The organism is Sporosarcina thermotolerans, assembly GCF_030067815.1.
Lineage (GTDB): Bacteria > Bacillota > Bacilli > Bacillales_A > Planococcaceae > Sporosarcina > Sporosarcina thermotolerans.
Genome location: NZ_CP125968.1, coordinates 3,072,476 through 3,130,146, shown reverse-complemented (window position 1 = coordinate 3,130,146; position 57,671 = coordinate 3,072,476). Strand labels below are relative to the sequence as shown.

Sequence of the window (57,671 nt, the reverse complement as noted above, 5' to 3'; positions counted from 1 at the left end):
AAACTGTATTCGGTGAGCATGCTTATAAGCTTGCGATAAGCTCAACTAAATCGATGACAGGTCACTTGTTAGGCGCGGCTGGTGGATTGGAAGCAATCTTCACAGTGAAAGCATTACAAGAAGGGATCCTGCCTCCAACAATGAATTATGTGAGCACAGACCCTGAATGTGATCTTGACTATGTTCCGAATACTGCCCGTAAAGCGGACATCAATTATGCGATGAGCAACTCATTAGGCTTCGGCGGACATAACGCTTCACTTGTGTTTAAGAAAATATAAATAAGAAAAGCTCCCTATTTAGAGGTCATCTTCTAAATGGGGAGCTTATTTTCATATGATAAGAAAAAGCAAAAGGGCGATGTTCATGACACGTATATTCCTCTTCCTTCTCAGCTACGGACTTATAGTAGTTTCCGTATCACATATGATTTTTTATTTTAATTATATTTCACTTGGCTATAGTTGGACGCAGATATTTTTATTCATTATCCGGACCTTTGATTTCACCCTATTTGTAATAGCGTCCGTTTTACTTCTGCTTACCGTCTTCTTCCAATTCCCATCGCGGACTCCATCTTCTTAAGTGTGGCGGTTGCGATTTTATTCGCTTTTTCAGCACCTCTGTCTAAATGTACATCCAGCTCGGAGGAATTTAAAAGATCCGCATAGCGTTCTTGAATAGGTGTCAGATGTCCGATAATTGCTTCCGCAACTCCTGCCTTAAAAGCGCCGTATCCGAGACCTTCATATTTTACTTCAAGATCAGGAATTAAAATGCCGCTTAATGCGGATTCGATTGTTAGTAGATTCGAGACACCAGGTTTATTTGTTTCGTCGAATTTAACAATTCCGTCAGAATCCGTTACCGCACTTTTAACTTTCTTCTCAATTTCTTTCGGTGTATCCAAAATCGCAACTGTTCCCTTTTTATTTGGGTCGGATTTGCTCATTTTCTTCAAAGGGTCTTGAAGTGATTTAATGCGAGCACCGACTTTAGGTATGCGGATTTCTGGTATCGTTAGGACATTACCGTACCTTTTGTTGAAACGTTCTGCCAGGTCGCGTGTTAATTCAACGTGTTGCTTTTGGTCTTCACCGACAGGGACGACATGCGTATTATAGATAAGGATATCCGCCGCCATTAATGGGGGATATGTTAGTAATGCTGCGGATACACCTTCTTTTCCTTCAGACTTATCTTTGAATTGAGTCATTCGTTCGAGTTCACCAATATACGAAATACATTGCATCATCCATCCAGCTTGGGCATGTGCGGGTACTTCTGATTGGATGAATAGTGTGGATTTTTCCGGGTCAATTCCACTGGCTATGTAGATGGCTGCAAGCGAGCGGATTGTTTTTGATAGTTCGTCTGGATCTTGTTGTACAGTGATGGCATGTTGGTCTACGATACAGAACCTGCAGTCGAAGTCGTTTTGAAGTTCTGTAAATTGTTTAATAGCCCCGATATAGTTCCCTAATGTTACTGTACCTGTCGGCTGCACACCTGAAAAAATAGTTTTCATTCTTACTCCTCCTTAAAATAGACTTCCGCTACAGACGGACGCTTTCCGGGGGGCGGGCGGTGAGCCTCCTCGGTCGCTACGCGACACTGCGGGGTCTCACCTGTCCCGCTAATCCCCCAGGAGTCGCCGCCTTTCGCTCCAGTCAAATAAATACCAATACCTAATGAAAATAAATAATAATATAAAACAAAAAAACACCAGTCATCCCTAAAAAGGGACGACTGATGTTGATCAACCGTGGTACCACCCGAATTAGCCCGTAAAAGGCCACTCAAATCCCATAACGCGGGAGACGTGATTGACTACTGGGAGACAAAGCAAACCCTCATTCGCCAATCAAGCTCAGGAATCCAATTCTTCTTGTACGTCTTGCCTGTTTACACCAGCCACAGGCTCTCTGATAAGTCGATACAAGAGTACTCTTTCCGTCTTTGCTTTTTAAAAGTATTAGTGTCAAAAGTATAGTACGACTTTGTACAGAATGCAATAGGGAAAACTTGAATAGACAAAAAAACAGAGGAACTGAGGTTTTTCGACAATTAATTACGGGAATAGGAGACTTGCTCTATTCAATAGATTTTTGCTTTGGTAGAATAAATGAAAGAGAGGATGTGCCCTATGAAGAAAATGAAGTTTTTGAGTTCGCTAATGCTTGCGGCTGCAGTTGCGATTCCAACGATTGTCTATGCCGATGAAACTATAAAAGATATTGACTTTGCGGAACGTACATATGGATTTGAAGAAATGGATGAAGCGATTGTAGCGAGCTCAAAATTATACCGTTTTGATTCCGGGTTAGTCTTTGAATACCCGGATGCGGTTAGAGGAATTTACGTCACTGGACATTCTGCCGGGGGAGCCCGATTCGAAAGATTGTTGAATCTGATTGGTTCAACGGATTTGAATGCAATGGTTATTGACATCAAAGACGATTTCGGGAATTTGACATATAAGCCTCAGGAAGTTTCCCCGTTGTTTGATCTCGGAATTGGAAAACCGTATATTAAGGACCCTCAAAATATGCTCAAGACGCTTGAAGCGGAGGGGGTGTACCCAATTGCAAGAATTGTTGTGTTCAAAGATAGTGTCCTCGCAGAACAACGACCGGATCTATCCTTCATGGATGGGGATCAGGTATGGAAGAACGGAAGGAAAGAATCATTTGTCAATCCGTTTATGAAAGAAGTCTGGGATCATAACGTTGAAATTGCGATAGAAGCTGCGAAGATGGGGTTCCAAGAGATCCAGTTTGACTATGTTCGTTTCCCGGAAGGCTTTGAAAATAGAGCTGATATACTTGGATATACGATGGAAGACTACGAGGATTCGGAGCTTGACACTGTGCAACGAAGGGTTGAGGCAGTTACGGATTTTGTTGCCTATGCACGTGAAAAGTTAAAGCCGTACGACGTTGATGTATCGGTAGATATTTTCGGCTACTCTGCAACATTGCCGGAAGCACCAGGTATCGGACAAAACTTTTCTAAGATTTCCGAGAATGTGGATGTCATTTCGTCTATGATTTACCCAAGCCACTGGACCTCCTATTTCGGAATTTCGAAACCCGACCTTGAACCATATCGCCTTGTGACTGAATATGCGAAGGTTGAAAATGCTAAATTAGGGGAACTTGAGAATCCACCTATTTCTCGTCCTTGGCTTCAAGATTTCAGTGCACCTTGGTTAGGTGCAGGGAATTATCTTCGTTATGGTAAAAATGAGGTCGAGGCACAGATTAAAGCCTTGAATGAGAACGGTATTAACGAATTCCTACTATGGAATGCCGGTAATTCATATACAGAAGGCGTAGATTATACGCCGTAAACAAAAACGTAGGGGGTAAGTTTTTATTAAAAGTCAAGAGATAACATGTTCCTCTTGATACATCAGCATCCTTCATAGAATGTGCAACATTATATGAGCTATATTAATTGAACAACAGGAGATTGTCATTGACGATCTCTTTTATGTCGTATCGGGCCATAACATGTAGTAGAAACATCTAGTATGTAGCACTTTTTTGATGCCTACTAAATGGGTAAATGTGGTACTATGATATAGATAGCTCTTCAAGAAACGGGCCATATTGCGGAATTGTATTTGAACTAAAGGACAATCTAGTAAGATGATTAAAAAGTTGTTGAATTCTGATTGTTAATGTGGTATTATTTTCTTAATGTATGGAAAGGGAGTGAGATTATGCAATTCATAAACTTAATGAAGTTAACCTTGGGAATTGAATTTTTGCGTCTCACTCATTCGGATTTATATTGAAAAATGGTTTACCATCACATCATGATGTGCGACTTGTTAGAAGCATTTCTATTTTGAATTAACACTTAAGCCACAGGGTTATTTTATATAACCCTGTGGCTTTTTGTTATTTTATACAGCTATGCTAACAAATATTTGATTCCCTTGGTTACTTCAAAAATGGAGGTGACCAAATGGATTAATTATGGTGGAATAATTTTTATCAAAACACTTTATTCATTATCAATTGTTGGACTTTAAAGAAGGCAAGATCAAAAAATTAAGTTATAGAGAGGGAAGTTCTATGTTTGAACAAAAAAACTTTGGAATTAAGAAGTATGTAAATGAAAACCCTATAAATTCACATAGCGACATTGCTCGTGTCATTCAAAAAAATAATCATTTATATACAATTGCTACAATCGATAAAATAATACCTCGAGTCAAAGTTGCACATAAACTTACAGATAAGGATTTTTATGTCGGTGACTTTGTTATGTTTAATTGGCAAGATGATGATTATTATTTGGAAGAGCTACTACAACGAAAAAATGTTATTTCTAAAGCTTCCAGTCATGCTGCTAAGAGCTACCATGTAAAATCATATGAACAGATTCTTGCGACAAACGTTGATCAACTCTATATTTTAATAGCTGCTGACCAACGATTTACTTTATCAAAATTAGAACGTTATCTGATGACATTTAATCAAGAGAAACTAGAATTGAATATTTTAATATCAAAAGCAGATTACATTGAAGAGACAAAAGAAATCATTGAGACGATTCATTCAAATTACCCAAAAGTAAAAATAACATCAGTCAGTATGCATCAAGGAGAATCGATACAACTGGTTAAAGATACTTTATATAGCGGGAAAACAGCGATGTTTATCGGGGCATCAGGAGTAGGAAAATCTACATTAATAAACTATCTTACAAATAATCGCAGTGAAGATACAAATTCAGTCAGAACTGATGGGAAAGGTAAGCATACAACAACGGTAACTAAGATGTTGTATTTAGAAGAAACTGATTCACTTTTAATTGACAGTCCTGGGTTTAAAACGATTAGTACAACTAATGAGGTTGATGGGAACATTCTATTCGCAGAAATTCAAGATCTCGCTAAGTATTGCAAGTTTAACGATTGTACTCACAATCATGAATCAGGATGTGCTGTTATTCGTGCTGTTGAGGATGGAGAATTATCTACAGAACAACTATCAAGATACTCTCTTTATGAAAAAAAGTTAAGAGGTCAACTGAAATATGAGAATATGAAGCAATTGAAAAAGCAAAAAAAGTTTTACTCGAAAAATTAATCAAGGCGAGTAAAGTTAGTAAGCTTCTCTTCAAAATGTTCAATGGTTAAATCATTAGTTATAAAAAATAATTAGAATAATTGCGGGAAATACCAAAACCGCAACATTCATAGAAGGAAGATAAAATGGGAAATCAAAGGTTATTTTTAATCGATAAAAAAGAGGGTTTAAGTTTGGAATTCAGCAAGCTAATATCTATGATGAATTATACAAGAGAGACAACATTAGCGGAAATAATGAATTTATCAGTCGAGCAATTAGATTTTTTAATTAACGAAAAAGCAAATTCCATCGGCATGCTGATCGCTCATATGGCGTCACTTGAAAAAGCATATCAAATCGATACATTTGAGAAACGTGAATTTACGGAAGAGGATATACAAATGCTGAATCCGGCAATGGATCTCGGAAAGGCAGCACAAGAACAAATTAAAGGGAATTCGATTGAATTCTACTTGGAGCAATTGGAACAAACAAGAAAAAAGACAATTGAGGAATTCCGAACATTGCAGGATTCATGGTTGTTCGAACAAACTCCATTTTGGGGAGGAAAACCTACGAATAACTATTTCAAATGGTTCCATGTATTTGAGGATGAATTAAATCACCGAGGTCAAATAAGATTAATTAAGAAAATAATAAATCTCTCAGCGAAATAATTCAGGTTTCAGTAGCGCACATAATCGTTCTTTTGCCAAAGAATATTGCAAAAGCAATGGTTTGTGCCTATAATTTTATTGATATGAGCAGAAAGTGAACTCACGGGTATCTATGATTTTAAAACAACAAAATGTTGTCATCTAGTTTCTAAAATAGCCTTGTTAAAAGTAGTTTAACAAGGCTATTTTTTGTATCTTATTAATTATCTATTTGAACTGCTTAAATTGATTAGTTACCCATCGCTCTTGGTTTTCTGCAACGTATTTTTCAACCGCTATTAATCTATTCACCAAGTCCTCTTTCGAAAGCTGCATATACCTCTTTTTGGCGATGTTTACATCACGTTCAGACGAATTCCTTCTTAAAGATGCTTCGTCAAATGTAGAGGGCATTACAGGTTTTTTACGCGTATTTTTTACTTTATACGTTCTGCTATGCTTTTGATAATAAGAATGTAGTTCCTCATTGCGTTTAATCGTATTTTGATGGATGCCTTTTCCTTTTTCATCAAATGCTTTTGAATGCTCACTAATGTTGTGATAGGTTACGGGAATCCCTTGTTCTACGAGAAAATCAATCGTTTGAATACCAATAGTAAGTGAACGGTCTTTACGTTGCTGATGCACTTTATCAAGCCATTTCCGCTTATCTGAATGGATTGAGCTTGGTGGTTGGTTCATAATGACGTTCCTCTCTATATTGTTTTATCAAGTCAATCTCTTTTAGTTCGATCTTAGCTTGCTTCGCCATTTCTTTTGCTTTACGAACTTCAACCTCTAACCCCATTTGCTTGAAGCGTTTCTCCATATCCTTTGATAATTGAATAACTTCTAAAAGTTCATCCTCTTGGTCTGGTTCAGGTACTTTTGCTTTACAACCTAGACATTGCATTTTAGTTGGACACACGAAATCGGTCACGCAAGTACCACCTAATACTTTGTTGTATACCCCAACTTTTTCAGCGTGTCCATCAAATTGCTGTTGCAACTCTTTGGGGCTTCTTAAATACGCATCATCAATATCGACATAGCTTGAAATGACATCATGTAATTCACTTATTGATTCAGATATTTGTGATGGGGTTGGTGCGGAGTAATAAGCCGTTACATTCAAATCCCTTTGATGTAACAGCTTGGCGACAATATCAACATTCACGTTTTGTCGCTGGACTGCTTCTGTTGCAAAAGCATGACGTAAAAGATGCGTCTTGATTGTTACAGGCTTACCGCTTTGTGTTTCCAAAATCAATCCATGAAGGAGGAATCGAATGGAACTGTATATAGAATCCACTTTCATTGCCTTACCTTCGTATTGAAAATAATAGGGCAAAGGCTTAGTGAAAAGATGCTTTCTCTCATATCTATATAAATTACTCGGAATTTTCTTGACAGCATAATGCTCTTTTAACAGCCTTGCTACGGTTTGAAGATGCTCCATAGTCTGCTTGCTTATATAAAACTCTTCTAAAGAATCTCGTCCTTTAGGGATAGCTTTAAATGAGAAATGCAACTTCTCTTTAACTTTTTTTATAAGGATACATTCTTTCGTATTATTAATTTGAAGTAATTCATTAATTCTTGCACCAGTGGTTGTTAGAATGTCGATAGCTAATAAACCAAATGTACAAGCAGCGTAAAATGGCTCAACATCAATTAATAAACCTTGTGCTTTGTCTTTGTGCAAAGTAACAAAAGTTGTCGGTGTTAAAATACCTTTATGTTGAGAAAAAAATGGTTTGGGCTTTTGCTCATATTTTTGTTCGTAGCCCCATAAAGATAAAAACTTTAAAATACGCTCATGTTCTTCAATTGGTCTATTTTTATTCCAATTTCCGAGAACATTAAATCCAATCAATTCATTAAACCAAAGACCTTCTCCTTCTGAATTGTCCTCTATTGATTCCGTACGAATAAACTCAAGGAAATAAGCATTTTTCTCGTCAGAATAAGTTACTTTCTTCTGTGTTGCTTGTTTTATTATAGCTTCTGAAAATTGTGTTTGGTGATGCAATACAAAGGATGGTTTATCCCATAAACGAAAATGAAATCTTTCTCCGATGCGTTCGGGTTCATCATAAAAAAATTCAATTGGTAGTGATAACGATTTAGTTTCTACCTCCTGTATTTGTTGATGAAAGGCATCACGTAGTCTTTTCATCTGATTCCATCGTAAATTTGCTTCTGCACGTATCGTTGGAAGCATTGGAACAATAGCATCTGTTTCATCTTTACGAATAGTTTGAGCTTGTTCTATTGCTAACCTTTGAAATGAAAAATCGCATGAATCAAACGGAATAGGTTGCAGTAGGAACTGTTTATAATAATCTTGTTCTTCAAAAGATAAGTTGTTATGAACCCATTTTTTTGTAGTGCACTCGGCTCCACTATAATTTCCCAATAATCTTCTTCTTTTGTTGTTGGAATCGTTAGGAAAAATCTCACCTTTTAAATATCCATATAAATGAACATTCGGATCGAAGTCTAAAAATCTAGTAATGTTAAAATGATTGAAAATATCTTTAAGACGTGTGCTTAAGGTCCCGATGATTACTTTAATAGTTCCGGCATCTTTATTTTGAGCTGTTTCGATTAATATAATCAATAAAAGGTGATTCTTCCAATCAAAATTTAAGCAATTATTATTAATGTATTTAAGAATCCGTTCATCTACTTTGTCGATTAAAAACTCACTTCGACCATTTTTCAGGCACATTAGCTTTGTATCCATTTTTCCAAGCCATTTATCATACCATACCGTTGCTGGTCTTTGTTGTGTTGCGTCAGGCAAATTCATTCCAACCCTTCTAATAACTCTTGTAAATCTTCATCGACTAGTTCAATCTTGGTTGTTTCAATGACTGCCAACTTTGATTTTCCAGAAGATTTATACTGCTTAGTGTAATCTTCCTCTCTTTGTGCCATTTGTACCAGCATGTTTTCATGGGCTTCTCGATGTTTTGCTTCGTCAAAATGATGTTCATATATATTCATGGTATCGGGATTTTTCCATTTCATATATTTAATTAATTCATTTTTACGCTGTTGAATTTCAGCTTCACTTTTGGATATATTATAAATTTCTCTTAGGCGAGAAGTAACAAACCAATGTCTTGCTTTATGCGGGTTTAAACTTAATTCATTAACTTTCATTGCTCGATTCCAATGATAATACCAAGCATGATAAGTAAATGCTTTTCCATTTGCAGATAAAAAGATTGGTGCATCGTCAGGCAATTGTTCAAATCCTAAATGATTTTCATCATAGGATTTTCTCTCGGTGTCTATATAGTGAAACAATCGCTTGACAGTATCTTTACTAAAGCGTAAGAACTTGATCTTCCTACCATGACTCCCTTTGTTAAACGTACTAACCTCTTGGTGACTTCTACGCTAACGATAATCTCCAATGGTGAGTTCAATAATTTCCGATGCCCTTGCTCCTGTTTCGAATAACATACGAGCTATAATCATTTCACGTTGCGACCAATTTACCTTTTTCCCTGCTTGATAAACTTGATAAGGTAAATTCATATCATCAATAATTTGAGGTTGCCATTCTTCATTGATGATTTTAAAATAGGAATCTGTTAATCTTCGGTGAGTGACAGGATCTTCTGTTCCTGCAACTGAGGGCATTCTAGGTTTATCTTCTCGAACACCTCTTACTTCTTCTTTATAGCTATGTAGAATAGCTTGCCCATCAATTAAAGGGTTATGATGTGGATAGTAGTTTAAGCGAACCATAGACTTATAAAATGACTTTAGTGCCGATAAAAAACGACTAATGGTAGTAGGGCTTTTATTTGTTAAATTCACAAAACGAAATGAATCTTTATCTCAAACTTTACAGCTCATTTCATGCTGTAAATAATCCTCAACAGCTACGCGTATCTTTCCTTCCGATTCATTCCATTGCACTCGATTTCCCTGATAGTTACTTTTTTCCTCTATCCACTTAAAAAAGGGTAATAAGCACTTTAAATAAGATGTTGCAGAACTCTTATCAATTCTCCCTAAACAATCTTGGTAATAATCTGTCAAAGGTAGAAAGGGCTTGTTATCTTTAAATACTAACAGTTGATATTTACTTTCAACATGTTTCGGACAATACTCATACCAATACAATTATTAACCCCTCCAATAAGGAACGTTAGTTCTAATCTAATACTTTTCTTCGTAAGTGTAAAATGTTTAACTTTTTAATAAAACTATGAGGAAATGTTAGCCAAAATAAAAATGCACATTACTAAAATTTACTTTTAGTAATGTGCATTTTTATAATGTGTGTAACATTATAAACAAGCCACGACGAGATAAGTCATCATGTACAATTACTTGTCTTTAATATTACAGGGTACCTCTACGTTTTTGTTTGAAAAAATGCCTGGATTTTGAAACCTTTTTGGGGTGAGTTCGTACTATTAGTAAAGGAATTTGTTTTTCAATCAAGCATTCCTAAATGAGAAATGGATTTTTTTATGTGAATGATGTTTAAACTTTTATGCTATCGGGTATAACAGTATAGAAGTGTGAAAGTACAAATCCAAAGGAGCTGTAACCCTTACATTATTGCGGAACTGTGACAAAGAAACAATCTGTATTACTTTTTTTTGAAAAAGTGTATTCATTGAGAATGAATATGTGTATAATAGAAGATAGCAAATTACTTTAAAATCATTCTAATTTAAATAAAACAAGCAAGCCGACTGAAAGGAAGTGTCAGCGAATGGGAGTTACATTATTTACCTCACCTAGTTGCACATCATGTAGAAAAGCTAAGGCGTGGCTGGAAGAGCATGAAATACCGTATACGGAACGTAATATTTTCTCGGAGCCATTGAATATTGGTGAAATCAAACAAATTCTCCGAATGACAGAAGACGGGACAGATGAAATTATTTCAACCCGATCAAAAATCTTCCAAAAACTTAATGTAGATGTGGAAAGCCTTCCACTTCAACGCTTATACGAATTAATACAGGAACATCCAGGCCTCTTAAGAAGACCAATCATTCTTGATGAAAAAAGGCTTCAGGTAGGGTATAATGAAGATGAAATCAGACGTTTCCTACCTCGTAAAGTAAGGGCCTATCAGCTGCTTGAAGCGCGGCGCATGGTTAACTAATTTAAGACATAGTAAAGCTGATAGGGAGATAACGGGCATTCGCCAAATCCTATCGGCTTTTTAATTTCCCTTCAGGGTTTAGCATCCAGCTACGGGCGCCAGAGGCTCGGGTCATAAGTCAAATCTGCTATGTGGCAAAAAACGCCACTTCGCAGCTTCGCCTTATGCCTGTCGCCTCTAAGAAGGCGCCCTACGCTTTTGTCTCATCCAGCTACGGGCGCCAGTCCCTCGAGTCGCTTCAGACATGCCAAAAAGGCAAAAAGCGCCTTTGTTGTGGCATGTCTCCCAGCGAAAGCCGTTACGAAGAACGGCTTTTGCGAGTAATAGCGCAGCGTTACGAGCACGTCTTCTTTTCCCAAACTGTCGGGACTAAGAAGGCGCCCTACGCTTTTGTCTATTGCAATATGTGCTGATGTTCCCTACAATGCTATTATCAATAGAAGTCTTGAGCGGTAACCCTTTCAAAACTTCGTAGACGCTCATATAGTAAGTATAAGCATTGCAGGTTAATCGCGAAAATAAAAAAATAGGCATATACCTATTTGTAAGGAAGGGAGAGAAAAGGGATGGAAATAGAACGTATCAATGATAATACAGTAAAGTTTTATTTATCGTATATAGACATAGAAGAACGTGGCTTTACTCGTGAAGAAGTCTGGTATAATCGAGATAAAAGTGAAGAGCTCTTCTGGGAGATGATGGATGAAATCAATGATGAGACCGAATTTGAAGTTGAAGGTCCATTGTGGATTCAAGTCCATGCGATGAATAATGGAATCGAAGTTACAGTGACACGTGCACAAATGGAAAATAACGAAATTGATTTTGGTGTGGATGAGTCTGATAAGCACTTTGACCCTGATCCCAGTTTATTCACAAACCCTGAACAGCTCATGAATGAATTAAACGATGAGCCGGTAGTATGGACTTCCGATATGTTCGTGTTTGATGATTTCGAAAATCTCATTCCGTTAGCTAAGAAAATTCCCGCTTATGCAGTTCAATCATCTCTCTATTCATTCGAAAATAAATTCTACATGCATGTGATCTATGATGAATCTGAAATGGATGACGATGCTAAATTGGATTATTGTAGTATCGTTTCGGAATACGGTTCATTATCCCAAGTAACCATCCATCGTTTGGAAGAGTATGGAAAAGTTATAATGGAATCAGATGTTTTGAAGACTGTTGATAAATATTTTGGCGAATAAAAATAATCAGCTGCTCCCCATTGGTAAATATAGGGGAAGCAGCTTTTTTTCTTATTGTTAGATATATAAACTCATAATAGTTGCAATTGTAAATGAAGATTCCTACAATTACTCTGAAAGGAGTGAGGAGAATTTTAACAGCCTGTTCGGAGGATGGACGGATGGTCGTTTTAACAGCAGATCTAAAAAGGGACGAGCTCAGAAGTTGGAAAGAGACTCGTAGTTTTTTCTGTCCCCAATGTAGAAGTCCGGTCCATTTAAAAGTCGGTGATATTGTTATTCCCCATTTTGCTCATCGAAAGGCGACCGCCTGCCGTGCATCCTTTTCAGAGGGGGAATCGCCACAACATTTAACTGGTAAATTATTATTACATCAGTTGCTTTCAACGCATTCGGAAGATGCGATATTGGAACCGTTGTTAAAAAATTTCACAGCGACCTGACCTGCTTATTGCTTCCAATGACGTAAAAGTTCCAATCGAGTTTCAGTGCAGTACAATTCCGATCCCCCTGTTGGAAAAGCGGACCCAGGGGTATCAAAAGGTCGGTATGACCCCAATTTGGATATTGCATACGCCTCAAAAGTTTACGAATATCCCGAGGGCGTAGGGACTTTTCAGTTTTCAAAGTTCGAGGAATGGTTTATCGTCAGCACCCCACCTGAAGGAGATGTCCTCCTTACTTTTAACCCCCAAACGAAAACATTTCACTATTTTACGAGTTTGTTGCATATTGCAGGCCAGAGATATATTGGCATGCACCACAACCTTCCAATTACCTTTCAATTTTTCCCTTTTATTCGCCCGAAAGTACCGTCAAATGAGGATCTTATTCGATATGTAAATCTATATAGTTCAAAGCGCCGTGAAGACCTTGAACGGTGGGTAATGCTAAATAGAAAAGGCATTAACGATCCATTTTTAAGATGCTGTTATGAAATGCGAATCTTGCCAGTTAACCTGCCAACCTGGATTGGTGTGCCGATTTCAGGGAATGATGCATTCCGTGAAGCCGATTTTGAATGGCAGTTAAGACTTCTCCATTTTTTGAAGCGAAAAAATTTGAGCTTCAATAAAGTTACTTCATATAATCTGCAACAATTCGTATGGGGTTTTGATCATCCTTCTGCTGAAAAAACGTCGGCTTGTAAAAAATATATCGAATTCCTTATTAGGAATGGATTAAAAAACCCTTCGGATAAAACAGATTTCAGTGAAAAGGGAATTTTGTATATAATTTCAGAAAGATTTCTTGCAAATGAAGCACAAAATTGAGAGAATGATAATGATTCGATTTACGAAGAAAGTTTGGGGGAGGAATTTGAATGACGACGGAAGTTAAAAACAAAGTGTTAACTCGTGACCAAGTCAAAGTGGAAGAAACTTGGCGCTTGGAAGATATTTTCCCTACGGATGAAGCGTGGGAAGAGGAGTTTAAAGCAATCGATGAGCTTTTAGCTAGTGCGGAAAGCTATAAAGGTACATTGAACAACGGTCCGGAAGCACTATCCGAAGCTCTATCTTACCGTGATACTGTTTACCAAAGAATGGGCAAATTATATACGTACTCCCATTTGAAAGCTGATCAAGACACGACGAATGGCTTCTATCAAGCGATGGATAGTCGTGCGAAATCTTTATACTCCAAAGTATCTACAGCACTTTCATTCTTCACACCGGAATTGTTAACGATTTCTGAGGAAGAATTGAACAGTCTTGCTGAGAATAATGAAAGCTTGAAAGTGTACAAGTATGAATTTGAAAAAATGAACTCCCGCCGTGCTCACATCCTTGCTGCAGAACAAGAGTCAATCCTTGCACAATTGGGCGAAGTGACAGGCAACGCTGCAGAAACGTTCAGCATGCTGAACAATGCCGATTTGACTTTCCCAATGGTGAAAGACGAAAACGGTGAAGAAGCGGAACTTTCACACGGACGTTATATCCGTTTCCTTGAAAGCCAAGATCCGAAAGTACGTGAAGAAGCATTCAAAGCAATGTACAGCAAATATGGCGAGTTCAAAAATACTTTTGCATCTACATTGAGCGGAAATGTTAAAAAGAATAATGTCAATGCGCGAATCCGTAAGTATGATTCTGCTCGTAATGCTGCATTATCGGCAAACCATATTCCGGAACAAGTATATGACAACCTTGTTAACACGATTAATAGTAACCTTGGATTGCATCATCGCTACGTTGCATTACGCAAAAAGGTACTTGGTCTAAAGGAACTTCATATGTGGGACATGTTCGCGCCGATGGTAAAAGATGTGGAAATGAAAGTTCCTTATGAGGAAGCAACAGGAACTATGCTTGAAAGTTTCCATCCACTAGGTGAAGAATATAAATCCATTGTTAAAGAAGGACTTGAAAACCGTTGGGTTGACGTACGTGAAAACAAAGGGAAGCGTTCAGGAGCTTATTCCTCTGGATCATATGGTACGAATCCATATATCTTGATGAACTGGCAGGATAACGTGAATAACTTGTTTACATTGGCTCATGAATTCGGCCATAGTGTTCACAGCTATTATTCACGTCAAACGCAACCATACAACTACAGCGGCTATTCAATTTTCGTAGCTGAAGTTGCATCGACAGTTAATGAAGCAATCTTAAACGACCATCTTCTAAAAACAATTGATGATGAGCAAAAACGAATTTACTTGTTAAATCATTGGCTCGAAGGATTCCGTGGTACAGTATTCCGTCAGACAATGTTCGCTGAATTCGAACATAGAATTTACCAGCTTGACCAACAAGGTGTTGCATTGACTGCTGATAAACTAACAGAAGAATATGGTGCACTAAACAAGAAGTACTTTGGTGATGCTGTTGAGGTGGATCCGGAAATCGCTCTTGAATGGGCACGTATTCCACACTTCTACTATAATTATTATGTGTACCAATACGCGACTGGTTTCAGTGCAGCTGTTGCATTAAGCCATCAGATTCTTACTGAAGGCCAACCAGCTGTCGACCGTTACATCAATAACTTCTTGAAAGCCGGTTCATCAGACTATCCCATTGAAGTTCTTAAAAAAGCAGGAGTCGATATGACTTCTACAGCACCAATCGAAGAGGCATGCCGTGTGTTCGAAGAGAGATTGAACGAGTTGGAAGAATTGCTTAACAAGCAATAAAAGAGATACTGACTTGGCGTTTTTAAAAGCCAAGTCAGTTTTTTGATGCTTTGAATCATCAATATACTTCTATAACAAATAGTAAAGCGCTTACATTCTGTTTGTTTACAAAAATATTAATAGATGATAGTCTTTAAGTCTTTAGGTAAGGGATTTGTAGATGGTTTTATTTGTGACAGAGATGTGAAACTTCTTGTGAAATGTTGCATTAACTACTATTTCATGATAAATTATAGATGTGAAATAAATCACATACCAAACATACACCCCTTTTGTTTGAACGTGAACATTTCTCCCATTCCCTTTGTAAAAGAGCATCCCTCTCCCCAGGAGCGGATGCTCTTTTCTTTTTAATTGAGTGGTTCTGAGAATAAACGAGCGGTTATGAGAATAAACGAGCGGTTATGAGAATAAACGAGCGGTTATGAGAATAAACGAGCGGTTATGAGAATAAACGAGCGGTTATGAGATTAAACGAGCGGTTATGAGATTAAACGAGCGGTTATGAGAATAAACGAGCGGATATGAGAATAAACGAGCGGTTATGAGATTAAACGAGCGGTTATGAGAATAAACGAGCGGATATGAGAATAAACGAGCGGATATGGGAATAAACGAGCGGTTGTTGGAATAAACGAGCGGATATGAGGATGAACGAGCGGTTACGACAATAAACGAGCGGTTATACGAAAAAGCAGACGTCCCAATTTTACTGGGACGCCTGCTTTTTATCTATTTTCGTTTTCGCCAAAGCGTTACATTATTGAACGGCTGTCTTTCTAAATTTTGCAGGAGAAGCTGCTTTTTTAATTCGCGTTCAGCTAATTTCTCCGAGATGTGATAAATCTCAGCAACTTCTTTTGTTGCGAGTGAATCAAAACGTTTGAAAAGATCATCAAGTAGTGGGGGAGTATCCGGATCGATTGGATAACCGACCATTTCTTCTAAAATCTGTTCATAGATTTCATAAGAGTGAAGTCCATTTACCTTGAGTCCTTCGTCTTCAATATTTTCATTGAAAAACACAAAGGATGGTGCATCATCCACTTCCATTTCATTCGCAAGATACAAATCCACCTGCAAGGATCGCAATACATTATGTGATGAGAAGTCGAGGATGAATTCATCGACGTCCAAGCCTAATTTTTCGGCAATCTCAACAAGTACTGAAAACGATAAGACGTTTCTCGATTTCAAATAAGTGTACTCAAAAAGTTTTGAGAGGAAACGGAAACCGGCCCGTTTTCCTTGAAATTCCGCCGCTTTCATTGCGATGCTTGGAAAGGACGGATGGGTTTTATCGCAAGATTTAACATCATCACATCGATTACTCAAGTTTGTTACATTCATCTTTGGCAATGATGAGCGAAGAACTATTCTTAATGTGAAATAACGTTCATATTCAATCTGTAATTTACGGAGCAAGGGCTGAAGTGACCAGCATTTGCTGCATAAAGGATCAACGAATGCATAAATCTCAATGGGTTTTGATAAGGTTGCTGACGAAGTGACACTGTTTTCCATAATGGTATCACGGTTCACAGCTCATCCTCCTCGCTTCTGTTGACCATATGATTGGCAGTCATAACGAGCCGTTGATAATACACGTCACGGATAGTACCTTCAAGCCCTACATCATCCATCGCTTCGTACATGCATGCGAGCCATGCTTTCGCTGGAGTCGGAGTTATAGGAAAAGGCATATGACGCGCTCTCATCATCGGATGTCCATGTTCCTCCGTGAATAAATTCGGTCCGCCTAAAAATTGTGTTTGAAATTGCTTCTGTTTACGAGCTGTTTCCGTCAAGTCATTAGGGAAAATCGGATATAAATCCGGATGGACAGCCACTTTTTCATAAAAACGGTCGACTAACTCAGATAATTTTTCAGCACCGATTTCTTCATAAGGAATCAAAGGTCTACGAATCATGTATGTCAATCTCCTTTGTTCTGACTGGTATGGATATTTTAACAACCAAACAAATCTTTCACAAATATATTGCCTTCCGAGGAATTAATATTGTCAGGTTTTATAGTAGTTTAATACTTTGGAAACGTAATTTTGAGTTTCTTTGAAAGGAGGAATTCCGTCGTATTTTTCACATTTCCTGGTCCTGCGTTATAGGCAGCCAAAGCCAGTTCGATATTGCCGAATTGGTCAAGCATTTGCCTTAAGTATTTTGCACCGCCCATAATATTTTGCTCTGGGTCGAAGCTATCTTGTACACCCAAAAATTTTGCGGTGCCCGGCATAAGTTGCATTAAACCCATCGCCCCGGCGCCGCTTACAGCAGTGTTGTTGAAATCGGATTCCTGTTTAATAACGGATGTAATTAGGTTTACAGGAAGTCCATATGTTTCCGCGGCTCGTTTAATAAACCCGCTGAAATTAGTATTTCCACTTGAATCATCGGTAGAACTGAAATCATTTTTCTGTAACACGAATTCCAGTCCTTTTGGAAGATAGACGTTACTCGACCCTTTATATAGTAGACTTTCCATCGACCGAAGCCCGTCAAGCATTCCAAATGATTGATTCATAACTGAATTGGGATTAAAAGATTTGTTATTTATATCATCTAAAGCAATAGTCATCATATCACTGAACAAGGTCGAGGTTGTCTCCTGCACACTTGAAAAAGACTGTACGGAGCCCAATGTTTGCATAGCTTGGATATCCATTAATGTTCGAACTGTTCGTGCATCCATTCAGTGCCACCCCTCCCTTGAAGAAACTAATAGCCCATATTCATTAAGTATATCAAGTTAGTTGCGAAAACGCATGTTACAAACTGCATCAAAGCCATTCATATGGTAGACTGATCGTATGACTAAGAATTGAATGAGATGTAAAAGAGCATTCTACTGACGTATGGGCCAGTGTTAATTGTAACAGCAATTAGGCTATCACAAACTTACCAATTTGGGGTAAAATATCAATTGGCGTTTTACTCTATGTGGATCCCTAAAACTACATAACACAAAAAACATAAGCTATAAAAGCATCAACTACCAGTCGGGAGGGCTACTGATGAAGGAATGGAAGCAATTTCTTGAGCCGTATAAACAAGCAGTTTCGGAATTGAAAGTGAAACTGAAAGGGTTACGGACACAATATGAACTCGAAGGCGTACATATGCCGGTGGAATTTGTAACGGGGCGTGTGAAACCTTTAGCCAGCATCTATGATAAAACCCTTGAAAAAGGAATTCCATTCAAACCTTCGGCTGAGCTTGCAGAAGAATTACCTGATATTGCAGGACTACGAATCATGTGCCAGTTCGTGGATGATATCGGCAAAGTTGTCGATACGTTAAGAAAGCGAACCGATATGCACGTTATTGAGGAAAGAGATTATATTTCCAATAAAAAACCGAGCGGATACAGATCATTCCATATGATCATTGGCTATCCAGTACAAACGATTCACGGTGTAAAGACAATTTTGGCAGAAATTCAAATCAGGACATTGGCGATGAATTTTTGGGCGTCCATTGAACATTCATTGAATTACAAATACCAGAGTGAATTGCCAGATGAAATCATGCATCGTCTTGAACGGGCTGCGGAGGCTGCCTTTAGACTTGATGAGGAGATGTCGCTCATCCGTGATGAAATCCATGATGCACAACAATACTTTACTGCCTATAAAGAATCAGCAGACAGAGGGTACGGCGAAAAACGGAGGAAAGGGGAGTGAATGTTGATGAAGTTTGCCATTCAAACAAGGAATGATTCACTTTCAAACCGATTAAGAGATGAAGCCGTCGAGTATTTAACTGATTTCGGACTTATTTTTGATGAAGAATCACCTGATATTGTTTTATCGGTTGGTGGAGATGGAACGTTGCTTCATGCTTTTCATAAATATATTCATCGATTGAAGGACACGGCATTCATCGGAATCCATACAGGGCATCTTGGTTTTTATGCCGACTGGAAACCGTCCGAAATGGAAAAATTGGTCCTGTCGATTGCACGTAAAGAATACAATGTGATTGAATATCCATTACTTGAAGTGACGATTTCTTATCGTAATTCGGATCAGGAGGCTAAATACCTGGCGTTGAATGAATCGACAGTCAAATCTCCTGAAGTAACATTGGTCATGGATGTGGAACTGAACGGTGTGTTATTTGAAAGATTCCGGGGGGATGGTTTATGCATGTCGACACCTTCCGGCTCCACTGCATATAATAAAGCTCTTGGCGGGGCGATCATCCACCCATCCCTGGATGCCATTCAACTGACCGAAATGGCGTCCATAAATAATCGGGTATTCAGAACGGTCGGCTCCCCTCTAATTTTGCCATCACATCATTCCTGTGTGTTAACGCCAGTAAATGGACCGGATTTTATGGTGACTGTGGACCATTTGCAGTTATTGCATAAAGATGTGAAATCGATAGAATATAAGGTTGCGGATGAGAAAGTGAGATTTGGAAGATTCCGTCCTTTCCATTTTGGACAAGGGTCCATGATTCATTCATAGCAAGTGAAGAGTGATGAAGACGCAATCTAACCGGTTTACGTTAAATTTTATTGTAGAAGAACAAGTTCTATTAAGGGAATTTTTACATGCAAAAGGAATTTCAAAACGAACATTAACCGCCGTGAAGTATGACGGCGGTCAGTTGTTAGTAAATGAGACGGAGCAAACGGTTCGGCATATAGTAAGGGCAGGGGATACGGTTACGGTTCAATTTCCAGAAGAACAGCCAAGCGATGGACTTATTCCCGAATCAGGAACGCTTAATATCCTATATGAAGATGAAGCGATTATAATTATCGATAAACCTGCGGGACAAGGAACAATCCCGTCCGTGATCATCCGGCAGGAACAATTGCAAATTATATTGCCGGTAAGTTCCTGAAAGAGAAAGTTCCTTCAACCGTGCATATTGTAACCAGATTGGATACGGATACGTCGGGACTTATATGCATTGCCAAAAACCGGCATATCCATCATCTATTAAGTGAGCAGATTCAGGAGACAGGCTTTTACCGCAATTATATCGCATTTGCGGAGGGACATATTGTTGAGAATGAATTTGTCATAGAACAACCTATCGGCGGAAGGACGGCAGTATTATCGAGAGGATCGTCCGACAAGACGGTCAATATGCAAGAACTGATGGGAAAACACTTGGACATTATGAGCTGCATGGATCCAGGTTTACTTCTGTTTCCCTTGAGCTTCATACAGGACGGACGCATCAGATCAGGGTTCATATGCAATGGCTTGGACATCCGCTTGTAGGTGATGATCTGTACGGCGGTTCCCGTAAACTTGTCAACAGACAGGCGTTGCATTGTGCAACCATCGGCTTCAGGCATCCTCTAACGGGAACGAAATTAGTGTTCAACAGTGAACTTCCTATAGACCTCAAAAAACTAACGCAGAGCTAGTCAATCAAATTGAGTGAACTTTTCAGGGATGAACGGTTGTGAGGATGGTACCGAAACAACGTCCATTTCAGGATAACGAATAGCGGTCAGCTTTCCTCCAAACACACATCCAGTATCCACATTGACGGTTCGGTGCATAAACCTTGCCTCAAGTACTGGAGTATGGCCATAAACAATCCATGCATCTCCATGGTATTTCTTTGCCCAATCCCTTCTCACGGGCCGCCCATCTGGAAGTGTTTCACCTGTAGTGTCACCGTAAAGGACAAAGGACTTTATTTTTTTTGAAAAAGGTTCTCCAATCATCTGTTCACGGATTCCGGCGTGTGCGATAATGATTTTCCCGTCATCTAAATTTGCGTATAAGGGAAGGGCTTCGTAAAATCGTTTGTATCGATTCAAGAAACGACGTTTTTCTTTAGGTGGTAAAGCATTCAATTCAGCCACGGTTGTTTCGAGACCATGTGTTTGTTGAACATTTCTCCCTATCGATAATCGATAAAGTTTATTGCAATGGTTACCGGGGGAATAGATAAGTCTATCCTTATCCTGTAATTTGAACATCAGTTCAAGTGTCTTTACAGATGAGGGTCCACGATCCATAGCATCACCAACGAATGCAAGCTGCCTTTCCTTATGAACGGGTATATCGGATTCAAATGTATAGCCAAGCTTGTTTATAAGTGTAAGCAACTCGTCGTAGCAACCATGAATATCCCCAATAATATCCAGTTTCATCAGAAAATCTCCTTTTGATAGATCGGTTATATATATTATTTTGCCTTGAATGGAAACAAACATGCATGCTGGGATGGAAAGGAAGGTGCAACCATGACTGTTAATGAAGAAGTTCATGACGATATCATCATTGATGAAGAAAAATTGATTGATGCCCTTGAGAGGCAGGATATCAAAGCTTTTCGCGAAGAATATTTAATCCTTCACCCTTATGATCGTGCAATTTTCTACGAAAAGGTCGATGAGGAACATAGGAAAACAATGTATTTCTTTCTGTCTCCAAAAGAGTTGGCCGAAATCTTTGAGACGAGTGAAATCGACGATGGTGAATATAAGCAGTTCCTTCAGGAGATGGACACGACATATGCAGCGGACATGATTTCATACATGTTTGTCGATAATGCGGTAGATGTCCTGAAAGAACTTGATAAATCACAAATCGCTAGTTATTTGACGTTAATGAATAAGGACGCAGCTACTGAGATAAAGTCTCTCTTACATTACGAAGAATACACAGCCGGTTCAATTATGACGACGGAGTATGTTTCCATTCCTCAGAATTCTACCGTACGATCTGCGATGACAATATTAAAAAATGAAGCCCCTTCCGCGGAAACAATCTATTATATATTCGTTGTTGATGAAGATAATCGTCTAACGGGGGTTGTTTCACTTCGTGATTTGATCATCGCAGATGAAGACACATTGATCCAATCCATCATGAATGAGCGTGTTGTCAGCGTCTTAGTTTTCGGATGACCAGGAAGACGTCGCCAGGACGACGCAGGATTATAATTTACTTGCAGTACCGGTTGTTGACTTTCAATATCACATGCTTGGAATTATTACAGTCGACGACATTATTGACGTCATCGATGAAGAAGCTTCGGACGACTATTCGAAACTTGCAGCTGTTTCGAATATGGATTCCATTGATAAGAACTCTCTTTCTGCAGCAAAGAAAAGGATTCCTTGGTTAATTATCCTTTTAATCCTTGGTATGTTGACCGCTAATTTGATTGATTTATTTACCGAAACGATTTCGCAAGTTGCTTTACTTGCAGCTTTCATTCCGTTGATTGCCGGAACGGCGGGGAATAGCGGTACTCAAGCGCTTGCGGTTGCGGTCCGGGTATTGCAACTCGGGACATTGAGGATGTAAATAAATTCAAGCTTCTTTTGCGAGAGGCGGGAACTGGTTTAATCACTGGATTGGTTTGTGCTGTCTTTGTTGTTGGACTTATTTTCATTTGGAAGCATGAGTTTATCATCGCTTTGTTGGTTGGTGCAGCTATTTTAGTTTCGATTTTCGTCGCTACTATATCAGGTTCATTCATACCATTGTTCATGCATCGGATGAAAGTTGACCCCGCAGTAGCATCGGGACCGTTCATCACTACATTGAATGACGTGATTAGTATTATTATTTACCTTGGTTTGGCGACTACGTTCATAAGTAGTCTTTCATAAACCCAAATGAACTTCGTTGTTCATAGGCGCATATACTACGGAAAAGGGGGGATCAACATTTCCTACAAAGATCCGTTGATATTCGTGTCTGGGCCGCCACCGGTTTATATGAAGAGAATCGTTGTTGAAGAAGAGAGTACATCGGTATTTGTACTGAATGAAGAATCGGTTAAGGAAACAATAGAAATTGCGTCTTCATCCCAGGTTGAGCAATCTAAAGTTGTCGACCCCATTATTTTAGGTAAAATTTTATATTTAAGTGGGCCGTTTCAAAGGGCAGCGTACAAACCGTTGCAGTTTTTGGTGGATGGTAAGAGTGTGAAGGGCACTATTCAGAGGGTTGAAGATGATTTGTTGTGGATTGATGCGGATGATGAGGTTACGAAGTTAGAGATTGGGAAGATTGATGATGTGTTGTGGAGAGGCCAGTCGTTTGAGACGGAATAAATAAAAACAGGACTGTTCAGAATGTCAGTGTGATTGACATTCTGAAACAGTCCTTTTTTAAATAAAGCCATACATAGAAATCAAAGGGATTTCCGTTTCGGGCGGACGCTTTCCGGGGGGCGGGCGGTGAGCCCCCTCGGTCGCTAACGCGACACTGCGGGGTCTCACCTGTCCCGCTTATCCCCCAGGAGTCGCCGCCCTTCACTCCAATCCTATATGTAGAATGTAGAAATCAAATTGTTTATGCATGAAAATTTTCCATAATACTATCTTAAATTTTAGTAGACAAAAACAAATCCACCCGATCTTTTGGATCGGGCAGAGTTAGCATCACAGGTTATTCCCTCAGTCTTCGTCGCAATCAATAAAAACGTCCTTAACGCATTGGATACCACAGAAGCAAGTTAAGTCAACAGTTACGCAAGTACCTGTTGCTTCGAAGCGTTCAACTTCGCAAACTGCGTCAAGGTCCAGCCTGCCGCCTTTGAATAAGTCGACTCTTCTGCCTCTAATATCACGAGGTTCAAGTACTTGTAAAGTAGCGCAGCAGTTATCAAAAACATTTTGCACCCTGAAGAAAATCGAGAAACATGAAGCACAATCCCTACGACCACCTTTTTCGGAGGCTGGCGCTGTTTCCTCAATTTCATCGAACCTTCTTCTTCTTCTGTTGAACATTGCTTTGAATGGATTACCTTTTCGTCCAAAAGCATGAATACACGCGTATTGGCACGTTGCCGCGAAGGGCTAACAAGGCTACCAAGCGGAGTCAGGAAACAGTCAGTTCTGCAGTCGTCACAGTCAATATCTTCACGGATGTTTTGTACGCGCCTTATGGCACGAACCACCTCGCAAATGCAATTGTTGTGGCGATTTTCATGATTTTCTTTTTCATGTCTGACATCTTCATCTCTTCCACATCCCATTCATTCCACCTCCTTTTCTCAACTCCCTATACATTATGCGCATCGATACTTGGGGACAGGGCAAACATCACGCTATGAATAAAAAACAAGATCAATGCCATACTTTTTAAAAAAGGGGATGATGACTATTCGTCGATTACTACCCATTTTCGGTATAATCCTTCTGCTTTCGGGTTGTATTCCAAATGAGTTTACTGTTGAAAACCATACAGGGGAGGATGCGAAGGAAGCGGAAGATTTAATTAAGAAAGACGATCGTATTAAGGGCGCAGCAACACTCTTTCATGATGATCATCTTATTGTCGGTATCCGAGTTAAAACCTTTGATAGGTTCAATAAGAGAAAGATTGCAAAGGAATTGGAAAAGAAGTTGACGGAAATTTACCCCATCTCTCGGTGTTAGTATCAGCGGACAGCAAGGTTTTAACGGAAATAAATAACCTTATTTTAAAAGACGATGAAAAAAGGATGAAGAAAAAGATTCACGAATTGATTTCTCTAACGGAGGAAGAGACATAATGGATAAAAAAAAATATGCGAAACTGGAACAAAGCATTTCTCCAAAGCCACCGGTACTTAAAAATGTCATCAAAGCATTCTTGGTAGGTGGCACTATTTGTCTAATCGCCCAATTCATCGCCCTTTTCTATATGACTTTCTTTAACTTTACTGAAAGAACGGCAAACAATCCGACAGTTGCAACTATGATTTTCATCTCCATGCTTTTGACGGGATTTGGGCTATATAAGAAAATCGGTCAGTTAGGTGGAGCAGGTGCATCTGTTCCGATTACTGGATTCGGAAATGCTGTTGTGTCTGCAGCCATTGAACATAAGTCAGAAGGATACGTCCTTGGAGTCGGTGGAAATATATTTAAATTGGCAGGCTCCGTTATTCTATTCGGTGTTTTTTCCGCTTTTCTCGTTGCTCTTATTAAGACAATCCTTGTGAAGTTAGGTGTCGCATCATGGTGAACAAAGGTTTAATTACATTTCCTTCAACCCCATCCATAGCGGCAACCGGTGTAACGGCGGGTCCACTTGAGAAAAAAAGCCCGTTTCATGTCAATTTCGACAAAATGTTTGATGACGAACGATGCGGAATGGAGACCAATGAACAAGGGCATGCAAAATTGATGGAAGATGCCATAATGATTGCATTAAGCAAGGTTGATAAAGTTCCGAGCGATGCAGATTATTTATTGACAGGAGATCTTGTCAATCAAATGACGCCATCCAATTTTACTGCTACGACAGTTGGTATTCCGTACATCGGCTTGTTTTCGGCATGTGCGACATCAGTTTCTTCTGTATTATTGGCGGCCTTGCTTACAGAGTCGGGCATGTCGAAACTTGCTGTTGCGGGTTCCTCCAGCCAGCATAATGCAATCGAGAGGCAATTTCGATATCCAATCGAATATGGCGCCCAAAAGGGAGATACTGCCCAATGGACAGTTACAGCAGCAGGTGCAGCGGCCATCACGCCTTATCAAAAAGGCGTACCATGCATAGAGCGAGGCACCTTTGGTAAAGTCGTAGATATGGGCATGACTGATCCATTGAATATGGGAGCAGCCATGGCGCCTGCAGCAGCAGATACATTAATGCGACATTTAGCAGGTCATAATACATCTGCAAGCGACTATGACATGATCATGACAGGCGATTTAAGCAAGGTCGGCTTTGCGATTTACAAAGAGTTGGCTAAAAATCAAGGAATTAAGGCTTTCAACAACTTTAGCGATGCGGGTGAGGGATTTTACGGTAATCACTCGGAATTCATGGCAGGTGCAAGCGGTTCCGGATGTTCTGCGGCAGTTTATTTTTCCGAAATATATAAAAAAATTATGGAAAAGGAATATAAAAGGGTTCTCCTCATTGCGACGGGTGCATTATTATCGCCGTTATCTTACCAGCAAGGAGATACGATTCCGTGTATAGCACACGCGGTCGAATTAACGATGAAATGAGTGGTTTGAATGTTCTCGATTTACATTACTTCCTTTATAGTGGGCGGTTTAATATGCGTCATTGGGCAGCTGATGTTTGATGTAGCAAAAATGACCCCTGCACATACACTTTGTACATTGGTCGTTGCGGGATCCATTTTGGATGGTTTTGGTCTTTATGAACCGTTAATCGATTTTGCCGGAACAGGTGCCACGATTCCAATCACCTCATTCGGTAACGCATTAACGCATGGAGCGCTTGCTGAAGCTGAAAAACACGGTCTAATCGGCGTCTTAACTGGGATGTTTGAAGTGACGAGTTCTGGGATAAGTGCAGCCATTCTTTTTGGATTCATCGCATCATTTATTTTTAAACCGAAGGGCAATATATAAAAATGATTGTGCAAACGCCCCCTCATTCTCTCCGCTATCTGCATAGGATAGACGGAAGGGAAGGAGGGATTTTTATGTTTGGTGGATGCTATTCTGGCGGCGGATACGGCTGCGGTGGATATGGCGGGTATGGAAAAGGTTCCTATGGCGGTTCCACTTTTGTTCTAATTGTAGTTCTCTTCATCTTGCTAATCATTGTTGGCAGCAGCTTTATCTGCTAAGGGGGAGGTAAAAGGGTATGAATGACTCGTTTTTTAAGAAAATTGAATCCAAAACAGGTGTACCAATGGAAGAAGTTTTTGCTTTAGCAAACGCTATCCAGTATGCAGACTTCAGCGACGAGCGGCAAGTCCGTAAAATCGTAAAAAAAGTCGGCAGGCTTGCAAACAAAAACGTCCCACAGCATATGGAAGACGAATTGGTAAGATCAATCGTCAACAATGGAAACTCTGTAAACTTCAACGACATACAACGAATGATGAATAACTAAACAAAAGCGGAGGGTGGTGTTTAGCTGCGACCGGCGCTGGAAGGTTTGAAATAAAGGCGTTCTTTGCCTTTACTTTCAAACCTGAAGCGACCCGAGCAGCTGCCACCCGCAGCTGGATGAAACAAAAGCGGAGGGTGGCGTTTAGTGCCACCCTTTTTCATATACATACAATTAGCCAAGTGTTTCATACAATCTACAAACGGGGATAGTCATATAAAAGAGGTGAGGAAATGGGCTATCAACTGCCGATTCAGCCAATTCAATCGGAAATGTATGCAAATCGTATGAATGTGGAGTTTAAAAACTTTGCTTATATCAATCGAGTACAAAAAGTGAAATTGGACACCGAATTAATGAGTAAATTCCAAAACTCCCTTGAACAAGAAATGGAAAGAATATCCGAGAATGATAAATTGGGAACGACTGTCCCAAATTCTCGAGAGACGAGTGGTTTCATCCCGAATCCAACCAATCTATCACCTGTAATCGCAAGCCTTGTAGGGAAAGGCCTTGTGGTGAATCAATACGTATAAGAATAAGAGCAGGGGCAGTCCGAAATAACATAGCGAACATAAAAAGGGATAGGAAACTTCATGCCTTAGTTAGGTCTTAAGTAATAAAATGACCGATAACTATCTCAAAGTGACCGATAACTTGCATCAAGTGACCGATAACTCGCGACAAGTGACCGATATCTCGCCAACAGCCCATTTTCCATACGAAAAACCGCTTCAGTCACCTTGACTGAAGCGGTTTTTCAATTACTGATATCTTTTTCCATAGCCCGATGGGGGATATCGGCATCCATGAATTCCGGAGAGGTGACCGTAAATCCAAGTTTCTCATAGAAAGGTACTGCATAAGACTGTGCGTTCAAAATGATTTTCTTCATGCCTGTGGACTTAGCATGTTTTTCGAGTTCAAGCATAATAAGATTACCAAGATGCTTGCCACGCAATTCTTTTAAAACGCAAACCCTTTCCACTTTGCCGATGCCGCTATCAATTTCCCGGATACGCCCGGCCCCAATCGGTAGATCATCATCATAGACGATGAAATGTGCGGCTGTTTTATCAAATTCGTCCATTTCTAGACTGAGGGGAACTCCTTGCTCTTCCACAAAAACTTTTTTCCGAACATCATACGCTGCTTCACGCTCCCGATCGGATCGGCAATTTTAACTTCAATCAATCTTCAATTTTCCTCATCAAGACGGAAAGTTTCATAAACTGTCCAAGATCCGTCTTCAAGTTGGTAAAGAAGGTGTATACGATCAATTATTTCGGTGTGATCGACTCCCACCATCTTAATTTGACCGATAATATCATCATGTTCACCTGAAGTGAGTTTTTGAGCGATTGTAATATGTGGAACGAAGGAGAATTCCGGCGTTACACCGAAGAAATCTTCATTCAGGTCTTTATGGAGTGCAAGTATATCCTCATTAGGTGTTACTTTGAAGAAAATCGTATTTGTAATAGGAGCAAACGTGCTTACTTTTGAGACGTTTAATTCAAAAGGCTTATGCTTATTTGCTACCTCACGAATCGCTACAGCCACTTGCTCAATTTCTTTGTCATCAGCTTCGAATACACCCTTAACAGTCATGTGGGGCGTAATAAGTGCATAATGTGGGTCATAACGCTTCCTGTAACCGTTTGCTATGTCTTGGAGTTTCTTTGATGGAAATGCGACTACACCATATTTCATCCTAAACGACCTCCTCGTAAAATGTTTTTAATACACTACTTCATATCGTTAATTATAGCAGAATCGCCCACACTTTGCCTAAATTGGCATCATTCATATTGAAAGGATTTTCTGATAGCTCGTGGAACGTCCTTTTGCCAATACTTCCACGTATGGTCCCCTTTAAATTCTTCATAGAAGTATGAAAACCCTTTACTTTTTATTAAATTATTTAAATTCCTGTTAGGAGTAAGAAAATCTTGAATGCCATCCACAGTCGTTTTTACTTCCGTCTCTTCGGTGCCAATCACGTGATAGATGGAGAAACTGGATGGATCTTTTAAGGTTTCCACTTGTTCGAGTACATATTCATCCACATAAGGCGAATGAAGAATGACCTTCCCAAAGCAATTCGGATATTTCAATGCGGTAAGCAATGAAATCGTTGCGGCTAAAGAATCTCCTATCAATCCTCTTCCTGCCCCGACTTGATAGGTTGGGTAGTTTTCGTCAATATAAGGAACTAACTCATGCGCAAGAAAACGGATATAATCTTTGTGTCGATCACCGGCTGGATGATACATTCTTCTTCGCTCTTTGACACTTTTATATGGTATTCCAACTACGATCATATTATCGATTTCGCCCTCATTAACTAATTCATCGGCGACGCGTCCAATTCTACCGTATTGAAAATAGTCCTTGCCGTCCGAAGCAATGAGAACGGAATACTTATATAGCGGTGAATACTGATATGGTAAATGGATGAGAAGTTGCATTTCCTCACCAAGTGCTTCGCTGTAAAAGTTGACCTCTTCGATTTTTCCATATTCCATAAGTTAGTCCTCCCTTGTTGTTTATGTATCAAGATTGTATCATATGGTACCTACAGGTATAATCCTTAAAAAGCTTATTAGGTTGAGGATGTTGACAATGCTTTAGAATCAATTGAAAGGCAACGGTCATATTATATCTGATAAGCACGGATTAGAAAAAGGAGGTAATAATTAATGTTCACTGGTAAAAATATAGTCCATAGCGATGTTGTTACTAAAGCTACAAAGGAAGCCCTTCTACGGCGAGGTGTCACATTGGAAGATGTGGCGAAAATTGTCTACGAAATGCAAGTTCCTTATAATGAAGGCCTTGATCTTGCAGAATGTGTAGACTCTGTAGAAAAGGTATTACGTAAGAGGGAACTTCAGCATGCAATCCTTGTCGGAATCGAGTTAGATGAACTTGCGGAGCAAGGGAAATTATCAGCCCCTTTACAACAGATTGTTGATTCTGATGAAGGACTGTTCGGTGTGGATGAAACGATTGCATTAGGTGCAGTTTTTACGTATGGGTCCATTGCCGTAACTACATTTGGTCACTTGGATAAAAATAAAATCGGTATTATTAATGATCTTGATACGAAAAAAGGAATCGGTGTCCATACATTTTTAGATGACCTCGTCGCAAGCATCGCTTCATGTGCTGCTTCCCGGTTGGCGCACCGGAAAAGAGATTTGGATGAAGCTGGAATAACTTACCTTGATTTAAACAAAAAAGAAAATGAAAAGAATAGTATTGAATAAAGCGTTCCTGGAAGATGAAGAAGTTTAGCTTCATCTTCTTTTTTTTTATTAATTCGGAATGAAAACGCTTGCGATTTACAGACTATTCACAAGAAACGTTGACAAGTGAATGATTATTTGTGTTAGAATAGGTGATAAGTTGCAAAACTATAATAATACAAAGGGGAGAGAGATTGTATGAATAAGAGAGTAGGACGCATTCTTGCATTGATGTCAGTGCTTACATTGCTACTTCTATCAGCATGCGGTAAAAAAGACGTTGAATATCTAAGTATTTTGACAGGTGGTACGCAAGGTACTTATTACGCACTTGGGGGAGCACTTGCAGAAAACATCGGCCAGGATACTGGTATTAAAACAACAGCTGAAGTTTCACAAGCATCGGCAGCGAATATGACTGCCCTTAAGGACGGAAAAGCTGAACTTGCTTTCGTGCAGACGGATATCGCTTATTATGCGTCTAAAGGAGAAATGATGTTTGATGGTGAAATCATCGACACTGTTTCTGCAATCGGTTTCCTATATCCTGAAACAGTTCAATTAGTTACTCTTGAAAAGTCTGGAATTAAATCATTTGCTGACTTAAAAGGTAAAAAAGTATCTGTAGGAGCTCCAGGTTCAGGTACGTATGCGAATGCTGAACAGCTTCTTGAAATCCATGGTTTGACAATGGATGATATCCAAGCACAAGATTTGGACTTCGGTGAGTCTACAGAGAGCTTGCAAGCTGGTCAAATCGATGCAGCATTCATCACTGCTGGTACTCCAACAGCTGCTGTTGAAGGTTTGAACGCAACAGCGCAAGTATTTATCGTTCCAGTTGAAGATGCCAAAGCTGACGAATTGATCGCAAAATATGGTTACTATGCAAAAGAAGTTATCCCAGCAGGAACTTACGGAATTGCTAATGACACACCTACAGTATCAGTTGGTGCAATGTTAGTAATCCAAAATGATATTCCAGAAGATGTGGCTTATAAAATCACAAAATCGATTTATGACAACGCATCTAAATTGACGCATCCGAAAGCTGCGTTGATTAAAGCAGAAACTGGACTTGACGGTATCGGTATTCCAGTTCACCCAGGTGCAAAAAAGTACTTCGACGAACAAAAATAATTTAATCTTGGTAAATTCGGAATCGGGGCGGTGAAGCGACATGCTTCATCCGTCCCATTCTTAATTGCCACCCAGAAAGGAAGAAGGCGGATGAAATGGAAGAAAGTATTTCCGCCCGTCATTCTGCTATTCACGCTCCTTGTTGTCCTCGCCTTTATTTTCCTGCCGATACATAAGGTGTTCTCGTTCACAGAATATCGGGCAAATCATCCAGAAATCTATTATGTAAAGATGAAAAATGAGCAGGAATTTCAAATAAGGTATGTTCACTCCATCTTTTTAACTGATGTAATTGAGTCCTATAAGGTGACCGATCAAAATGCCATACAGTTATTATCTATGCAATATGAAGATGTTGGAATTGGTTTGCCGGGATATGCGGAAAAAGGCCAGACCCTATCTGTCAAAGATGGTTTGTATACGCTGTCTTTTGAGCATAACATTATCCAATCATTCGTCCTTTTTGTTGGCGATGTCGACGCGGATCTCGCTTTCCGCTATGAGGGATTTGAAACAGATTTAAAAAAACATTTAATAAGAGGAAAATCGTACTCTTTTAGAGTGCAACGCCTATCATTTTACCAAATGATGAAAGGAGTAAAGATAAATGGCTAAAGATAAAAAACAGAAAGAAAAAATACAACTTAATTCAGAAGTAGAAAGTAATGAAATGTTAACAGAAGAACAGCAGTTGGAAATTTTACAGAAGTATGATCCGGAGTCAAATACTCGGAATGTTAAAGGGGTTTTCAAGATAATCGTGTTCGTTGGATTACTTGCATTTTCGCTTTTCCAATTATACACATCCATCGGAACTCCGTACACTGCCTATATTCAGCGTTCCATTCACTTAGGTTTCGCATTGTCACTTATTTTTATTTTATTCCCAGCAAGAAAGAAACCGGGAGTTAAAAAAGATAAGGTTCCTTTCTATGACATAATCCTATCCTTGGTTGCGATTGCAGTTGGATTGTATTGGCCGTTATTCTATGGTGATTTAATTGGCCGTGTTGGGCGGGTTTCCGACTGGGATCTCCTTATCGGAATCGCAGCTGTACTATTAACATTGGAAGCTGCACGACGGGCCGTCGGATTACCAATTACTATTATTGCAAGCGTTTTCTTGGTATATGCATTTTTCGGACGGTATTTTCCAGGGTTCCTTGCGCATCGTGGTCAAGATATAAAAAGTATTGTCCAATTAATGTTCTATACAACAGATGGTATTTTAGGGACGCCAATCAGTGTTTCTGCGACATTCATCTTCGTGTTCTTATTATTCGGGGCTTTCCTCGTAAAAACAGGTGTAGGGAACTATTTCAATGATTTAGCAGTTGTCCTTGCGGGTCGTTTAACCGGTGGACCTGCCAAAGTAGCGATCTTCTCAAGTGCATTGCAAGGAACGATTTCAGGAAGTTCCGTTGCAAACGTTGTTGGTTCAGGTTCATATACAATTCCTATGATGAAAAAGTTAGGGTATCGCAAGGAGTTTGCAGGTGGGGTTGAGGCAGCTGCTTCAACTGGAGGACAAATCATGCCACCTATCATGGGGGCCGCTGCATTCCTGATGGTTGAATTCATCGGAGGCGTAACTTATTGGGAAATTGCCAAAGCGGCAGCTATTCCTGCTTTGCTTTACTTTACTGGGATTTGGATTATGACGCATTTTGAGGCGAAGCGTGTCGGTCTAAAAGGCATGTCCGAGGATCAAATGCCGGATCGGAAGGCGACGTTGAAAAAGATTTATCTATTATTGCCGATTTTAGGGATTATCCTATTCCTATTGCTTGGAATTCCGACGATGAAAGCGGCATTATTAGGTATAGTTCTTACTTTAGTCGTCAGTTTCTTCGATAAATCTACACGTCTTGGATTTAAAGATATTATTATGGCACTTGTTGATGGTGCGCGTACTGCATTGGCTGTTGCAGCAGCAACCGCGTGTGCCGGTATTATCGTTGGGGTTGTTGTTAAGACAGGGTTAGGGTTAAGTCTTGCAAATGGACTCGTTTCAGCTGCAGGGGGGAATATTTTATTAACGCTTATCTTTACGATGCTTGCGGCTTTAGTACTTGGAATGGGGTCGCCGACAACTGCAAACTATGTTATTACATCGACAATCGCAGCTCCTGCCATCATTTTACTCCTAATGGGCGGTGAAATGGGACCAGGAACGACAGTACCACTTGTTGTAGCGATTTCAGCTCACTTATTCGTGTTCTATTTCGGGATTATCGCAGATATTACGCCGCCTGTTGCACTTGCTGCATTTGCTGCGTCAGGTATATCCGGGGGAGATCCGATTAAAACTGGTGTTGTATCTTCAAAACTTGCGATTGCAGCATTCATCATTCCATATATGTTTGTATTCAATCCGGCAATGCTTATGATTGATGCATCCTTCTTGGAAATTATTTGGGTCGTCTTCACGGCCATAGTAGGTATGATTGCAATAGGGGCAGGTATGATAGGTTATTGGTATCGAAAATGTAATTGGTTGGAGCGAATTATTATTGTAGCAACCGGGTTATTGCTAATTTTCCCGGAAACAATTACGGATATTGTCGGTCTAATTCTTTTCGTTATCCTTTGGGCAATTCAATGGAAAACGAAAGGGAATGACGATAAAAATAAAGTAGCAGTTGCTTCATAATTAAAAAAGCTGTCATGGAAGGTGTTTTAACTTCTGTGGCAGCTTTTTATTAAATTATGAAATATATAATAAATTGAACCTATTTGAGAATGGTGATATTTAATACTATTGAATTAATTGACTCTTATGTATATAGTAGAAAGTATCAAGAAATTACCAAATAAGAGCGTTAGGCAAGAACAAGCTGAAGGGTGGAAGAATAGATGTTGAAATTATCAAATGTGTCAATTACCTATAATGATAAAGCCGTTTTGGATAAATTGGAGTTAACGGCTAATATAGGGGAAATCATAGGTGTGGCGGCTCCAAACGGAACCGGGAAATCAACGATGTTCAATGTGATGGCGAATTTTGTAAAGCCTGATTCGGGGCATGTAGTATTTGATGGTAAATACGCTTACCGAAATGAAAAGGAAGAGTTATTGATTCATAAGCAGTTATGTACATTCCCTGAACAAAAAGACCTGTTTGGGGAGTTGTCCGGAGTGGATCACCTGAAACTCTTCGCGAATATGTGGAAGGGATCGACAAAACATGTACCGGCAGTCATTGAGCGTCTTCAAATGGGGAACTACGTGAAAAGGAAAGTTCGCACATATTCATTAGGGATGAGGCAGCGCCTTTGCTTTGCAATGATGATGGCAGCTGACACGCCTGTCATCCTTTTGGATGAAGTGATGAATGGACTCGATGTGGACAATGTGGCTTTATTATCGGAATGCTTAATGGAAATGAAGAAGGATAAGCTCATCTTTGTCGCATCTCACTTACTATCAAATTTAGATTTGTATGCTGATAGAGTGCTTTTCCTGAAAAACGGAAAGTTTGTGCATGAACATAGATTTACCGGCGAAAATGATGTCTACTTAAAAATCGAAGTGAATCCGGAACAGTTTGAAATGCTAAAAGAAAAGGAGACATTGCCAGAGGGCCATATTTATTTGGCGAACCACTTATTATGCATTCCACTAAACGGAATGAGTGCGGTGGATCAAACAAAGTGGATTGAACGTATGCTTGATTATAATGAAAAGGAAATGACAGTTGGACCGTTAGGGACGGTTGAATACTATGATAAGTTTTATTCGAAAAATGCATGAAAAGTGTACAGAAATGAGTAAAGACTTTTCTACTAAAAGGGGAAGTTAGGATGAATCGAAATTATTTGAAGCATGAATTTCTAATTACATCAAGAAGCAGGCGGAACATTCCTTTTGTATTATTTATAGGAGTCCTGCTATTGAGTTATTGTTTAATTCTATTGCCGAATGAAGAAACAAAAGAAACCTATTATCCCGAAGAGGTTAGAGATTATTTGATAACCCTTGAAGTGGAGCAGAAGTTCAGGGAGGAAAAAGGAAATACAGGAATTGTTTTAAGGTCAGGCGAGTTTGTGTACGCCAACAATGCATACTATTACATGCTAAATAATGCAATGCTTAATGCGTATGAGGAAATGGACTACACACGTTTCCTTTATTTAAGGAACTATACCCTTTTAGGAAATGTGTGGGAATACACAGCAGATCCGAATCTTTTTTCACTTTCACCATTCCCAGGCAAAGACAGGGCACATTTATATCAGCAAACAATGATGCGCTATGAGGATTATTTCAAAAATAATTACCCGATTACATATGGCCTGATATATGAAAAGACAGGTTTGCAGGCTTTACAAAAATTCCTACAGACAAACGGTATTCTATTCATTCTGTTCTGTGCAATCTATTTTAGCAGTGATATTTTGTCAAGGGATCGTAAATACCGGACGGTTCTGCAAGGGATGCCGTTGTCCTGGTATCGGCAATTGAATTTGAAATCCTTATCGACATTCCTTTATTCACTGCTCATAGTCGCTGCCGTACTTGTTGCAGGGGTCGTTGTAATGGGCTTGCAGTTCGGTTTTGGCTACTTCGATTTGGAAGTACCTATCATGATCGCTCAGCAATTGTTTACAGCTAAAGATTATGATGTCATTTCGATTGCAACTTTTGTTGCGAAAACATTAATCGGGGTGCCATTATTAATCTTCCTTTTCATCCGATTGAATGTCGTTTTAGGCTTAATAGTAAAAAACGAATGGGTTGTCTTGTTAATAAGTACTTTAATCCTCTTTTCGGATCGCCTATTTGCTACTAGAACGACAAGGGAACTATTCGGAGTAGATATTAGCTTTTTCCCTCATATATATTTTGACTTTGGAAAGATTGTCGACGGAGAGAAGAATTTTCTGTTAAATGTGGAGACGATTACATTTACGAAAGGGCTTGTTGTGTTGCTTGCCACAATCGCGGTTATTGAAATTCTTCTATTCATTTGTTCAAAAGCTATTAATAAAAGACGTTTCTATCAAACATAAAAATAATGAATAGGAAAGGATACGATTATGTTTTGGAAGTATTTATTATTTGAGACAAAATTATTGCTGCATAATCGGAAAAACTGGTTGTTAGGAATCGCTATTATCGTGTTTTTCCCATTGTATTATTCCAGTTATAGTCTAACAGAAATTAAGGATATGCATAGAATGAAAAAGAGGAAGCAGAGCAATTCAATACCATCTTCAATGCTTTCCCGGAAGAGCTTCGGGAGACGACAGAAGGGGAAGCGGCCTACAATAATTTAACACAGCAATCCTCTTTACTTAACATGCAGAGATTTTATTTGTGGAAGAAAAGTGATTATGACAAATATATAGATGATGGTATCAAGTTGAGTGAATTGCGACTTGAATTGCATGCGATGGGGAACATTGGGCTGCATCCGAAGTATGTCGTTCCTATAGAAGAAATTCAAAAGGAAATTGCGCTTTTACAATACTATAAAGATCATGAGCTTTCGATTGTTCCGAATCCATTTGCGGCAAGCAACTATCTACCGGTCGCTTTAAGCTTGATCAGCGGATTATTGTTTTGCCTATTCATATTAATAAGCGGAAGTAGCATGTTGGTCGTCGATCAGCACAATCAATCCGTTGTTAGTGGTTTTCCGATTTCCTTCATGCAAAGGGTTACTGGCAAACTAACTATCCATTTAGTTCAGGCGATGATGTTCCTATTAGGGGGCATCATTGTTGGGCATATTATGTTGCAGGTAAAACCGAGTGGGGGAACTTTCTTAAGCCAGTACTTGTTTACCAAGATGCAGATTTTATTGCAGTGTCGACAATTCGCTATATCGTGTACATGTTTATCGCATTTGCTTTAATTGCACTGTTCCTGTATATAGCTTTTGTTTTGATTAATGTACTGACAAAGAATCTGTATGCGACAATTTTGATTTTGATTGTTATCCTTCTTGCCCCGATTTATTAAGTGTGGCAGGTGTTGAATCCAATTGGCTATTTCCGTTGAAATTTATCGATATTGCCTCCGTTTTAAGTGGGGAAGCTGCAATGGAATTTGGCAATAAAAAAATGGACTTCAAACATTCGTACATTTGGCTAATAGGATTAAATCTGATGGCTTTCGTCATTTTATATTTGCGGAATATGCTTCTATATATTCGTAGAAGGGAATTTGCATTAAAAGTTAGCTGATGCAGAGGAGTTGGCGATGCACAAGGAGAAAATCGGGGATGGTGGATTGGTATGGAATTTAAACTACGGAATTGGTTTGAATATAGAGCCGGGAAAATAGGGTCAGTTTTTTTGGTGGCCTTATGCCTCTTAATTATGACGGGTTGCCATCCATTACAAGGATCGGTGACAGAAAAAATTGCTAACTATGAAAAAAACTTTGAAATCATTGGATCCGAAAAAGATGAATTGATCGGGAAGATAAATCCTGAAATTTTCTCTACAGCTGATCGGAGCAATGAAGGAATTGAACAAATCGGACAAGGTGTGTTTACGAAGGAAGGTATAAAAATCTCCTCCAGGAGGGAAGATACTTAATCTCGGGTTATCCAGCAGGAAATATCTTCATTTATGATGAAAATGGTGATCTCATCATAAGGGAAATTGTAGGATATGCTGGGGTCGCCAGTCTTACTGTCGATATTAAGGATTCCTATACCATTTTTGCGGATGGTGGATATGATTTTGTCAATTTCACGCCAGTGTCGACATTTTTGGCTACCGAGCTGACAGCCGGTATTTGGGAAGTTGGATTGGATATTGAAGCTGGAGAGTACATCGTTAGTATGGATTATGGATTAGGATATTTGGAAATACATGAAAAGGATAAAGAGCCTATTCTGTATGAAATAATCGGGGGGCCCCAATATCTCAGTCAACTAGTCATGTGAGTTTAAAAGATGGACAAAAGCTCCGCGTCACGAAAGTTTCCAAAGTTCTATTCACACCGGTGGATGATTAAACTTCAGTAAGTATGTTCACAGAAAAGTGCCTAATAAAAGGGCACTTTTTTCCTGTCTGTACTAAAATAGAGATAATAATAGTGGGAAGGGAACGGGTGAAGTGCAACTGATACTAACTTTTATCATTTTAGGAATTACCGTTGTTTTATTTATGACGAATAAAATTAGGGCGGATCTTGTTGCGATACTTGCTTTGCTTGCATTTGTATTGACTGGTATTCTATCTCCATTAGAGGCATTGTCGGGGTTCTCGAACTCAGTAGTGATCATGATAGCGGCCTTATTTGTAATTGGCGCAGGGATTTTAAGGACAGGACTTGCGCAAATGGCTGGATCACTTTTATTGAAGTATTCCGGTGAAAGTGAGAAAAGGTTATTCATACTTTTGCTTGTCATCGTTGCCTCAGTCGGGGCTTTTATGAGTAATACTGGCACGGTTGCACTTATGTTGCCGATTGTTGTAAGCATTGCGATTAGCATTAAAAGCAGTCCTTCAAAATATTTAATTCCGCTATCTTATATGGCCAGTTTTTCCGGCTTGCTGACATTGATCGCTTCTCCACCGAATTTGATCGTCAGTCAAATCCTTGTCGACAATGGTTATGAGAGATTGAGTTTCTTCCAAATCACACCGATTGGAATAATTGGTGTTGTTGTCGGGATCATTTATTTATACCTTGTTCGGAACAAATTGTTGCCGAAAAGAAAAACCACTGCTTCCAATTTGAATAATAAATTATCGGCAAAACAACTTGCCACTGACTATCAGCTTGGAGGTAACCTGTTTCTTGTCAAAGTACCGGTAGGATCCGATCTTGTAGGGAAACGACTTGCACAGCTAAAGATACCTGCCAATTATCATCTATGTATTTTAAAAATCAGCAGGAAATCAACGGAAGGCATGAATTTATTGCCGATGAACTTTCATGAAATGGCGGGGCCGAATAGCATCCTACAAGAGAAAGACCGACTATATATCCAAGGTTCACTGTCAAATGTGGAAAAGTTTGCGGAAGACTATGGTTTATCTGTAGAACAAAGCACGTCCGAAGCGGATGAACTTGTCTCGAAACAATTGGGCATTGCGGAAGTTCTCCTTACACCTCATTCGAGTCTTATCAATGAGACGCTTCGAACAATCGGATTTAGGGAGAAATATAATTTAAACATTTTGGGCATTAATAGACAGGGTGAATATGTTGAGAAAGACATGTCCAAGCAGAAGCTTCGATTCGGGGACGCCCTTCTTGTGCAAGGTTCGTGGGATTCAATTGAATTGCTTTCAAGGGACACACGGAATGTAGTCGTCATCGGGCAGCCGAAGGAGCATGCAAGTATGGCAGCGGCAAGCGGGAAGGCTTCTATCGCGGGTGTGATTATGATTTTAATGGTACTTCTAATGGTTCTTGAAATCTTCCCTGCGGTAATTTCGGTATTGATTGGTGCTGCATTGATGATATTGACGGGCTGTGTACGGAATATGGACGATGCATACGGTCAAATTAACTGGGAGAGTGTCGTCCTGATCGGAGCTATGTTGCCAATGGCTACTGCGCTTGAGAAGACGGTGGAATGATACTTATATCAGAAGGAATCATTCAATTTATGGGTGGCCTTGGACCATTGGGAGTTTTAGGAGGAATTTTCTTCATTACAATGCTGTTTGGCCAATTTATTAGCAATACAGCGACAGCGGTTTTATTCGCACCTATCGGGTTAAGCGCAGCGTTAAGCATAGGGGTTAGCCCATATCCATTTTTAATAGCAGTTGCAGTTGGGGCGAGCATGGCATTTTCCACGCCAGTCGCTTCGCCGACAAATGCGCTTGTCATGACAGCGGGGGGTTATCAATTAAGGATTTTGTTAAAATCGGCGTTCCCTTGCAATTTATCATGTTTATCGTCATGATGATTGCTATTCCGATTTCTTTCCGTTATGATGAGTAATAGGTTAGAAACTATTGAATAGGAGTGGATGAAATGGCTATCGATGTATATCTTACTTTTAACGGAAATTGCAGGCAGGCGGCTGAGTTTTATGCGGAAGTATTCAATACAGAAAAACCCCAAATCATGACATTTGGTGAAGCGCCAAAAGACCCGAATTACTCGCTGCCGGAAGAAGCAAAGGATCTGGTCCTGCACACTCGGTTGGATATTAACGGAAGTAATGTTATGTTCTCCGATACATTCCCGGGTTCGCATTTTGTTCAGGGGAATAATGTAAGCTTGGCTTTTGTTAGTAATGATATGGAAGAAATCAAAAGAGTATTTGGCAGGTTGAAAGAAGGCGGTAAAGTAGCAATGGATCTACAGGAGACCTTCTGGAGCAAGAGCTATGGCTCATTGCGAGATCAATTCGGCATTGAGTGGCAGCTTAGCTACGAAGAGTGACTATAGAAAAACGGCAAGGATAAGTAATTCCTTAGCCGTTTTTGTTTTGGCTCGCTAATATTAAAAAGTGGCGCTCAAGAATTCATGTTCAGCGTTCAAGAAGTCTTGCCCCGCGCTCAAGAGTGACCAACGATTAAAACGGGTGTTACAATATCCTATGACATTCGCCTATTGAAAGGAAGAAACAATAATGAAAATCAAAGAAATTGATATCTATGCAATCCATCTGCCATTGCATGAACCGTTTATAATTAGCTATGCAAGCTTTGACTATATGCCTTCGATTATTGTCAAAATCACTACTGATACGGGTCATATAGGATATGGAGAAGCAGTTGCAGATGAACATGTAACAGGAGAAAGTTGGGAAAGTACATATGCAGTATTGAAAAATACGCTCGGACCGAAACTAATCGGTATGAATCCAGCTCAAATGGAAAAAATTCATGCAACCATGGATGCAGAAATATATGGAGTTCCTGCAGCTAAGGCCGCAATGGACATCGCTTGCTATGATGTCATAGGAAAAGCACTTGGTGTTCCTGTCTATGATTTACTTGGCGGGAGATTCCACGATGAATTCCCGGTCACACATGTGCTTAGCATTGCAACTCCCGAGCATATGGCAGATGAGGCTGCGCAACGTGTTGCTGAAGGATACCGTTCACTGAAGATGAAAGTCGGGAAAAATGTTTGGGATGACGTGGAGAGAATAAAAGCAGTTCGTGAGCGTGTCGGAGAAACGATTGCAATCCGTGTCGATGTCAACCAAGGTTGGGTGAACAGCTCAACAACATTGCAAGCGTTAAAGAAACTTGAAGATTATTCACTCGATTGGCTGGAACAACCAGTGAAAGCCGATGATATCGATGCAATGGTGGAGATCAAATCGAAGACTTCCGTTCCAATGATGATTGATGAAGGACTCAGGGGATTCCGTGAAATGAGGGAAATCATCGCAAAGCGTGCTACAGATAAGGTGAATATAAAGCTGATGAAATGTGGGGGGATTTATCCAGCTATGAAGCTTGCCCATATGGCGGAAATGGCAGGAATCGAATGTCAAGTCGGATCCATGGTGGAATCCTCAATCGGATCAGCTGCCGGATTCCATGTTGCATTTTCAAAGAAAATCATGACAAGTGTCGAATTGACTGGACCGCTGAAGTTTAGTGAGGACATTGGTGATTTGAAATATGATATACCTTTCATCCGTTTGACAGAAAAAGCAGGTCTTGGTGTTACTGTCAACGAGGATATATTGAATAAGTTGACCGTCTTTTCGGAGAAAGTAGTCTAATGGAAAAAGAACTTACGTTGAAAAGCGGTCAAACAGTATTTATTAGGACGTTGCAAATAGAAGACTTGAATCCCATTATGAAATTACAGAGGAAAGTGATTGCTACATTAGCGGATTCTTCATTCCTACAACCACTATCCGAAGAGGAATTTCTTAATATCCTCCACGGTAACGGATCCATGATCGGTGCATTTCACGACGATGAGTTGATTGGCTTTAGGGCAATGCTTGAACCGGAAATTGATGGGGATCATCTCGGGTTGGACGCTGGATTGGGCGAGTCCAAATTGTCGTATGTCCTTTATTCTGAAGTTTCAACTGTCGATCCCGATTACAGGGGGAACGGCCTACAACAGATTCTTGGGAAACTATTAGTAGATGCTATTGACATACATCGTCATCGTTATGTTTTTGCGACGGTTGCTCCATTTAATATTGCCAGTCTAAAGGATAAATTTGCATTAGGGATGCACATTGTATCCTTGAAAGAAAAATACGGAAACCTGCTCCGTTACACATTGATGAAAGAACTTGGTTGTAAAGTTAACGAAAATCGGGTCAGTACCGTGGTTGACATGTCTGATATAGCAAAGCAACAATCATTGTTAAGTGAAGGTTGGATCGGTGTCGGTATAGAACAGAATAATGGATCCTGGATTGTGAAATATCAAAAATGAAAACAGAACCGTTCCAGTCAATATGACTTGGAGCGGTTTTCTTATGCTATCCCCTACTCCTTGTACTATACGAAAAATAGTTAGTAGATTATAATTAAATTGTTTACTATTTTAGGAGGATACTAATGAAATATTCAGTTGGTAAGAAATTATGGACAGGTTTTCTATCCTTATTAGTTTTGATGATAATTTCCGGGTCATTTAGTTACTTGACCATTCCGAACATAAGTGGGAACTACAAATCGCTTCTTCACGATCAAATGGAAAAAATTATATTGTTGGAACAGCTTTCATCCAATCAAAAAGACCTTTCATATGATTTACGGGGCTACTTTTTACGAAATGATAAGGACTATTTGGGGAATCGATTTAAGTTGCTTCGAGTGATTGACGAAAAAATTGAGGAATTGGATTTGTCTTTTAAATCCAAAGAAAACAAAGCCTTGCTTGAAGAACTAAAAATTGCATCCAAGCAATATCGTGATCTAACCGACAATGCGATTGCTGCCTTCGATATAGGTAAAGATGTGCAGGCGAGGAAATACGCAGAAGACGCAGAACCGTATCAAATACTTGTTATAGATAAAGCGAATAAATTAATAAGCAACCAACGTGCGCAAATTTATGATGCCGAAGAAAAAATGGAACAAAGGATACAATCGACAGGCTACTTTATAATAGGTGTAATGGCAATTGTCCTGATTTTGAGCATGATTATCTCCTATTTCATTAGTAAAAACATAACGGGTCCAGTGAAAAAAATGACAAGTGGATTAACAAGGCTTGCACAGGGGGATTTTGCCATAGATCCATTGAATATTAAAAATAAGGATGAAATTGGCGAAATGGCAATAGCCTTCAATGAGATGAAAACAGATCTACGAGTGATTATCGCAAATACAAGAGATTCAGCACACCAGCTTGCAGCACAGGCACAGCAATTGACAGCCAGTTCTGAAGAGGGCCTTGCAGCCTCGGAGCTGGTAGCAGAAATTGCCGAAAAGAACTTATTGGCAAGCGATATGCAAGTGAATCTTGTAAATTCTTCGAATGATGCAATGGGCGAAATGGTGAATGATATTAATCAAATCACGACTGATAATGCAGCGATGCTGAAGTCATCAGAGCAAGTATTACAACTTGTGGGGGATGGCGCCGATTTGATGAAGGAAGTAACAAATCAAATGACAAGCATATCCAATTCCTTCAGTCAATCAGCTGACATCATTACTGATCTTGCCGTCCATTCGGAAAGAATTCGGAAAGTCACCGAAATTATTACTGGAATTGCAGAGCAGACAAACCTCTTGGCATTGAATGCTGCAATAGAAGCCGCTCGTGTGGGAGAACAAGGAAGAGGGTTTGCAGTAGTTGCTAATGAAGTACGGAATTTGGCGGAGCAATCGAAAAAGTCGGCAGAAGAAATTGGTCGAATGATTGACGCCGTCATTCGAAATGTTTCACTTGCAGTGAACAGTTCGGAAGTTGGAAACAGTTTAGTAAAAGAAGGACTAACAATTACCTACAAGACGAATAATGTGTTCAACGAGATAAAATTGGCGACAAATGATGTAAGTGCAAAAGTTGAAACGGTTTCTGCAGCAATCGAGAAGATCCGTTCTATGACCAATAGTGTAACGCTTGGGGCTGAAAAAGTTGAGGAGCTCGCGATGCAAACATCGGCGGAGGCCCAGTCAACAAGTGCAGCAACTGAAGAGCAATTGGCATCACACCAGGAAATCGCTTCGAGTGCCCAAACACTTTCAGAAGTTGCCGAAAAACTACAAAATGATATGAGACGTTTTACAGTATAACAATTTCTCCACACCTATAGCGGGTGTGGGGATTTTTTTACGCGTTCCAACGATTCTGAATAAATTGTATTGCCTAAAACATGTTGTAATGATACAATCAATTTCTGTTTCCTAAAAACCCCAACATCTCTACAGAAAGCAGGACGCAAAATACGCAAAATGGAGGACTGTATATGCAGAAACATCCCGATTTTGAGTTTGAATTGCAGCGCCTTGACTACACGAAGCACTATATGCAGAAGCTCCTTGAGGAGTCGATGCGTGATGTGCAATCCTCACAAGATGAAATCCGTCATGCGATGGCCGACTTGGATTATTTAGATTCAAGTTTGAGCTACATTAACATTTTGACGAATACCCGATTTTTTGAAATGGCACGAACCCAAAAAGAAGGATTAGAGGCGATCCAGCAAAAGCCTTATTTTGCCGAATCCATTTTAGTGCAAGTGGGGAGAAAGATGAATTCCTTTATATTGGAAAAACCTCCGTCTTCCATCAAGAAACACAAGAGCCGATTATCGTCGATTGGCGTTCCCCAGTTGCGAATGTTTACTATGATGGTAGACTCGGAGACTTGACGTATAAAGTGCGTGACGAAGAAATCAGTGGACATCTTTATTCGAAAAGGCAATACAAAATTGAAGAAGGCGAATTGCTCGATATCCTTGATATTGATCTAACGACGAATGACGAATTGCTACAGGAAGCATTGGCCGGAAAGGCGGATGTCCGCCTAACAGAAATCGTTTCGACAATACAAGCCGAGCAGAATGAAATCATTCGTGCGAATCTGAAATCGCCTATTATCGTTCAAGGAGCAGCGGGAAGTGGGAAAACGACAATCGCCCTTCACCGTATTTCCTATTTTCTCTATACGATGGGTACGGATTTTCCTTCGGAGAAATTAATGATCTTAGCTCCAAGCAAGCTGTTCATGGAATATATCGGCGATGTGCTACCGGAATTAGGCGTAGGCAGGATATGCCAAACTACATTCGCCGAATATGTATTGAACGCCACTGGATTGAAGCTGAAGTTGGCTGATCCGAACGAAAAGTTGGAGATGTTAACTGCGGAGTCCGCTTTGAATGAAGAAACAATTTCTATTGCGAAAATGAAAGGAACGCTTCAGTACCGTGAAATTATGCAGAAATATGTCGAAAAATTGGAGCTTATGACCGCGGAACTATTTGAAGACGTCTATATTGAGAAGTATCGCATTATGCGAGCCACTCGACTAAAAAAGCTGTTCCTTGAAGACTTCAACTATATGCCACTTGAGAAGCGAATTGAGCGGATTCGCGTTATTATGCAAAGCGAAGTGAATCGGAAGAGGAAACAACTTTATAAAATTTTGTCCGATAAATACGAGGAAGCGCTCGATAAAGCACTGTACGGTATTCGTGACGATGAAAAGCGCAGATTACGGATTACAAGGATCATGGATGAGCGCGACGAACGTCTTCCTTCTATTGAAAAAGAAGGGAAACAAAAAGTCGCTTCCTATATGCGGAAATTTAAAAAGTTTAATTGTAAAAAGCTATACAGGGACTGGCTTACAGATCCTCAATTACATAATGAACTGGCATGCCACTGGTCCGATTCGGAAAGGGATGCTTTTTTTGCCGCGCACGTTAGTGTTGCTTGGGAGACTGAGGATTTAGCAGCCCTCTATTTTCTGCATGCAAAACTGAAAGGCGTGGAGGATAAATGGAAAATGCGTGTCGTCTTCATCGATGAAGTACAAGATTACAGTGAATTCCAACTTGCAGCTCTCCAAGACGGACTCGAAACAGATATGTTCACAATGGTGGGGGACTTGGCGCAAGGTATCCATAGCTACAGGGCGTTGACCTCGTGGGAACCCGTACAGGAAATGTTCCCTCGAGCTACCTATACAACGCTGCAGAAAAGTTACCGAACAACAATCGAAATCATGCAACTCGCAAACAAAGTCCTTGCCCAGATGGACGAAGACTTGCCGTTGGTCGAACCGGTTGTTCGTCATGGCCGGGAGCCGGAGTTTTATAATTTGCAAGAACTTGATGCCTCCGAGGTAAATGATATCTATGAAGCAATACTTGGCAGGGGACACCGCTCATTGCATTAATTTGCAAAACGCGGAAAGAAGCAACAGCCATCCACAAACAACTCGAAAAGTCGGGCATGCCCGTCCAATTATTGGGAGAAAACTCTGATATAAACGGAGATTGCCTGTTGATCGTGCCGAGCCATTTGTCAAAAGGACTCGAGTTCGACGCAGTCATTATTGCAGCATTCGATGAACCGTTCAGAGATCATCCGATCGATCGAAAGCTGTTATACGTCGCAATGACAAGGCCAATGCATGAATTGCATCTGCTTTCCGACTCATTACTACCATTGATTTCACCGAAAAACGCATAAATCGCTAAAATCACGCATAAATCGGACGAAAAGCTCATAAAAGCAGATAAGGGCGCATAAATCCATACAGAAACGCATAAATCACTTCAAAAGCTCATAAACACATAATAAGGGGGAGAATTAGTTGACGAATCCGTTCCATCATTTAGCAAGAGGGATTTTCATAAAAGATAATCAAGTTTTGCTTGCCCAAGCCATTGGAGAAAAAAACACATTTTTACCGGGCGGCCATATTGAATTTTGCGAAAGTGCAAAAGATGCACTGGCCAGGGAGGTTGAAGAAGAATTAGGAATAAGTTGCACAGTGGGTAATTTCCTTGGTTTAGTAGAACATAAGTGGGAGAAAAAAGGCATTTTGAATTGCGAAGTAAATCAGGTGTTTGAGGTTACAAGCAAAAGTCTAACAGCAGGTATTAACCCGCAATCAAGTGAACCACATCTCCAGTTTTTCTGGTGTAAGGAAGAGGATCTGGATAATTGTAACCTACAACCCTATCCTTTTAGACAACTTATACAAAAGTATATGAACGGAAAAAAGAACATCTGGTGGGAAAGTACACTAAATTATGAAATTGAAGACTCGAATAGAAGTTAGAGTATTGGGTGCTTCATCTAAGAAAAATAGTAAATGGGAAAACGCATGGATTTATATAAATCCATGCGTTTTTAATATGCCTAACCTATAGTAGAACGACAGCCTATGAAATAATTTTCAAGTCCCTCAAACTTTTTCAATATGAATCTCGAATATACTTATAGGCAATGATATCGGAAAGCATGTGATGAATGAATGGATAACGACCTACGCTGGATCAAACAGATAAAAAAGAATGCAAGTGAGTCTGCGGCAAATAATCTTGTCTCGAAATATTACAAGGAAATGTATGCTTTTCATTATAAGCAGACACTCGACGCAGACCTGTCGTTGGATGTAACTCAAGAGCTATTCATAGCTATTTGCAATCCATCCATGCGTACGACCCGAAAAAAGCATCTTTTCGGACATGGCTATACAGGATTGCCTCAAACCGTATTGTCGATTATTTCCGCTCTAAGCATTATCGGTATGCACAATTTACACAGCCAATCGAGGACATCCATCAGGAAGTTGAAGATGATTACAATTTGGAGATCGAGCTTGAGCATAAAGAACAATTTGAACTTGTTAATTCAGTGGTGAATCGGCTTGACGCATATTCTCAGCAAATCATCCGATTGAAGCTATTTGGCGATTATACATTGAAAGAGATTGCGTCCATTGAAGCAATCCCTTTATCTACAGTCAAAACAAGATACTACGCAGCATTGAAGTGGATCCGTAAAGAAATGGAGGTGGAGAACATTGAAGAAAGATAAATTCAATATCCCAATGCCAGACGACAGCACTATTGACAAGCAAATCAGTCAAATTGTTACCCACGGGTTAGTGAAAAAGGAAAGATTCACTTCCTATTTGCGTTCTATGGTTCACCAAGTCGGATGGCGGCATCTGTTTTCGGACCGATTGGAGCTAAGCTTCATTGTAATGATTGCAATCGGATTATACAGCCTATTTCTCATTGTGCCGATTCATGGTGACTTGCTAAATCTGTATGCCTATATCTTCCTGTTTTCACCGATTTTGTTCCTTGTCTTTTCGATCTATACGTATATGAATAAAATACAAAATGCCACCTATGACGTAGAAATGGCGTGTAAATACAATGTCTATCAGGTAATTGCCTTCCGGATGCTTGCATTTAGTATTTCAACAATGTTCCTGAATACGTTGGCGATAGCATTCATTGCCATGAAATATGAAGAAATATATTTTGTTCGTGCGTTTATGATTTCCGGTACATCTCTATTTCTGTTCTCGATCATTCTTTTGATTGCTCTTATGAACCGAAGGACAAAAGGAATTGTCATAGTGACGATTACAGTATGGCTGATAGGAAACAACATCTTAAGATCAGTAAATAACGAGTTTTACAACGGCATGCTCCTCCATTTGCCGGTATTCATTTATGCAGTTGTTCTTCTTAGTTTCTGATCATGTATATGAATTACTTAAAAAAGTTAGTCAGTTTCAAACAGACGGAAGGGGTATTTTAATATGTTAGTCGTGAAAGATGTAGGCAAACGCTACGGGGATTTCACCGCGTTGCAGCAAATCAATTTGGAATTCAACACGGGTCTTTATGGATTGCTTGCTCCGAATGGCGCGGGAAAACAACGCTGATCAAAATGTTGGCGACCTTGATTACGCCGAGCGAAGGTGAAATCCAATTTAAAGGGAAAAACATTATAGATATGGATGAGCAGTATCGTGAGCTGTTAGGTTTTTTGCCACAGCAATTCGGTTATTACAAAAACTATTCGCCTAAGCAATATATGTTGTATTTGGCAGCGTTAAAAGGGATCGGAAAAAAAGAGGCACTCCAAAAAATCGATGAATTACTGGAAAAAGTAGCTTTAGGTGATGTAGTGAATAAAAAAATGAAGAAATTTTCTGGTGGAATGATCCAGCGAGTTGGCATTGCACAAGCATTGCTGAACGACCCGAAAATTCTCATTCTGGATGAGCCGACAGCCGGCCTTGATCCGAAAGAAAGGGCGCGATTCCGTCACATACTCACTGAACTCGCCCGCGATAGGCTCGTTATTATTTCAACCCATATCGTATCGGATATTGAATCAATTGCGAATGAAATCATTATGATCAAAAAAAAGCAGCTGCTTTATAAGGATTCGGTTGAGCAAATTTGTGCTACGTTGAACGGAAATGTGTTCGAAACAACCGTCGACTTTGAACTGTTGGAAGCTTTCCGGAAGAAATATGTTCTTCTTTCTGAAAAGCAGGAGTATGGCAAGATGATTGTTCGTTTCATCCATAAAAGCGTGCCGGAAGCAGAATGGAAGCAAGTAGTGCCGCAGTTGGAGGATGTATTCCTTTACGAATACCGCGATGAAATCGAAGGGGAAGTATGATGCGTATTATCTTCCATGAATGTAAGAAAGTATTGACATCGCCTATCTTGATTTCACTGATCATCGTTTTTTCTGCTTTTAATATATTTGTCATCGTCAGTTCATCCGACCATAAGGAAGAATTAAAGATAATTAATGAAATTATCGAGACGTACGGATTGGATATAACAGATGAATCTTTAGACGAATTCAAGAGTGATGTACAAATCGACGTAGCTGAATTAAATAGGATGACAGCGTCCGAATTTACAAGCGTCTATGAATTTCTTGACGGATTGCGCTATGAGGATCAAGAGAAATATAACGATGAACAATGGGAGTTCATTCACCGGCTGCAACTTAAAGAAATGTATTTGAACATGGCGAAGTCAATTGATGAAAGTTATAAAAAAATTGACATACAGAAAATGGCTGAAGTGGAAATTGAGAAATACGGTCTTAGTGGCAAAGCTGCCGAAACATTTCTGAATGAAAACGAGAAGTTCTCTGAACGATTCGAGGAAATGGTTAATAAAGGGGAACAAAAGCGGTGGTTTTTCGCTGGGAAAGCATATTTCATGCATACCTTTCTCTTCAAGACGGTCTTCCTGCAAATCATTATCGAATCTCTTCTATTGATCGTCTTGACGACAGCATTGATTACGACGTATGAGTTTGAAAACAGGACTCATCTACTTACATACTCCACAAAACGCGGCAGAAAACTGATGAAGAACAAGCTTCTGTCATCTTTAGCAATGGCGACAACTATTGTGTTCTTACTATTCGCGATAACACTCGGAACGTTTTTCGCTGTTTTTGATTACTCGCATGTCTGGGGAACATCCATTAGCAGCGCATTCAACTGGGAATATAATTTCCCGTATGTCGCTTGGTGGGATATATCTGTAGGAGCCTTTCTAATAGGGGTAATTGCACTTGTTTTTGTAACTCTATTGCTATTTTCGGGTTTGACATTTGCATTATCCGTCACGGTGAAAAACAGTTATATCACTTTCTTTCTCATGGCAGCACTATTCGTCCTTATTTGGCTATTACCAGGCTTTATGCCAAAGTCTTCAATTCTGTTATTCGTCTCTGCGTATACATTACCGACATTGATCCTAACTGTCACATCCTCGTTCATGGGAAGCAGCGGATTGATCCTATTCGAAAACTTTGAATGGATTACAATCAGCTTTTGGACGGTAATCACGCTTGCAGTTTGTTTCTGGTCGTATAAACGTTTCCTTAAAATCGATATACAGTGAGGGGGGTAACAATGAGGGTTTTATGGAATGAAATAAAGAAAATTTTCACGTGGAAGACAATGTTATTATTGTTATTGATCAATAGCTTACTTTATTTCTTTATGATTGAATTTGATATTAAATATTTCCCCAATGGCAGTGAGGTTTATTCGTATAACATCGGAGTTGGAATGGTAGAGAAATACGGTGCTACTATGGATGATGACGAGTTTAGTGACTTCGAAAAAGTATACGAGGAAACAGTGGAAGAAACAAATCGGTATTTGCAGTCCAGGGAGGATTTCGTAGCAGAGGGTTTAGATACAGTTGAAAAATTCCATGCATACGATTGGTGGAATCCATCCCAAGAAGCACGCGATCTTCGAGATGACGTTTTTTTCGGAAATAAAACTGATCTCTTTTGGGATTTGCAAGAGCGTGAAAGGCTAATTGAGTTTTATAACTTCAGAAAAACTATTCCTGAAGTACTTACTGATAACCAGAGAGACCGTTTAATCGAATTAATTGCAGAAGAAAAATTCGGAGTATACACGGAAATAGTTATCCAAAACTTTAAAACGTTTATTACACATGTCGGGGTCGCTATTTTGTTCAGTGTTGTGTTAGTTATTTCGCCAACAATTTTGAAGGACCGTTCAAGAGGTATTCTTACGTTGCAGTACACGTCGAAAAAGGGAAGGAATCTTTTCAAGACGAAACTCTTGGCAGGATACATCTCAACATTCACTATTATTACTGGATTGTTGACCGTCTATTTAGGTTTGTATTCATTGAATAATACGTCCATGTTTTTTAAAGTCCGTGTTAACACCTTTATTGGGAATGAATCTTGGTACGACCCCACGTTCTTCCAATTCATCATGCTATGTGTCGCCGCAATTTACTTAATCGGATTCATTTTCGTAACCCTATCTATGAGCTTCTCAAACGTAGTACCAAACATGGTGTCCTTAATTGGCATCCAAATTCCTTTCATAGTCGGATTTCTCATCATTGGCCTGAATCGATTATTACCGAATATGATTCTTATCTGGAGTCCGAAATGGCTACCCCCTCTATCTTACGGCAGCATGATTATTGTAAGCTCAATCATTATTTATTGTCTTGTAAAGCGTGAGAAAAAGATGGATGTTTTGATGTGAAAATAGAGGGGACTTCCATTAAAGAACCAAGGTTTTAATCAATAAACAATTATAAGTACATGAGGTAAATCAATATGACGGGTGAAAGATAGCAAAACGCTATTTTTCACCCGTCTTTTACATTAAAGTTCTCATTCATCACTGAGGAGTTCTCTTTCCTGTCCAAAGAGTTCTCATTCTCTCTTGCAAGTCAAAGATATATGAATATTAGAATATGAATTAATAGTATTTGTAGTATAATCAGATTAAGGGGGAGAGGTAAGATATGCCACAGATCCACCATTATTGGGGAATGCCTGATAAACATGTTTTGCACGGGATTTTACAATTACATAATGAAGTTTTCGACAATGCCGATGAGTTACTTGAGAAAGCTGTGAAACGACAGAAAATCCTATTCGTAGCCGCAACTAAAGAAAATCGGCTAATTGGTTATAAAATCGGCTATGAGCTTTCCGCCGACCGATATTATAGTTGGTACGGTGCTGTTCAAGAAGATTACAGGGGACAAGGAATTGGCTCCATGCTTATGGATTTCCAACATCGTATTGTTAAAGAAGCGGGATATAAAGAGATTGAAACAAAGACGAGAAACATGTGGCGGAATATGTTGATATTGAATATTAAACATGGGTTCGATATAACAGAAACTTTTTATGATAATGAAGGAATCATCGAATATCATTGATGAAAAGCTTAATAGATAATAAGGAAGTGACCTGAATTGAATTTGAAAAAAGCATTAGTTGGAATTTTTATATTGATGTTGATATTGAGTGGTTGTGGTAAAGGATACTGGGTAATGAAGAAAGCGAAATTGGATGAAGAGACTGGGGTCAGAGCATATGTCAATTATCTGCAAAATGAAAAGCCGGATAGGAGAGGCTTTAAAGTCATTGACATTTCAGAAGGGTTAAAAATGGTGGTAGTGTCCACAGGAACAACTAAACGTGAGTTAGAAGCAGTAAGTGTCGAATACTTGGAAAATCAAACTGTCGTCACAGTGAAAGAATTTGATGCGGAAAGTGACGAATTAAATCCTTACATCCTTATTGGACTTAAAAAACCCGTGAGTAAATTTAAGGTGGTCAATGAAGATGGAGAAGAGTATGAAATTGGATTTTAATTTTGCCTATCCCGTAAAGTTGCCTGTACTTCCCATAGAATGGCGAAGATTTCTCATAGAACGGCTGGGACTTCCCATAGAATGGCGAAGAGTTCCCATAGAACGGCTGGGACTTCCCGTAGAATGGCGAAGAGTTCCCATAGAACCGGCGGAACTTCCCATAGCTCTATCTAAAATCCCACCAATCAAGGAGGACCGCTCTCGCCGGTCCTCCTTCGCTTCTGTCGATAAGTAAAACCTATAAGTAGTTATAATAACTATCGAATTTTCTTATCACCCTCGAAGGAGTATACTTGAGTTATCAACAGGGGGTGATTGTTTTGGAGTATTTCTTCATGTTTTTTATTGGGGCTATTGCAACAACACTTGGAACATTAGCGGGAGGCGGGGGATTAATAAGTCTTCCAGCAATGTTGCTTTTGGGGGTACCAATTCATTCAGCAATCGGAGCGAATAAAGTTTCAAATACAGTAAGTTCTTTTTCAAGTTTTCTATTCCTTTTGAAACACAAACAAATCTCTTTACGTGAATCATTTTGGATCATTCCTGTTAGCTTGATCGGCGGCGTAAGTGGGGGATACATTGCAACAATGCTTTCCGAAGATCGCTTATATATATTTGCGATCATTCTCCTTTCTTTTGCATTTATCACTTCCTTCATTGGAAAAGGGGATTTTGGTGGACAGGAAAAATTGAAAGTCTCGAAAATTAGTATTCCAGGGTTATACGGAATCGGAATCTATGATGGACTATTCGGACCGGGACAAGGAACGTTGATGCTTTACTTATTCGGGCATTTGAAAGTTGCTTATATCCGTGCAGTCGCCTATGTCCGTCTCGCAACATTTTCCAGCTGCTTCGGGGCGGCTATCACCTATATTCTTGCTGGGAAAATCATCTGGCCGTTAACGCTTATGCTAATGTTGGGTCGATTACTGGGGCGCAAACCGGAGTTCGGATTGCTGAAAAATTGAAACCGAAATTTGTGAAGCCGTTATTACGAGTTGTTACGGTAGCTTTGATCATCCAGATTGTTATCGATAATATATGAGTTGTAAAAAATGCCTCGGGGGATCGGTTAGGTCCTTCGAGGCTTTATTTATGCTTAAAAGGGGAACACTTATTAATGAACGCTCCGAAATGTAGGTGAAAAAATGCTGCGGACAATCGGAATGACAACTGAAGATGAAATGATTTTCGATTTTAGACTTGAGGAGATCAAGTCACTTTCACTTGAATGGTATTGGGTGGATTTTGACCGACCTTCAGAAGAGGAAAGTGAACTTTTGCTGAGCTATTTCGACTTCCATCCTTTAGCCATCGAAGATTGCTTGGGCCGACTGCAAAGGCCGAAAATGGATTATTATGATGGATACACATTCTTCGTGCTGCATTCAATTTGTAGTAATGACCTTGAGGCCGAAGAGCTTAATATGTTCCTTGGGGAAAATTTCATCGTAACATTTCATAGGGGAAGGCTTCAGGAAATGGATAAGGCCCGTGAATTGATTATGAAACAATCGAAAACATGGGATCAGGGACATAAATTTGTTACCTATCAAATCATCGATAAAGTGGTCGACCAGTATTTTCCGATTCTTTATAATATCGAGGATCATTTGGACGAAATTGAAGAAGAACTTTCACCAAGGACGGTTCATCTATCTATGGATTATGTGTTTGAAGTGCGCAGTGATTTACTACGTTTACGAAGAACGATTTTTCCAATGAGGGAATTGCTATACAGAATGCTAAATTCGGGACGGCTACATTTTAGCCAACAGGAACAGGCCTATTTTTCCGATGTCTATGATCATTTGATCCGACTTGGAGAAATGATCGACTCCAACCGTGAGCTGACAGCGGACATCCGGGATAGTCAATTGTCCATTAATTCAAATCGCATGAACAGTATCATGACAACATTGACAATTATCTCTTCAATTTTTATCCCGTTGACATTCATCGTAGGCGTCTACGGGATGAACTTTGACCGCATGCCAGAATTACATTGGCAGCATGGTTATCTGATCGTCATTATAGTCATGGCTTTGATAGCACTCTCCATGATTTTTTGGTTCAAAAAGAAAGGTTGGTTCGGTATTGATAAAACCTAATAAAGAAAACAGCGGCCCCCAGTATTGGGGGGCGGTTTTCATTTGAATGAAAAATGTTCAATGATCTCGTATTTTGGTGTTTTCGAAGGATGAATGGTGAAAAGTGAAAATCCATCCACATTAAATTCAATGGAGTTATATGATTCCTTAGGAATGGTAAAATCGCTTGTAAGTTTTCGTTTTTTCGCAATTGTAATATGTGGTGTAAAGCGTTTATCACTTTCAATGCCAAGGTCTTTTCTTCCAATCGCAGCGATTGACTCCTGTAATGCTTCAAGTTCGGAAGAAGGTTCTACAGACAAATAGACGACTCTTGGACCTTTTGGAGATCCAAAATACGAAAGTCCACTTACTGATAAATTGAATTTCGTATGCTGGCTTGCCACAGTGGTAAGTCCATGTACCAAATCTGCGATTCTTTCCTCAGACAATGCACCGATGAACAGTAAGGTGATATGTAAGTCATCTGTATGCGGAATCGCCTTGTACATAGTGGAAAGATTGTATTTCTCCCTGAAAAAACGGACTGTATCTTCAATAGAAGATGGGGTTTTAATCCCGATAAAGTAATGGTTATTCATAAATGTTCTCCTTATAAGTTTCTTTCCCCTTATTGTATCCCAACAAGTTAAAATTTTTACTTGATTAACTGGTGCCTCTTTTCAGAAGAATGTGGTAATATATATTGGAAGTTCTTTTAAAGGGGGAGAAAGAATGGTAGTTTTTACAAAAAAAGAAGTTGTTATTGATAATTTCCATGGAACTGATATTGCCGATCCATACCGGTGGTTGGAAGATTCAAAAAATCCGGAAGTGCAGCAATGGGTGGATTTACAAAATGAGAAGACACAGGCATTCCTAGCTACTTTCCCAAATAGGGATAAAGTAAAGGCGAAATTGACGGAAACATGGAATTTTCCAAAGTACACAGTTCCTCGTAAAGAAGGGGATTATTATTACTTCCATAAAAATGACGGTTTGCAAAATCAGGCAGTATTTTATCGAGCTAAGGACCTTAATTCTGATCAGTTAGATGTAATTCTCATCCGAACACGATGAATGAGGAAGGAACTGCGGCGATTACGAATTTATCATTTACGAAAAACGGTAAACGTTTGGCGTATGGTATTTCGTTGAATGGAAGTGACTGGCAAGAAATTAAAGTGCGAAATTTGGAGACAGGCGAAGATGATTCTGACCTAATCCAATTTTGCAAGTTCAGTAATATTGCGTGGAATGAGGAAGGAACAGGATTTTACTACAATCGTTTTCCAGACCCATCCACTGTTCCCGCAGATGAGCAAAGCTTTAACAATAAAGTGTACTGGCATGAATTAGGTACAACTCAAGACGAGGATGTTTTGATATACGAGGATCCGGAAAATAAGGAGTTCTCATTCAACCCGATCTTTTCGGATGATTATCGCTACTTGCTTTTAAATGTTTGGAAGGGCACAGAAAATAAAAGCCGAATTTATTATAAAGATCTTGAAAATGGTGGGGAATTTATTCATTTGTTTGGCAAGGGCGATGGGCAGTATTCTTTTATTGGCAATGAAGGTCGCACATTCTATTTCATTACAAATGTTGATGCACCTAAAGAAAAGATTATTGCAGTCGATTTGGACAACCCTGCGAAAGAAAATTGGGTGGATGTCATCCCGGAAAGTGAAGATGTCCTATCGTTCGGAAAAATCATCAATCAACAATTCGTCGTTTCATATCTACATAATGCACATGATGAATTGAAGATTTACGGTATGGATGGCAAACATGTAAAGGACATTCCATTGTCGGGATTCAACTCGTTGACTGGATTGACAGGAAAGAAAGATGACGAAACGATGTTCATTGGGTATACGTCCTACCTTGCGCCAAATTCGATCGGAAGCTATGACTTCAACTCAGGAGAGCTTGTTCAGGTCTTCCAACAGAATAATAAGTTTGATACCGAAGGATTTGAAACAACTCAAGTCTTTTATCCATCCAAGGACGGAACGAAGATTCCGATGTACTTGACTCATAAGAAAGGCCTAAAACTGAAT

The 57,671-nt window shown here is 39.5% G+C and carries 64 protein-coding genes, 6 pseudogenes and 1 other annotated feature (2 of these 71 running past the window's edge); of the genes and pseudogenes, 55 read left to right on the top strand and 15 right to left on the bottom strand.

The features are described from left to right. Both fabF and QNH10_RS21390 read left to right on the top strand, forming a co-directional pair. Window positions 1-281 carry the 3' end of a beta-ketoacyl-ACP synthase II gene (gene fabF, locus QNH10_RS17660; protein WP_283732608.1) on the top strand. It extends 955 nt beyond the left edge of the window, so the window shows 281 of its 1,236 coding nt (coding positions 956-1,236); its start codon lies beyond the left edge, outside the window; the stop codon is at window positions 279-281. A gap of 55 nt (window positions 282-336) precedes the next feature. Further along, on the top strand, window positions 337-585 hold the full coding sequence (locus tag QNH10_RS21390; protein ID WP_488199563.1) for a YuzI family membrane protein: 249 nt from the start codon (window positions 337-339) through the stop codon (window positions 583-585). Here QNH10_RS21390 and trpS read toward each other — a convergent pair. Continuing rightward, window positions 542-1,528, bottom strand: a complete 987-nt coding sequence (trpS, locus tag QNH10_RS17655) for a tryptophan--tRNA ligase (RefSeq protein ID WP_283732607.1) — start codon at window positions 1,526-1,528, stop codon at window positions 542-544. The two genes, QNH10_RS21390 and trpS, sit on opposite strands and share 44 nt — an antisense overlap. A gap of 210 nt (window positions 1,529-1,738) precedes the next feature. Next, window positions 1,739-1,969 (bottom strand) — a binding site (T-box leader). 177 nt (window positions 1,970-2,146) lie between these two features. Between trpS and QNH10_RS17650 the strand changes: the two genes are divergently transcribed. The 3 genes from QNH10_RS17650 (at window position 2,147) to QNH10_RS17640 (ending at window position 5,764) form a co-directional block, all read left to right on the top strand. Then, on the top strand, window positions 2,147-3,352 hold the full coding sequence (locus QNH10_RS17650) for a putative glycoside hydrolase (protein ID WP_283732606.1): 1,206 nt from the start codon (window positions 2,147-2,149) through the stop codon (window positions 3,350-3,352). 733 nt (window positions 3,353-4,085) lie between these two features. Then, on the top strand, window positions 4,086-5,105 hold the full coding sequence (rsgA, locus tag QNH10_RS17645; RefSeq protein ID WP_283732605.1) for a ribosome small subunit-dependent GTPase A: 1,020 nt from the start codon (window positions 4,086-4,088) through the stop codon (window positions 5,103-5,105). A 125-nt stretch (window positions 5,106-5,230) separates the two neighbouring features. Further along, the gene (locus tag QNH10_RS17640; RefSeq protein ID WP_283732604.1) at window positions 5,231-5,764 is read left to right on the top strand and encodes a DinB family protein; all 534 of its coding nucleotides are present in this window, start codon (window positions 5,231-5,233) and stop codon (window positions 5,762-5,764) included. 207 nt (window positions 5,765-5,971) lie between these two features. Here the strand turns inward: QNH10_RS17640 and QNH10_RS17635 are convergent, their stop codons facing one another. The 5 genes from QNH10_RS17635 to QNH10_RS20825 all read right to left on the bottom strand — a co-directional run bounded on the left by QNH10_RS17635 (window position 5,972) and on the right by QNH10_RS20825 (window position 9,889). After that, complete coding sequence (locus tag QNH10_RS17635) at window positions 5,972-6,445, bottom strand: hypothetical protein (RefSeq protein WP_283732603.1); 474 nt, start codon at window positions 6,443-6,445, stop codon at window positions 5,972-5,974. Then, entirely contained in the window at window positions 6,411-8,558 is a 2,148-nt protein-coding gene (locus QNH10_RS17630; RefSeq protein ID WP_283732602.1) for a site-specific integrase, read from the bottom strand. The genes QNH10_RS17635 and QNH10_RS17630 overlap by 35 nt, the downstream gene beginning before the upstream one ends. Beyond that, window positions 8,555-8,998, bottom strand: a complete 444-nt coding sequence (locus QNH10_RS20835) for a hypothetical protein (RefSeq protein WP_317940635.1) — start codon at window positions 8,996-8,998, stop codon at window positions 8,555-8,557. The genes QNH10_RS17630 and QNH10_RS20835 overlap by 4 nt, the downstream gene beginning before the upstream one ends. A gap of 156 nt (window positions 8,999-9,154) precedes the next feature. Further along, entirely contained in the window at window positions 9,155-9,580 is a 426-nt protein-coding gene (locus tag QNH10_RS20830) for a hypothetical protein (protein ID WP_347177915.1), read from the bottom strand. Between the two features lie 21 nt (window positions 9,581-9,601). Further along, complete coding sequence (locus tag QNH10_RS20825) at window positions 9,602-9,889, bottom strand: hypothetical protein (protein ID WP_347177914.1); 288 nt, start codon at window positions 9,887-9,889, stop codon at window positions 9,602-9,604. Window positions 9,890-10,490: 601 nt separating this feature from the next. On the opposite strand from QNH10_RS20825, the gene spxA reads away from it, so the two are divergent. The 6 genes from spxA (at window position 10,491) to pepF (ending at window position 15,248) form a co-directional block, all read left to right on the top strand. Then, the gene (spxA, locus tag QNH10_RS17620; protein ID WP_283732601.1) at window positions 10,491-10,889 is read left to right on the top strand and encodes a transcriptional regulator SpxA; all 399 of its coding nucleotides are present in this window, start codon (window positions 10,491-10,493) and stop codon (window positions 10,887-10,889) included. Between the two features lie 566 nt (window positions 10,890-11,455). Then, complete coding sequence (mecA, locus tag QNH10_RS17615) at window positions 11,456-12,103, top strand: adaptor protein MecA (RefSeq protein ID WP_283732600.1); 648 nt, start codon at window positions 11,456-11,458, stop codon at window positions 12,101-12,103. A gap of 161 nt (window positions 12,104-12,264) precedes the next feature. Next, entirely contained in the window at window positions 12,265-12,546 is a 282-nt protein-coding gene (locus QNH10_RS17610) for a competence protein CoiA family protein (RefSeq protein ID WP_283732599.1), read from the top strand. Then, window positions 12,530-12,712, top strand: a complete 183-nt coding sequence (locus QNH10_RS21280) for a competence protein CoiA family protein (protein ID WP_430541127.1) — start codon at window positions 12,530-12,532, stop codon at window positions 12,710-12,712. The genes QNH10_RS17610 and QNH10_RS21280 overlap by 17 nt, the downstream gene beginning before the upstream one ends. Window positions 12,713-12,990: 278 nt before the next feature. Then, on the top strand, window positions 12,991-13,377 hold the full coding sequence (locus tag QNH10_RS17605) for a hypothetical protein (protein WP_283732598.1): 387 nt from the start codon (window positions 12,991-12,993) through the stop codon (window positions 13,375-13,377). Between the two features lie 50 nt (window positions 13,378-13,427). After that, window positions 13,428-15,248, top strand: coding sequence for an oligoendopeptidase F (gene pepF, locus QNH10_RS17600; RefSeq protein WP_283732597.1), 1,821 nt, complete (start codon window positions 13,428-13,430; stop codon window positions 15,246-15,248). A 732-nt stretch (window positions 15,249-15,980) separates the two neighbouring features. Here pepF and QNH10_RS17595 read toward each other — a convergent pair. From QNH10_RS17595 to QNH10_RS17585, 3 genes and pseudogenes are all read right to left on the bottom strand, one after another. Beyond that, window positions 15,981-16,790 carry a DsbA family protein gene (locus QNH10_RS17595; protein WP_283732596.1) on the bottom strand — a complete coding sequence of 270 codons (810 nt, stop codon included), beginning with the start codon at window positions 16,788-16,790 and terminating at the stop codon, window positions 15,981-15,983. Continuing rightward, the gene (locus tag QNH10_RS17590; RefSeq protein WP_283732595.1) at window positions 16,787-17,179 is read right to left on the bottom strand and encodes a globin domain-containing protein; all 393 of its coding nucleotides are present in this window, start codon (window positions 17,177-17,179) and stop codon (window positions 16,787-16,789) included. Before QNH10_RS17590 ends, QNH10_RS17595 begins: the two co-directional genes overlap by 4 nt. A 93-nt stretch (window positions 17,180-17,272) precedes the next feature. Then, window positions 17,273-17,958 (bottom strand): annotated as a pseudogene (locus QNH10_RS17585) (lytic transglycosylase domain-containing protein). Between the two features lie 322 nt (window positions 17,959-18,280). On the opposite strand from QNH10_RS17585, the gene yjbM reads away from it, so the two are divergent. The 5 genes and pseudogenes from yjbM to QNH10_RS20810 all read left to right on the top strand — a co-directional run bounded on the left by yjbM (window position 18,281) and on the right by QNH10_RS20810 (window position 20,658). Continuing rightward, window positions 18,281-18,949 carry a GTP diphosphokinase gene (yjbM, locus tag QNH10_RS17580; RefSeq protein ID WP_283732594.1) on the top strand — a complete coding sequence of 223 codons (669 nt, stop codon included), beginning with the start codon at window positions 18,281-18,283 and terminating at the stop codon, window positions 18,947-18,949. Between the two features lie 6 nt (window positions 18,950-18,955). Then, window positions 18,956-19,755 (top strand): annotated as a pseudogene (locus QNH10_RS17575) (NAD kinase). After that, window positions 19,755-20,123 carry a hypothetical protein gene (locus tag QNH10_RS20820; protein WP_347177913.1) on the top strand — a complete coding sequence of 123 codons (369 nt, stop codon included), beginning with the start codon at window positions 19,755-19,757 and terminating at the stop codon, window positions 20,121-20,123. Before QNH10_RS17575 ends, QNH10_RS20820 begins: the two are co-directional and overlap by 1 nt. 20 nt (window positions 20,124-20,143) lie before the next feature. Beyond that, a complete protein-coding gene (locus QNH10_RS20815) occupies window positions 20,144-20,509 on the top strand; it encodes a pseudouridine synthase (protein WP_347177912.1) in 366 nt (121 codons plus the stop codon). Then, window positions 20,410-20,658, top strand: a complete 249-nt coding sequence (locus QNH10_RS20810) for an RluA family pseudouridine synthase (protein ID WP_347178072.1) — start codon at window positions 20,410-20,412, stop codon at window positions 20,656-20,658. The genes QNH10_RS20815 and QNH10_RS20810 overlap by 100 nt, the downstream gene beginning before the upstream one ends. Here QNH10_RS20810 and prpE read toward each other — a convergent pair whose 3' ends face one another. Further along, a complete protein-coding gene (gene prpE / locus QNH10_RS17565) occupies window positions 20,659-21,396 on the bottom strand; it encodes a bis(5'-nucleosyl)-tetraphosphatase PrpE (protein WP_283732593.1) in 738 nt (245 codons plus the stop codon). A gap of 93 nt (window positions 21,397-21,489) precedes the next feature. On the opposite strand from prpE, the pseudogene mgtE reads away from it, so the two are divergent. Both mgtE and QNH10_RS17555 read left to right on the top strand, forming a co-directional pair. After that, window positions 21,490-22,866: pseudogene (gene mgtE / locus QNH10_RS17560) on the top strand (magnesium transporter). 108 nt (window positions 22,867-22,974) lie between these two features. Further along, window positions 22,975-23,313: a hypothetical protein gene (locus QNH10_RS17555; RefSeq protein WP_283732592.1), complete on the top strand. Its 339-nt coding sequence runs from the start codon at window positions 22,975-22,977 to the stop codon at window positions 23,311-23,313. Between the two features lie 345 nt (window positions 23,314-23,658). On the opposite strand, the pseudogene QNH10_RS17550 reads toward QNH10_RS17555, so the two are convergent. Beyond that, window positions 23,659-24,239: pseudogene (locus QNH10_RS17550) on the bottom strand (CotY/CotZ family spore coat protein). A gap of 118 nt (window positions 24,240-24,357) precedes the next feature. On the opposite strand from QNH10_RS17550, the gene QNH10_RS17545 reads away from it, so the two are divergent. The 7 genes from QNH10_RS17545 to QNH10_RS17515 all read left to right on the top strand — a co-directional run bounded on the left by QNH10_RS17545 (window position 24,358) and on the right by QNH10_RS17515 (window position 27,603). Beyond that, window positions 24,358-24,642 (top strand): hypothetical protein, encoded by a 285-nt coding sequence (locus QNH10_RS17545; RefSeq protein ID WP_283732591.1) that lies wholly within the window; start codon window positions 24,358-24,360, stop codon window positions 24,640-24,642. Between the two features lie 115 nt (window positions 24,643-24,757). Continuing rightward, complete coding sequence (gene spoVAC / locus QNH10_RS17540; RefSeq protein ID WP_283732590.1) at window positions 24,758-25,213, top strand: stage V sporulation protein AC; 456 nt, start codon at window positions 24,758-24,760, stop codon at window positions 25,211-25,213. After that, a complete protein-coding gene (locus tag QNH10_RS17535; protein WP_283732589.1) occupies window positions 25,207-26,208 on the top strand; it encodes a beta-ketoacyl-[acyl-carrier-protein] synthase family protein in 1,002 nt (333 codons plus the stop codon). Before spoVAC ends, QNH10_RS17535 begins: the two co-directional genes overlap by 7 nt. Before the next feature lie 9 nt (window positions 26,209-26,217). Then, window positions 26,218-26,580, top strand: a complete 363-nt coding sequence (spoVAE, locus tag QNH10_RS17530; RefSeq protein ID WP_283732588.1) for a stage V sporulation protein AE — start codon at window positions 26,218-26,220, stop codon at window positions 26,578-26,580. A gap of 74 nt (window positions 26,581-26,654) precedes the next feature. Beyond that, window positions 26,655-26,801 (top strand): YjcZ family sporulation protein, encoded by a 147-nt coding sequence (locus QNH10_RS17525; RefSeq protein ID WP_283732587.1) that lies wholly within the window; start codon window positions 26,655-26,657, stop codon window positions 26,799-26,801. A gap of 17 nt (window positions 26,802-26,818) precedes the next feature. After that, window positions 26,819-27,070 (top strand): stage VI sporulation protein F, encoded by a 252-nt coding sequence (locus tag QNH10_RS17520; RefSeq protein ID WP_283732586.1) that lies wholly within the window; start codon window positions 26,819-26,821, stop codon window positions 27,068-27,070. A gap of 230 nt (window positions 27,071-27,300) precedes the next feature. Continuing rightward, the gene (locus tag QNH10_RS17515) at window positions 27,301-27,603 is read left to right on the top strand and encodes a hypothetical protein (protein WP_283732585.1); all 303 of its coding nucleotides are present in this window, start codon (window positions 27,301-27,303) and stop codon (window positions 27,601-27,603) included. A 224-nt stretch (window positions 27,604-27,827) separates the two neighbouring features. On the opposite strand, the gene QNH10_RS17510 is transcribed toward QNH10_RS17515, so the two are convergent. From QNH10_RS17510 to QNH10_RS17500, 3 genes are all read right to left on the bottom strand, one after another. Next, on the bottom strand, window positions 27,828-28,190 hold the full coding sequence (locus QNH10_RS17510) for a GNAT family N-acetyltransferase (RefSeq protein WP_283732584.1): 363 nt from the start codon (window positions 28,188-28,190) through the stop codon (window positions 27,828-27,830). A gap of 74 nt (window positions 28,191-28,264) precedes the next feature. Then, complete coding sequence (locus tag QNH10_RS17505; RefSeq protein WP_283732583.1) at window positions 28,265-28,780, bottom strand: YjcG family protein; 516 nt, start codon at window positions 28,778-28,780, stop codon at window positions 28,265-28,267. 89 nt (window positions 28,781-28,869) lie between these two features. Beyond that, window positions 28,870-29,595 carry an alpha/beta hydrolase gene (locus tag QNH10_RS17500; RefSeq protein ID WP_283732582.1) on the bottom strand — a complete coding sequence of 242 codons (726 nt, stop codon included), beginning with the start codon at window positions 29,593-29,595 and terminating at the stop codon, window positions 28,870-28,872. 174 nt (window positions 29,596-29,769) lie between these two features. Here QNH10_RS17500 and QNH10_RS17495 point away from each other — a divergent pair, with 174 nt between their 5' ends. The 28 genes and pseudogenes from QNH10_RS17495 to corA all read left to right on the top strand — a co-directional run bounded on the left by QNH10_RS17495 (window position 29,770) and on the right by corA (window position 55,626). Continuing rightward, window positions 29,770-30,339, top strand: a complete 570-nt coding sequence (locus QNH10_RS17495; protein ID WP_283732581.1) for a phosphatidylglycerophosphatase A family protein — start codon at window positions 29,770-29,772, stop codon at window positions 30,337-30,339. A 177-nt stretch (window positions 30,340-30,516) separates the two neighbouring features. Beyond that, window positions 30,517-31,458 carry a TAXI family TRAP transporter solute-binding subunit gene (locus QNH10_RS17490; protein ID WP_283732580.1) on the top strand — a complete coding sequence of 314 codons (942 nt, stop codon included), beginning with the start codon at window positions 30,517-30,519 and terminating at the stop codon, window positions 31,456-31,458. A gap of 90 nt (window positions 31,459-31,548) precedes the next feature. Continuing rightward, a complete protein-coding gene (locus QNH10_RS17485) occupies window positions 31,549-32,073 on the top strand; it encodes a DUF1850 domain-containing protein (RefSeq protein WP_283732579.1) in 525 nt (174 codons plus the stop codon). Then, window positions 32,066-34,111, top strand: coding sequence for a TRAP transporter permease (locus QNH10_RS17480; protein ID WP_283732578.1), 2,046 nt, complete (start codon window positions 32,066-32,068; stop codon window positions 34,109-34,111). The genes QNH10_RS17485 and QNH10_RS17480 overlap by 8 nt, the downstream gene beginning before the upstream one ends. Before the next feature lie 203 nt (window positions 34,112-34,314). Continuing rightward, window positions 34,315-35,211: an ATP-binding cassette domain-containing protein gene (locus QNH10_RS17475; protein WP_283732577.1), complete on the top strand. Its 897-nt coding sequence runs from the start codon at window positions 34,315-34,317 to the stop codon at window positions 35,209-35,211. Window positions 35,212-35,351: 140 nt separating this feature from the next. Next, window positions 35,352-36,470, top strand: a complete 1,119-nt coding sequence (locus QNH10_RS17470; RefSeq protein WP_283732576.1) for a hypothetical protein — start codon at window positions 35,352-35,354, stop codon at window positions 36,468-36,470. A gap of 305 nt (window positions 36,471-36,775) precedes the next feature. Next, window positions 36,776-37,318, top strand: a complete 543-nt coding sequence (locus tag QNH10_RS17465; RefSeq protein ID WP_283732575.1) for a hypothetical protein — start codon at window positions 36,776-36,778, stop codon at window positions 37,316-37,318. Between the two features lie 109 nt (window positions 37,319-37,427). Further along, a complete protein-coding gene (locus QNH10_RS17460) occupies window positions 37,428-37,649 on the top strand; it encodes a hypothetical protein (protein WP_283732574.1) in 222 nt (73 codons plus the stop codon). Between the two features lie 51 nt (window positions 37,650-37,700). Further along, window positions 37,701-38,006 (top strand): hypothetical protein, encoded by a 306-nt coding sequence (locus QNH10_RS17455; RefSeq protein WP_283732573.1) that lies wholly within the window; start codon window positions 37,701-37,703, stop codon window positions 38,004-38,006. Window positions 38,007-38,182: 176 nt separating this feature from the next. Beyond that, on the top strand, window positions 38,183-38,359 hold the full coding sequence (locus QNH10_RS17450; RefSeq protein WP_283732572.1) for a hypothetical protein: 177 nt from the start codon (window positions 38,183-38,185) through the stop codon (window positions 38,357-38,359). A gap of 172 nt (window positions 38,360-38,531) precedes the next feature. Beyond that, complete coding sequence (locus QNH10_RS17445) at window positions 38,532-40,007, top strand: SLC13 family permease (RefSeq protein ID WP_283732571.1); 1,476 nt, start codon at window positions 38,532-38,534, stop codon at window positions 40,005-40,007. Beyond that, window positions 40,004-40,339 carry an SLC13 family permease gene (locus QNH10_RS17440; protein WP_283732570.1) on the top strand — a complete coding sequence of 112 codons (336 nt, stop codon included), beginning with the start codon at window positions 40,004-40,006 and terminating at the stop codon, window positions 40,337-40,339. The genes QNH10_RS17445 and QNH10_RS17440 overlap by 4 nt, the downstream gene beginning before the upstream one ends. A 71-nt stretch (window positions 40,340-40,410) precedes the next feature. Continuing rightward, window positions 40,411-40,824 carry a VOC family protein gene (locus QNH10_RS17435; protein ID WP_283732569.1) on the top strand — a complete coding sequence of 138 codons (414 nt, stop codon included), beginning with the start codon at window positions 40,411-40,413 and terminating at the stop codon, window positions 40,822-40,824. 190 nt (window positions 40,825-41,014) lie between these two features. After that, window positions 41,015-42,124 (top strand): mandelate racemase/muconate lactonizing enzyme family protein, encoded by a 1,110-nt coding sequence (locus QNH10_RS17430; protein ID WP_283732568.1) that lies wholly within the window; start codon window positions 41,015-41,017, stop codon window positions 42,122-42,124. Next, window positions 42,124-42,801 carry a GNAT family N-acetyltransferase gene (locus QNH10_RS17425; protein WP_283732567.1) on the top strand — a complete coding sequence of 226 codons (678 nt, stop codon included), beginning with the start codon at window positions 42,124-42,126 and terminating at the stop codon, window positions 42,799-42,801. Before QNH10_RS17430 ends, QNH10_RS17425 begins: the two co-directional genes overlap by 1 nt. A 125-nt stretch (window positions 42,802-42,926) precedes the next feature. Next, a complete protein-coding gene (locus QNH10_RS17420) occupies window positions 42,927-44,615 on the top strand; it encodes a methyl-accepting chemotaxis protein (RefSeq protein WP_283732566.1) in 1,689 nt (562 codons plus the stop codon). Between the two features lie 173 nt (window positions 44,616-44,788). Then, window positions 44,789-47,021 (top strand): annotated as a pseudogene (gene helD / locus QNH10_RS17415) (RNA polymerase recycling motor HelD). 124 nt (window positions 47,022-47,145) lie between these two features. Further along, window positions 47,146-47,616 (top strand): NUDIX domain-containing protein, encoded by a 471-nt coding sequence (locus tag QNH10_RS17410; protein ID WP_283732565.1) that lies wholly within the window; start codon window positions 47,146-47,148, stop codon window positions 47,614-47,616. 362 nt (window positions 47,617-47,978) lie between these two features. After that, window positions 47,979-48,377, top strand: coding sequence for an RNA polymerase sigma factor (locus QNH10_RS17405; RefSeq protein ID WP_283732564.1), 399 nt, complete (start codon window positions 47,979-47,981; stop codon window positions 48,375-48,377). After that, a complete protein-coding gene (locus tag QNH10_RS17400; RefSeq protein WP_283732563.1) occupies window positions 48,364-49,053 on the top strand; it encodes a hypothetical protein in 690 nt (229 codons plus the stop codon). Before QNH10_RS17405 ends, QNH10_RS17400 begins: the two co-directional genes overlap by 14 nt. 63 nt (window positions 49,054-49,116) lie before the next feature. Continuing rightward, window positions 49,117-49,242: a hypothetical protein gene (locus tag QNH10_RS17395; protein WP_283732562.1), complete on the top strand. Its 126-nt coding sequence runs from the start codon at window positions 49,117-49,119 to the stop codon at window positions 49,240-49,242. Window positions 49,243-49,247: 5 nt separating this feature from the next. Beyond that, entirely contained in the window at window positions 49,248-49,991 is a 744-nt protein-coding gene (locus tag QNH10_RS17390; RefSeq protein ID WP_283732561.1) for an ATP-binding cassette domain-containing protein, read from the top strand. Then, complete coding sequence (locus QNH10_RS17385) at window positions 49,988-51,241, top strand: hypothetical protein (protein ID WP_283732560.1); 1,254 nt, start codon at window positions 49,988-49,990, stop codon at window positions 51,239-51,241. Before QNH10_RS17390 ends, QNH10_RS17385 begins: the two co-directional genes overlap by 4 nt. A gap of 11 nt (window positions 51,242-51,252) precedes the next feature. Beyond that, entirely contained in the window at window positions 51,253-52,383 is a 1,131-nt protein-coding gene (locus tag QNH10_RS17380) for a hypothetical protein (protein WP_283732559.1), read from the top strand. Between the two features lie 265 nt (window positions 52,384-52,648). After that, window positions 52,649-53,071 (top strand): GNAT family N-acetyltransferase, encoded by a 423-nt coding sequence (locus tag QNH10_RS17375; RefSeq protein ID WP_283732558.1) that lies wholly within the window; start codon window positions 52,649-52,651, stop codon window positions 53,069-53,071. 36 nt (window positions 53,072-53,107) lie between these two features. Further along, complete coding sequence (locus QNH10_RS17370; RefSeq protein ID WP_283732557.1) at window positions 53,108-53,509, top strand: hypothetical protein; 402 nt, start codon at window positions 53,108-53,110, stop codon at window positions 53,507-53,509. Window positions 53,510-53,829: 320 nt separating this feature from the next. Next, a pseudogene (locus tag QNH10_RS17365) lies at window positions 53,830-54,560 on the top strand (sulfite exporter TauE/SafE family protein). A 103-nt stretch (window positions 54,561-54,663) separates the two neighbouring features. Further along, entirely contained in the window at window positions 54,664-55,626 is a 963-nt protein-coding gene (corA, locus tag QNH10_RS17360) for a magnesium/cobalt transporter CorA (protein ID WP_283732556.1), read from the top strand. 38 nt (window positions 55,627-55,664) lie between these two features. Here the strand turns inward: corA and thpR are convergent, their stop codons facing one another. Further along, window positions 55,665-56,207: an RNA 2',3'-cyclic phosphodiesterase gene (thpR, locus tag QNH10_RS17355; RefSeq protein ID WP_283732555.1), complete on the bottom strand. Its 543-nt coding sequence runs from the start codon at window positions 56,205-56,207 to the stop codon at window positions 55,665-55,667. 133 nt (window positions 56,208-56,340) lie between these two features. Here thpR and QNH10_RS17350 point away from each other — a divergent pair, with 133 nt between their 5' ends. Together QNH10_RS17350 and QNH10_RS17345 are read left to right on the top strand one after the other, a co-directional pair. Continuing rightward, window positions 56,341-56,685: a hypothetical protein gene (locus QNH10_RS17350; RefSeq protein WP_283732554.1), complete on the top strand. Its 345-nt coding sequence runs from the start codon at window positions 56,341-56,343 to the stop codon at window positions 56,683-56,685. Continuing rightward, window positions 56,682-57,671, top strand: partial view of a prolyl oligopeptidase family serine peptidase gene (locus tag QNH10_RS17345; protein ID WP_283732553.1) — the 5' portion only. The gene runs 717 nt beyond the window's last position; 990 of the gene's 1,707 nt are visible here — the first part of the coding sequence; its start codon is at window positions 56,682-56,684; its stop codon lies beyond the right edge, outside the window. The genes QNH10_RS17350 and QNH10_RS17345 overlap by 4 nt, the downstream gene beginning before the upstream one ends.

Coding starts and splice junctions, on each gene's coding strand:
- prpE (WP_283732593.1), bottom strand. CDS start 21,396: ATGAAACTGGATATTATTGGGGATATTCATGGTTGCTACGACGAGTTG.
- QNH10_RS17545 (WP_283732591.1), top strand. CDS start 24,358: ATGATGACTATTCGTCGATTACTACCCATTTTCGGTATAATCCTTCTG.
- QNH10_RS17490 (WP_283732580.1), top strand. CDS start 30,517: ATGAATAAGAGAGTAGGACGCATTCTTGCATTGATGTCAGTGCTTACA.
- QNH10_RS17350 (WP_283732554.1), top strand. CDS start 56,341: ATGGTAGTTTTTACAAAAAAAGAAGTTGTTATTGATAATTTCCATGGA.
- QNH10_RS17390 (WP_283732561.1), top strand. CDS start 49,248: ATGTTGGCGACCTTGATTACGCCGAGCGAAGGTGAAATCCAATTTAAA.
- spoVAE (WP_283732588.1), top strand. CDS start 26,218: ATGTTCTCGATTTACATTACTTCCTTTATAGTGGGCGGTTTAATATGC.
- QNH10_RS17495 (WP_283732581.1), top strand. CDS start 29,770: ATGTTCACTGGTAAAAATATAGTCCATAGCGATGTTGTTACTAAAGCT.
- QNH10_RS17435 (WP_283732569.1), top strand. CDS start 40,411: ATGGCTATCGATGTATATCTTACTTTTAACGGAAATTGCAGGCAGGCG.
- QNH10_RS17610 (WP_283732599.1), top strand. CDS start 12,265: ATGGTCGTTTTAACAGCAGATCTAAAAAGGGACGAGCTCAGAAGTTGG.
- QNH10_RS17520 (WP_283732586.1), top strand. CDS start 26,819: ATGAATGACTCGTTTTTTAAGAAAATTGAATCCAAAACAGGTGTACCA.
- QNH10_RS21390 (WP_488199563.1), top strand. CDS start 337: ATGATAAGAAAAAGCAAAAGGGCGATGTTCATGACACGTATATTCCTC.
- QNH10_RS17385 (WP_283732560.1), top strand. CDS start 49,988: ATGATGCGTATTATCTTCCATGAATGTAAGAAAGTATTGACATCGCCT.
- QNH10_RS17440 (WP_283732570.1), top strand. CDS start 40,004: ATGATACTTATATCAGAAGGAATCATTCAATTTATGGGTGGCCTTGGA.
- QNH10_RS17395 (WP_283732562.1), top strand. CDS start 49,117: ATGTTAGTCGTGAAAGATGTAGGCAAACGCTACGGGGATTTCACCGCG.
- QNH10_RS17630 (WP_283732602.1), bottom strand. CDS start 8,558: ATGAATTTGCCTGACGCAACACAACAAAGACCAGCAACGGTATGGTAT.
- QNH10_RS17640 (WP_283732604.1), top strand. CDS start 5,231: ATGGGAAATCAAAGGTTATTTTTAATCGATAAAAAAGAGGGTTTAAGT.
- QNH10_RS17420 (WP_283732566.1), top strand. CDS start 42,927: ATGAAATATTCAGTTGGTAAGAAATTATGGACAGGTTTTCTATCCTTA.
- QNH10_RS20820 (WP_347177913.1), top strand. CDS start 19,755: ATGAAGACGCAATCTAACCGGTTTACGTTAAATTTTATTGTAGAAGAA.
- QNH10_RS17535 (WP_283732589.1), top strand. CDS start 25,207: ATGGTGAACAAAGGTTTAATTACATTTCCTTCAACCCCATCCATAGCG.
- QNH10_RS17375 (WP_283732558.1), top strand. CDS start 52,649: ATGCCACAGATCCACCATTATTGGGGAATGCCTGATAAACATGTTTTG.
- rsgA (WP_283732605.1), top strand. CDS start 4,086: ATGTTTGAACAAAAAAACTTTGGAATTAAGAAGTATGTAAATGAAAAC.
- yjbM (WP_283732594.1), top strand. CDS start 18,281: ATGAAGGAATGGAAGCAATTTCTTGAGCCGTATAAACAAGCAGTTTCG.
- trpS (WP_283732607.1), bottom strand. CDS start 1,528: ATGAAAACTATTTTTTCAGGTGTGCAGCCGACAGGTACAGTAACATTA.
- QNH10_RS17480 (WP_283732578.1), top strand. CDS start 32,066: ATGGCTAAAGATAAAAAACAGAAAGAAAAAATACAACTTAATTCAGAA.
- spoVAC (WP_283732590.1), top strand. CDS start 24,758: ATGGATAAAAAAAAATATGCGAAACTGGAACAAAGCATTTCTCCAAAG.
- QNH10_RS17455 (WP_283732573.1), top strand. CDS start 37,701: ATGGAATTTAAACTACGGAATTGGTTTGAATATAGAGCCGGGAAAATA.
- corA (WP_283732556.1), top strand. CDS start 54,664: ATGCTGCGGACAATCGGAATGACAACTGAAGATGAAATGATTTTCGAT.
- thpR (WP_283732555.1), bottom strand. CDS start 56,207: ATGAATAACCATTACTTTATCGGGATTAAAACCCCATCTTCTATTGAA.
- QNH10_RS17475 (WP_283732577.1), top strand. CDS start 34,315: ATGTTGAAATTATCAAATGTGTCAATTACCTATAATGATAAAGCCGTT.
- spxA (WP_283732601.1), top strand. CDS start 10,491: ATGGGAGTTACATTATTTACCTCACCTAGTTGCACATCATGTAGAAAA.
- QNH10_RS17500 (WP_283732582.1), bottom strand. CDS start 29,595: ATGGAATATGGAAAAATCGAAGAGGTCAACTTTTACAGCGAAGCACTT.
- QNH10_RS17605 (WP_283732598.1), top strand. CDS start 12,991: ATGCTAAATAGAAAAGGCATTAACGATCCATTTTTAAGATGCTGTTAT.
- QNH10_RS17430 (WP_283732568.1), top strand. CDS start 41,015: ATGAAAATCAAAGAAATTGATATCTATGCAATCCATCTGCCATTGCAT.
- QNH10_RS17635 (WP_283732603.1), bottom strand. CDS start 6,445: ATGAACCAACCACCAAGCTCAATCCATTCAGATAAGCGGAAATGGCTT.
- QNH10_RS17590 (WP_283732595.1), bottom strand. CDS start 17,179: ATGATTCGTAGACCTTTGATTCCTTATGAAGAAATCGGTGCTGAAAAA.
- QNH10_RS17515 (WP_283732585.1), top strand. CDS start 27,301: ATGGGCTATCAACTGCCGATTCAGCCAATTCAATCGGAAATGTATGCA.
- QNH10_RS17650 (WP_283732606.1), top strand. CDS start 2,147: ATGAAGAAAATGAAGTTTTTGAGTTCGCTAATGCTTGCGGCTGCAGTT.
- QNH10_RS17485 (WP_283732579.1), top strand. CDS start 31,549: ATGAAATGGAAGAAAGTATTTCCGCCCGTCATTCTGCTATTCACGCTC.
- QNH10_RS17505 (WP_283732583.1), bottom strand. CDS start 28,780: ATGAAATATGGTGTAGTCGCATTTCCATCAAAGAAACTCCAAGACATA.
- QNH10_RS17425 (WP_283732567.1), top strand. CDS start 42,124: ATGGAAAAAGAACTTACGTTGAAAAGCGGTCAAACAGTATTTATTAGG.
- QNH10_RS17525 (WP_283732587.1), top strand. CDS start 26,655: ATGTTTGGTGGATGCTATTCTGGCGGCGGATACGGCTGCGGTGGATAT.
- pepF (WP_283732597.1), top strand. CDS start 13,428: ATGACGACGGAAGTTAAAAACAAAGTGTTAACTCGTGACCAAGTCAAA.
- QNH10_RS17555 (WP_283732592.1), top strand. CDS start 22,975: ATGAAGAGAATCGTTGTTGAAGAAGAGAGTACATCGGTATTTGTACTG.
- QNH10_RS17380 (WP_283732559.1), top strand. CDS start 51,253: ATGAGGGTTTTATGGAATGAAATAAAGAAAATTTTCACGTGGAAGACA.
- mecA (WP_283732600.1), top strand. CDS start 11,456: ATGGAAATAGAACGTATCAATGATAATACAGTAAAGTTTTATTTATCG.